Source organism: Mycobacterium kyorinense (genome assembly GCF_002101735.1).
Lineage (GTDB): Bacteria > Actinomycetota > Actinomycetes > Mycobacteriales > Mycobacteriaceae > Mycobacterium > Mycobacterium kyorinense.
This window is the reverse complement of the sequence record NZ_LQPE01000143.1, coordinates 168609-225889: the sequence shown is the minus strand read 5'-3', so window position 1 is coordinate 225889 and position 57281 is coordinate 168609. Positions and strand designations below refer to the sequence as shown.

Sequence of the window (57281 nt, the reverse complement as noted above, 5' to 3'; positions counted from 1 at the left end):
GAGCAGCGAGACCAGCTTGACCCGTACGGGGTCGGCGAGTGCCTTCAGCCGAAGCGCTATTTCCAACGCGGCAGTGTCGTCGACCAACCCCGCTGCGACCGGTGCGCAACAGACGGGTGCGGAGATGTCCACCATCGGCAATGTCTTCGGCATAGGTTCATCGTGCCAGAGGGCATTGACATATGTCGAAGAGGTGGCATGATGACGCCAGCGGTTCGATATATGTCTCACAGGTAGGGGAGCGCAGTCATGTCACGAGTCCAACTCGCGCTGAACGTCGAAAAGCTGGATGAGGCGGTTGCCTTCTACTCGAAGTTGTTCAACACACAGCCGGCGAAACTCGAAGACGGCTACGCCAACTTCGCCATCGCCGAACCGCCGCTGAAGCTCGTGCTGTTCGAGAACCCCGGCAAGGGCGGCACGATCAACCACCTCGGTGTCGAAGTTGACTCAAGCGAGAAGGTCCACGCCGAGATTGCCCGGCTAACGGGCGAGGGAATGTTCACGGAGGAACAGATCGGGACGACCTGTTGCTTCGCGACGCAAGACAAAGTGTGGGTCACCGGACCGGCCGGCGAAAGGTGGGAGATTTACAAAGTTCTCGCCGACTCAGACACCTTTTGGGGCGAGGACGCGACGGCTGTCGGGGACGCAGCGGCGGTTGAAGAGGCCTGCTGCGCCGGAAACTCCTGCACAGCCGGATGAACGCACCGGCCATCGCCGACCACACCCCCGTCGTCGGAAAGCTGTCCACGCTCGACCGATTCCTACCGCTGTGGATCGGCGCCGCGATGGTGGCCGGGCTGTTGGTGGGCCGCGCGCTTCCCGGTTTGGACCGCGGCCTCAGCGCCGTTCAGGTTGATGGCATCTCATTGCCCATCGCCATCGGGCTGCTGGTGATGATGTACCCGGTGCTCGCGAAGGTCCGCTACGACCGGCTCGACACCGTGACCGGCGACCGCAAGCTCATGGTCGCGTCGCTGTTGCTCAACTGGGTGATCGGTCCGGCGCTGATGTTCGCCTTGGCGTGGCTGTTGCTGCCCGATCTGCCCGAGTACCGCACCGGCCTGATCATCGTCGGCCTGGCACGGTGCATCGCGATGGTCATCATCTGGAACGACCTCGCGTGCGGCGACCGTGAAGCCGCCGCCGTCCTGGTGGCACTCAACTCGGTGTTCCAGGTGATCATGTTCGCCGCGCTGGGCTGGTTCTACCTGTCGGTGCTGCCTGGCTGGCTCGGCCTGGACCAAACGTCAATCAGCGTCTCGCCATGGCAGATCGCCAAGTCGGTGCTGATCTTCCTCGGCGTGCCCCTGGTCCTCGGTTACCTGTCGCGCCGGATCGGCGAACGCAGAAAGGGGCGGGCCTGGTACGAGAGCCGGTTCCTGCCGAAGGTTGGACCGTGGGCGCTTTACGGGCTGCTGTTCACCATCGTGATCCTGTTCGCCCTCCAAGGCCACCAAATCACCACCCGGCCATGGGATGTCGCGCGGATCGCGCTGCCACTGCTGGCCTACTTCGCCATCATGTGGGGCGGCGGCTACTTGCTGGGGTCGAGGATGGCCCTCGGCTACGAGCGCACTACCACGCTGGCTTTCACCGCCGCCGGCAACAATTTCGAGCTAGCGATAGCCGTGGCCATCGCCACCTTCGGGGCGACCTCCGGCCAAGCCCTCGCCGGAGTTGTCGGCCCGCTGATAGAGGTGCCCGTACTTGTCGCGTTGGTCTACGTGTCGTTGAGCTTTCGACGCCGATCCGCCGGGACCGCACCATGAACAAACCAGGCGTGCTGTTTCTCTGCACTCACAACGCCGGACGCTCGCAAATGGCGTTGGGCTTTTTCAACAGGCTGGCGGGTGGTCAGGCGGTCGGTTACTCGGGCGGCTCGCAGCCCGCCGACCGGGTGAACCCGGTAGCCGCCGCAGCCATGGCGGAAAGAGGTATCGACATTACCGCCGAACAACCCACGCGTTGGACCGAAGCCATGGTTGAAGAGGCCGATGTCGTCGTCACGATGGGTTGCGGGGATACATGCCCCTTCATTCCCGGCAAGCGCTACGAGGACTGGGAGTTACCGGATCCCGCAGGCCAACCAATCGAGGCCGTGCGACCCGTACGCGACGAGATCGAGGCGCGGGTTCGGCAGCTGCTGAAGGAACTCGGCATCGAGCCACCGCCGCCGTAAAGTACCGGAGCCGATGACGGGAATCGAACCCGCGTTCTCAGCTTGGGAAGCTGATGTTCTGCCATTGAACTACATCGGCGCGATTGCTGGGAAAGGCTAGCATCCGGCGCCGCGCCGTTCATCACCAACGCGGCTGGCAGCCCAGCGGATACGCTCGTCGCGTGCTGCTCTCCGATCGCGACCTCCGAGCCGAAATCGCTGCCGGCCGGCTGGGCATCGACCCGTTCGACGACACGCTGGTTCAGCCGTCCAGCGTGGACGTCCGCCTCGACAGCATGTTCCGGGTGTTCAACAACACCCGCTACACCCACATCGACCCATCCCAGCAGCAGGATGAGCTGACCAGCCTGGTGCAGCCGGTCGACGGCGAACCGTTCGTGCTGCACCCCGGTGAGTTCGTGCTGGGGTCGACGCTCGAGCTGTGTACCTTGCCCGACGACCTAGCCGGCAGGTTGGAGGGCAAGTCGTCGCTGGGGCGGCTGGGCCTGCTGACCCACTCGACGGCGGGCTTTATCGATCCGGGTTTTAGCGGCCACATCACGCTGGAGCTCTCCAACGTCGCCAACCTGCCCATCACGCTGTGGCCGGGCATGAAGATCGGCCAGCTGTGCATCCTGCGGCTGACCAGCCCCGCCGAGCACCCCTACGGCAGTGCCCGGGCCGGGTCGAAGTACCAAGGCCAGCGCGGGCCCACACCGTCTCGGTCGTACCAAAACTTCATCAAATCGAGTTAGGCACGGCGGCCGATGCCAGCTTGCTTTAAGCGTTGACAGGTAGGGTCGAATCATCAGGGTCAATAGGCGCATGTACTGCGCTGCCCGGACCACGAGCGGGTAGCAAACTACTTAGGAGGAAGTAGTGGACACCGTACTCGGTGTGTCGATGGCACCGTCGACGGTCCGCATGGTGCTGGTAGAGGGTGAGAACGCCGATGGTGTCACGATCGACCAAGACAACTTCGAGCTCAGCGCCAACGGGAGGCCGGCAAACACTGTTGCTGCCGACCAGGTGATTTCGGCGATTCTGGGGACCCGCGAGGGCGCCGCCGAGGGCGGCTACCACCTGGCCTCGACCGGCGTGACGTGGAGCGACCAGTTCGAGGCCGCCGCACTGCGCGACGCGCTGGCTGCCCGCAAGATCGAAAACGTCATGCTGGTGTCGGCGTTCTTGGCTGCGGCCGCGTTGGCCCAGGCCGTCGGCACCGCCACCAACTACGCCCACACCGCGCTGCTGTTCATCGAGCCGGATACCGCCACGCTGGCCGTGGTCGACTCCGCCGACGGGTCCGTCTCCGAGGTACATCGCGAGCCCCTCCCGGAGGACGACGACGAGGCCGTCGCCGCCATCACGCAGCTCGCCGCCAGCGCCGACCGTCTGGAGTCACGGCCCGAGGGCTTGTTCGTCGTGGGTTCCGGGGTGGACATCCCGCTGATCAAACCGGCGCTGGAGGCCGCGACGACGCTTCCGCTGAGCGCTCCCGAGGAGCCGGACATGGCGCTGGCCCGGGGCGCTGCGCTGGCGTCGGCGCACGCGCCGCTGTTCTCGTCGTCGACCGCCGCGCTCGCTTACGCCCAGGATCCGGGCACCGGCGCGGTGGACCCCTATGCCGTTTCTCCGGGCTACCTCGCCGCGGCCGATGTCGACTCGGGCGAGGAGGCCCTTGCCTACAGCGCCGTTCCCGACGAGGAGGCCGAGGCCTACACCGCCGAGGGTCCAGACGCCTACGTCGACCTCACCGGCGAGGAGGAGATTCTGGACTCCGGCATGCTCGACTTTCGGGCGGCCGCGGCCGAGTCCAGTCGTAAGCCGTTTCTGACCGCGATGAGCGTGCTGACGATCTTCGTCGTCGGCGTTGTGGCGCTGGTGATTTCGTTGGCGTTCAGCATCCGGCCGACGGTCAATCAGCGACCCAACCTGAGCCAAAACGCCGTCGCGCCGACCAAGCAGGCGCCGCCGAAGGCGCCGGCGGCTGCGGTGCCCGCCCCGCCCAAGGCGGCTGCCCCCGCACCAGCGCCCCCGCCCGTGCCCGCTGCGGCCCCGGCGCCTGCCCCTGCGCCTGCGCCGGCTCCCGTGCGGGCGCCCGCTCCCGCGCCGGCTCCCGCTCCCGCTCCGGCACCTGCGCTGCCTCCGCCGCCTCCGCCGGTATTGCCGCAGCTGGGGCAAATTCTCGCGCCGCCGCCACCCGGCCCACCGGTCGAGCCGTGGGGCGGTGATCACGGCGGTGGTGGCTGGGGTCATGGTCGCGGCGGTGGCCGTGGCCACGGCGGAGGCCCCCCGGGCATCAAGGTTCCGCTGGCTCCCGGTCTCAACCTCGGCATCGGGTTCTAAGCGCCGGGCCGCCGAAAACGGGTACTCCTCTGACCAACGCTTGGCGGCACGAATTTGGAGGAGCAATGGAGACCGTACTAGGGGTGTCGATGGCACCCTCGACGGTTCGCATGGTGCTGGTCGAAGGTGAAAACGGCGACGGTGTCACAGTCGAGCAGGACAACTTCGACGTCGACAACGGCTCGGCACCTCAGAGCGCACCGGAACAAGTGGTTTCGGCGATCCTGGGCACCCGCGAAGGCGCCGCCGAAGGCGGCTACGAACTGTTGTCGACGGGTGTGACCTGGACCGACCAGGCCGAGGCCACCGCCCTGCGGGACGCATTGGCCGCCCACAAGGTCGAAAACGTCATGCTGGTCTCCGCGTTTTTGGCGGCGGCGGCGCTGGCGCAGTCGGTCGGCAGCTCGGTTGGCTACTCCCGCACCGGGCTGTTGTTCCTCGAACCGGACACCGCGACGATGGCCATTGTCGATTCCGCCGACGGGTCGATCACCGAAGTGCGCCGAGAGCCGCTGCAAAGCGGCGATACCGCAGGCGAATTGGCCGCTCTGGTCGCCGATATGCAGACGCTGCCGTCGCGGCCGGACGGGCTGTTCATGGTCGGCTCCGGAGTGGACATCGCGCCGCTCAAATCACAGCTGGAGGCGACGACGTCGCTGCCGGTGAACGCGCCCGAGGAACCCGAGACGGCGCTGGCCCGCGGGGCTGCGCTGGCGTCGGCGCATGCGCCGTTGTTCTCGTCGTCGACCGCGGCGCTGGCCTACGCGCAAGATCCCGGGACCGGCGCCATCGACCCGTATGCGGTGACCCCGGGATACCGCCCCGCACCCGACGGCGCCGACGGCGGTGAAGCGCTGGCCTACAGTGCGGTCGCGGACGACGAAGCCAACGCGCCCACCGCTTACGCCAACCGGCCGGACCTGCAGACCGGCGCATTCGCCGGCGAGGGTCGGCGTGGACGTCGGCCCGCGGCGCTGGTGGCGAGCGCGGTGGCCGCGATCTTCGTGGTCGGCGTCGTGGCGCTAGCGGTTGCGCTGCTGATGACGATGCGCCCGTCGGTCGGTGAGCGGCCGAATCCGGGACACCCGATGGTGGTGCCGAGCAATCAGGCGCCGCCGCAGCGATCGCAGCCGGCTGCGCCTCCTCCGCCGTCTGCGCCGCCGCAGGCTCCCGCAGCGCCATCTCCGGCGCCCGCGGCTCCCGCTCCCGCGGCTCCCGCTCCCGCGGCTCCCGCTCCCGCGGCTCCCGCTCCCGCGGCTCCCGCTCCTGCTCCCGCGGCTCCTGCGCCCGCGCCTGCGGCGCCGGCGCCAGCAGCCCCGGCACCGGCAGCTCCTGCGCCCGCGCCGGCCGCCCCCGTGCCGGTCCCGGTCCCGGTTCCCGTCGGGCCCGGGGTTGGCGGCGGCGGGATCCCCGGCATCCCCGGTGGCGGTGGCATTCCGGGTATCCCCGGCGGCGGTGGTGGCGGAGGTCACGGCGGCGGTGGCGGTCACGGTGGCGGTCACGGCGGCGGTCACGGCGGCGGCATCCCCGGTGTTCCGGGAATTCCCGGCATCCCGGGCCTGTAGCTCCACACGGTTGTGCGGTTTCATACGCGACACGCCGACGCGAGCGTATGAAACCGCACAATCGATGATGGCCGGACGCAGCAAACTGTCATCTGGCGTTCGCCTGTCGCTTGGTAACCGGACACGGTTAGCTCGTCGCGGCCGCCTACACAAGGTGTTATGCGATGCACCGTCTTCGGCACGGGCTATCTGGGTGCTACCCACGCCGCCGGGATGGCCGAGTTAGGGCACGACGTCGTCGGCGTAGACATCGATCCCGGCAAAATCGCCAAGCTGGCCGGCGGTGACATCCCGTTTTACGAACCCGGACTGCGAAAGATGTTGAGCGACAACATCGCCGCGGGCCGCCTGCGGTTCACCACCGACTACGAGATGGCCGCCGAATTCGCCGACGTGCACTTCCTCGGCGTCGGAACCCCGCAAAAGAAGGGCGAATACGGCGCCGACCTGCGTCATGTGCACGCCGTCATCGACGAATTGGTGCCACGGCTGACCCGGGCGGCGGTCATCGTCGGCAAATCCACTGTGCCGGTGGGGACCGCGGCCGAACTGAGCCGACGTGCCCGCGCTCTCGCACCGGCCGGCGTCGACGTCGAAGTGGCATGGAACCCGGAGTTTCTGCGTGAGGGGTTCGCGGTCCACGACACTTTGCAGCCGGATCGCATTGTCCTTGGCGTGCAAGAAGATTCGACGCGCGCCGAAGCAGCGGTCCGAGAACTGTACGCGCCGATGCTGGACGCCGGCGTGCCGTTCTTGGTCACCGACCTGCAGACCGCCGAATTGGTCAAGGTGTCCGCCAACGCCTTTCTGGCGACCAAGATCTCGTTCATCAACGCCGTCGCCGAGGTCTGCGAGGCCGCCGGCGCCGACGTCACGATGCTGGCCGACGCGCTCGGGCACGACCCGCGCATCGGGCGGCAATGCCTCAACGCCGGCTTGGGTTTCGGCGGCGGCTGCCTGCCCAAGGACATCCGCGCGTTCATGGCCCGCGCCGGCGAGCTGGGCGCCAACCAGGCGCTGACATTCCTGCGCGAAGTCGACAACATCAACATGCGCCGGCGCACCCGAATGGTCGAACTGGCCACCGCCGCGTGCGGCGGTTCGCTGCTGGGCGCCAACATCGCGGTGCTCGGCGCCGCGTTCAAACCCGAATCCGACGACGTGCGTGACTCGCCGGCCCTCAACGTCGCCGGGCAGCTCCAGCTCAACGGCGCCGCGGTCAACGTGTACGACCCCAAGGCCCTGGACAACGCCCACCGCGTGTTCCCCACCCTGAACTACGCGGTCTCGGTCGCCGAGGCGTGCGAGCGCGCCGACGCGGTGCTGGTCCTCACCGAGTGGCGCGAATTCGTCGACCTCGACCCCGACGAGCTTGCTGATCGGGTGCGCGCCAAGGTGATTGTCGACGGCCGCAACTGCCTGGACGTCGCCCGCTGGCAGCAGGCGGGTTGGCGGGTGTACTGCCTGGGGCGGCGCGTAGCCTAACCGCGTGGACCACGCGGCAGCATTGCTCGAGCAAAACCACGCCTTCGGTGAGGTGATCCGCAACGCCGACCCGTCGACCCCGGTGCCGACCTGCCCGGAGTGGACCTTCAAGCAGTTGTTCCGCCACGTCGGCCGCGGCGATCGGTGGGCGGCGCAGATCGTCCGCGACCGGGTCGACCACTATCTCGATCCGCGCAGTGTCGAGGGCGGCAAGCCGCCGCCGGATCCCGACGACGCCGTCTCCTGGCTGCACGGCGGCGCGCAGCTGGTGATCGACGCCGTCGAACAGGTGGGCATGGAGACCCCGGTGTGGACGTTCCTCGGGCCGCGGCCGGCGTATTGGTGGGTCCGTCGTCGGCTGCACGAGGCGACCGTGCACCGCGCCGACGCCGCGCTGGCCCTCGGCCTGGACTACACGCTCGCACCCGAGTTGGCGGCTGACGGAATCAGCGAATGGCTGGAGCGGGTTGCCGCCCAAGCGGGCTCCGAGGATTCGCCGGCACCGCTCGACGACGGCCAGACCGTGCACCTGCACGCCACCGATCCCGGGCTCGGTGCGTCCGGTGAGTGGACCATCGGCGCCAGTGACGGCCGGATCACCTGGTCACACGACCACGGCAAGGGCACGGTGGCCCTGCGCGGACCCGCCACGGACCTGCTGCTGGCCGTCACACGACGAGTTGCGGTCGCCGACACCGATATCGCAGCGTTCGGCGACGCCGCGGTATGGCAGACCTGGCTGGACCGCACGCCGTTCTGAGCGGCGCGGTACGTTGCAGGTCATGACGACATCGGAGATCGCCACCGTACTGGCATGGCACGACGCCCTCAACACGTCGGACATCGACACCTTGATCGCGCTGTCCAGCGAGGACATCGAAGTCGGCGACGCGCATGGCGCCGGGCAGGGCCACCAGGCGCTGCGGAAATGGGCCACCGAGCGGGCTCAAGCGGCGGAGCTGGGCAGGATGTTCGTTCACGACGGCGTCGTCGTCGTCGAACTCAAAGGCGCCAACGGCGCTGCGGCGGCGGCGTTTCGGGTCGTTCACGATCACGTCACCTCGGTGTTCCGGCATGATGACTTGGAATCGGCGTTGGCGGCAACCGAGCTCACCGAGGCCGACCTGGTCGACTGAGGAGTAGCTGATGCGCGGAATCATCCTGGCCGGCGGTTCGGGCACACGGCTTTATCCGATCACCATGGGCGTCAGCAAGCAGCTGCTGCCGGTTTACGACAAGCCGATGATCTATTACCCGCTCTCGACGCTGATGACGGCCGGCATTCGCGACATCTTGGTGATCACGACCGGGCACGATGCGCCCGGCTTCCACCGGCTGCTCGAGGACGGCGCGGCATTCGGCATCAACGTCAGCTACGCGGTGCAGGACCGGCCCGACGGCCTGGCTCAGGCATTCGTCATCGGCGCAGACCACGTCGGCACCGATTCGGTGGCGTTAGCGTTGGGAGACAACATCTTCTACGGCCCCGGCCTGGGCACCAACCTGCGGCGCTTCCAAACCATCAGCGGTGGTGCGATTTTCGCCTACTGGGTGGCGAACCCCTCGGCGTACGGAGTGGTCGAATTCGGCGACGACGGCATCGCGCTCTCGCTCGAGGAAAAACCGGCCACGCCGAAATCGCACTACGCGGTTCCGGGGCTTTATTTCTACGACAACGACGTGGTCGAGATCGCCCGGGGCTTGAAGCCGTCGGCGCGCGGCGAGTACGAGATCACCGAAGTCAACCAGATCTACCTGAATCAGGGCCGGCTCTCGGTGGAGGTGCTGGCGCGCGGCACGGCCTGGCTGGACACCGGGACATTCGACTCCCTGCTGGACGCCAGTGACTACGTCCGCACTCTGGAACGCCGGCAGGGCTTGAAGATCGGCGTGCCGGAGGAAGTGGCCTGGCGGATGGGATTCATCGACGACGAGCAACTGGCGCGCCGTGCGCAGAGCCTGGTCAAATCCGGCTACGGCGACTACCTGTTGCAGTTGCTCGAACAGCGCTGACGCGCGTACACGATGACAACTACACCTAACCCGCAGCCGATCCGTGGCGGAGTTGTGCTCGTCGCGGTGGTCGTCGCTCTCATCGTCGTTGCCGCAGTATCGGTTTCCTACTGGAAACGTGACCATCCCGCGCCGAAAGGATCGACGTCGTCGTCGCAGGACGCGCCGGCTGCTGCCTCGCCGGGGACGATGGACAAGGACAGCCGCTTCCTCTGGCTGTTGTCCAGCGAAGGCATTGAGCTATCCCAATCCACCGATGTCGCGGTCAACGATGCGCACCGCGTTTGCTCACGCCTGGAACGCGGCGAAAGTGAAGAGCAGGTCATCGACGACATTGTCGCCGGATCGCCGGACCTGACGCCCGATACCGCAGCCGATTTCGCAGACATCGCCCGGGAAGTGTTCTGCCCCGAGGTTTGATCAGCGCCTCGGCGTCACTGGCGGTAGCTGACCAGGAAGTTGCCCAGCCGCTCGATCGCGTGCGACAGGTCACGCGCCCACGGCAGCGTCACGATCCGCAGGTGATCCGGTGCAGGCCAATTGAATCCGGTGCCCTGGGTGACCAGGATCTTCTCCTGCAAGAGCAGGTCCAGCACCAGTTGCTCGTCGTCGGTGATGTCGTACACCTCCGGGTCGAGCCGCGGGAAGGCGTAGAGCGCCCCGGCCGGCTTGACGCACGAAACCCCCGGGATCTCGTTGAGTTTGGTCCAGGCCACGTCGCGCTGTTCACGCAGCCGACCGCCCGGCAACACCAAATCCTCGATGCTCTGGTGACCGCCCAGCGCCACCTGGATCGCGTGCTGCGCAGGGACATTCGGGCACAGCCGCATATTCGCCAGCAGATGGATGCCTTCGATGAAGCTGCTGGCATGGTCTTTGGGTCCCGTGATCGCCAACCAGCCGGCCCGGTAGCCGGCAACCCGATAGGCCTTCGACAATCCGTTGAACGTCAGGCACAACACGTCCGGCGCCACCGAGGCCATGCTGATGTGCTTGGCGTCGTCGTAGAGGATTTTGTCGTAGATCTCGTCGGCCAGCAGCAGCAGCTGATGCTTGCGCGCCAAATCGGCTATCTGCGTGAGCACTTCGCGGCTGTAGACGGCTCCGGTCGGGTTGTTGGGGTTGATCACCACCAGCGCCTTGGTGCGCTCGGTGATCTTGGATTCCAGGTCGGCGATATCGGGCTGCCAGTCCTGCGTCTCGTCGCACAGGTAGTGCACCGGCGTTCCACCGGCCAGCGAGGTCGACGCCGTCCACAACGGATAGTCGGGGGCCGGGATCAATACCTGATCGCCGTTGTCCAGCAGCGCCTGGAGGGTCAGCGTGATCAGCTCCGAGACCCCGTTACCCAAATAGACGTCGTCGACGTCGAATCGCGGGAAGCCGTCGACGAGTTCGTAGCGGGTGACCACCGCGCGCCGCGCCGGCAGGATGCCCTTGGAGTCCGAATAGCCCTGCGCGTATGGGAGCGCCTGGATCATGTCGCGCATGATCACGTCGGGCGCCTCGAACCCGAACGGTGCCGGGTTGCCGATGTTGAGCTTGAGGATGCGATGCCCCTCGGCCTCCAACCGCGCCGCGTGATCGTGTACCGGGCCGCGGATCTCGTAGAGGACGTCTTGCAGCTTCGACGACTGCGCAAACGTGCGCTGGCGCGGCTGGTGCCCGGTGGCATGCCAGGGCAACTGATGCGTAGTCACGTCCACCATGGTGCCATGGCCGTCCAATGGAAATTTGCTGAAGTCGACGACTGCGGGCATGTGCCCGAAAAACCGCAGGAAAACAGGTAGCCGATTACTCACGCGCCGGGTTGCTGCGTCGCCGTACAGTGCCGCCATCACCGAACATGTGAGGCGCAGCGATGAAGCTCAAACTCGAGACAAACCTCGGTCGAGACGGCCACGAGCCGGCGGTCGCAGCACAACCATCGGAACCCGACGTCACCGTCGGCAGCTTGCCCAAATCGCTACGGATCCTGCTTGCTTGCTGGGTCGGCATCAACGCCGGGCTCGTCGTCGCACTGGCGGTCTGGAATGCGACGCTGACGACGTCCGCGTGGGATCTGATCGGGACCGCCCTGCTGTTGGGCATCGGTATCACCTGCGCGCTGGCCTTCGGTCAGATCGTCAGGGGCTCACCCAACGCTCTGATGACCGCCATGGTGAGCCAGATCTTCATCATGGGTCTGGCGGCCTACGTGTGGCTGGTCGACCAGCGCAGCCCCGTCAGCCAACTGCTGGGGATAACCGGCGTCGCATTGACGTTCGGCGGGATCGCGCTGATCTGGGTGCTCTACCTCGGTCGCTATGCGCGCACTGCCGTCACGAAGGGCGCTGCGGTGGTTGTCGCGCTATTCCCGTTGATCGGTCTGGTGCAGTTCTGGATGCAGACCCAGTACCTGCCCGAGGCCTCAAGCCCGCTCGTCGACGTCGATACCGAGTTGTCACCGATGGGCTCGACGGGTCCGATCATCCACTTGTTGGCGAAAGTGACGCTGCACAACCGCGGTTCTGTCCAGGTCGACATGCCTGCAGGGCTGATCCGCGTCACGTCCTACCACGTTGGAACGCCGACCGAGCCCGCCACTAGCGAGGCACTGCTGGCCGGATTGGATCCGAGTGGAAGGTCAATGAGAGATGACTACCGCGAAAAGCCAACTCTACCAAGAGATTCGACGTTGCTGTACGCCACGATCATCGCCGCGTCTTACGAGGACAGCTTTCTCAATCCAGGCGAAACCGGGGACTACAAGCGAGTGATCGACGTGGACTCCCGAACCGTTCGGCTGGTACGTCTGTCGGTGGAAGCGACACTCGTCACCCATCGAATGATGCAGGAAACTCGCTCGTGCTACTCGCCTCAAGTGTCCTTCTCGCAGGATCCGGAGGCGTTCTTGTCGGAGGCGGGAAAGCTTCACGTGTGGGGACAAGCCGGAGCGCGTGTGTTGTGCACTGAGAGTCAGTTCGCATCGACAGGAGCCATCCAGGACCTGGTCTCGGATCATCCGGTCGTGAGGATGCTTACCGTGGTCGACAACCCGAGCCACATCGTAGAAGTGCCGACGTTGCTGCCGTTCTTTGGAACCCGTGAAGCCGTCGATGATCCGTTCACACACATCGCCACGCTGACCCAGGTTGGAAACGCTACTCCAGCCACCCTTTTCCGGGATTCGGCGGAGTACGCGCCGGCGGACGCCGACGTACTCCGTGGCGCCGGCTAGCGCTTGCCCGGCGGGCGTGCGCCGCGGGCGATGCCGAGCCCCTTGACCGGCGGCGTGGTGGCTTCGCCGTCACCTTCCTTGGTCGCGGGCGCGGCCTGGGATTCCGCTTCCGGCTCTTTCTTCGGCTCGGCAGCCGGTTGCGCGGGTGCGGCGGTCTTCTTGGAGCCGGGTCGTTTGGCTCCGGCCGCGATGCCCAGGCCCTTGACCGGTGCGGCAGGCGCTTTGGCTTCTTCGGCCTTCGGCTCTTCGGCGGCCGGCGCTTTTGCGGCCTCCGGTTGTGCGGGGGCCGCGGCCTTCTTGGCTCCGGGTCGTTTTGCGCCGGCAGCCAGGCCCAGCCCCTTAGCCGGTGCGGCCGGGGCTTTGGCCTCTTCGGCGGCCGGTGCTGCCGCGGATTGCGTTGGCGCGGCTGCTTTCTTGGCCCCCGGTCGCTTGGCTCCGCCAGCGATACCCAAACCGGTGACCGCCTTCGTGGCCTTTTCGGGAGCGGGTTCGGCTGTCTCAGCCGGCTTTTCGGCGGGTGCCGCCGTGGTCGCGGGCGCCGCCTCGGCCTTCGGTGCGGCCTTGGGTGCGGCCTTGGCGGCCTCTTCGGCGGCGGTTCCCTTGGCAGGCAGCGTGATGTTGCTGCGATCGATGGACTCCAGCAGCAGGTTGGCCACGTCGCGCACGTCGACGTCCTCGCGCCCGGCCGCCTCGGCGCGGTCGTTGACGCCGTCGCTGACCATCACCCGGCAGAACGGGCACGCTGTGGCGACGGTGGTGGCGCCGGTGGCCAGCGCCTCGTCCACCCGCTCGTGGTTGATCCGCTTGCCGATGTGCTCTTCCATCCACATGCGGGCACCGCCGGCGCCGCAGCAGAAGCTGCGATCGGCGTGGCGCGGCATTTCGGTCAGCGTCGCGCCGGAAGCCCCGATCAGCTCACGCGGCGCCTCGTAGACCTTGTTGTGCCGGCCCAGATAACACGGGTCGTGGTAGGTGATCGAAGGGCCGCTGCCGTTGCCGTCGACCGGTTTGACCGGCACCAGCTTCTTGTCGCGCACCAACCGGTTGAGCAGCTGGGTGTGGTGCAGCACCGTGTAGTTGGCGCCCAGCTGTTTGTATTCGCGCCCAAGGGTATTGAAACAGTGCGGGCAGGTCACCACGATCTTGCGGTCGACGGTCTCCACGCCCTCGAAGACCCCGTCCAGCGTCTCGACGGCCTGCTGGGCCAGCTGCTGGAACAAGAACTCGTTGCCCGAGCGGCGGGCAGAGTCGCCGTTACAGGTTTCGCCCGTGCCGAGCACCATGTACTTCACCCCGGCGATGGCCAGCAGTTCGGCGACGGCCTTTGTGGTCCGCTTCGCCTTGTCGTCGTAGGCGCCGGCACAACCCACCCAGAACAGGTACTCGTAGCCGTCGAAGGACTCGACGTCCTCGCCGTAGACCGGGACGTCGAAGTCGACCTCGCTGATCCAGTTGGTGCGGTCGCCGGCGTTCTGGCCCCACGGATTGCCTTTGGTCTCAAGGTTTTTGAACAGCACCGAGAGCTCGGAGGGGAACTCCGACTCCATCATCACCTGGTAGCGGCGCATGTCGACGATGTGGTCGATGTGCTCGATGTCCACCGGGCACTGCTCGACGCAAGCGCCGCACGTCACGCACGACCACAACACGTCGGGGTCGATCACGCCGCCCTGCTCGGCGGTGCCCACCAGCGGACGGCTGGCTTGCTCGGGACCCGAGCCAGGAACCCGGCCGAATCCGGATTCCGGGACGTGGTGGCCCTCCCCGCGACCGGACTCGATGTAGCCGCCCTCCGCGTCGGCTTCCTTCTCACCAAGGATGTAGGGCGCCTTGGCCATCCAGTGGTCGCGCAGATCCATGATGACGAGCTTGGGCGACAACGGTTTTCCGGTGTTCCACGCCGGACACTGCGACTGGCAGCGCCCACACTCGGTGCAGGTGGCGAAGTCGAGCATCGCCTTCCAGGAAAAGTCTTCGATCTTACCGCGGCCGAATTCGGCCTCGTCGGGCGGGTTTTCGAAGTCGATCGGCTTGCCGTCCGCCTCGATCGGCAGCAGCGGGCCCAGCCCGTCGGGCAGTCGCTTGAAGGCGACGTTGATGGGCGCCACAAAGATGTGCAGGTGCTTGGAGTGCAGCACGATGATCAGGAATGCCAGCATGACCCCGATGTGCAGCAGCAGCGCCACCGTCTCCAGGATCTCGTTGCCGGTGTGGCCGAGCGGGCTCAGTATCTTGCCGAACAGATGCGACAGGAACGCCCCTTTGCCGTAGGGAAGGTTGCCCAGGTAGGACGCCGCGCCACGCAACAGGCAGTAGGTCCACACGACGTTGAAGATCATGAACAGAATCAGCCACGCGCCTCCGGTGTGCGAGCCGTAGAAACGCGACGTGCGGCCGAGCTCCTTGGGATTGCGCTTGAGACGGATGACCGCGAACGTGGCGATACCCAGAGTCACCGCGACCACGAAGAAGTCCTGTAAGAAGCCCAGCGCGTCCCACGTCCCGACCAGCGGGATGTGGAAATGCGGGCTGAACAGCAGGCCGTATGCCTCGATGTAGACGGTGAGCAGCACGAAGAACGCCCACATGGTGAAGAAGTGCGCCAGGCCTGGAATGGTCCACTTCAACAGGCGGCGCTGGCCGGGTACCTCGGCCACCTCGACCTCGATGCGCGCGCCGACCTCGTCGGTGCGTCCGCTGGCTGGTTGGCCGGACATGATGAGTTTGGCCAGCCAACCGACCCGGCGGGCGGCAAACAGCAGCACGATCGCTGTCATGCCGAGGCCGACTACCAGTCTGATCAGCGTCTGCGTCTCCACGGAGCATCTCCAATTCGGGCGTTACTGAGCGGTAACTTATCCAATGTTACTGGCTGGTAACCATCCGGCCGTGCCTGCTCAGGCCTGCTTGGCCTGCTCATAGTGACATCTTCGTCGTGCCGACCGCGACAAAGGCTGCCCTAACTTGGAAACGGCGGGTAATGGCCATAGGTCGGCCTGACCGGGACCAATGGCGGCACCTGAGCCGTCGTGCTGGGCGGTACCACCGGCGGATACATGGGATAGCTGAAGGTCGGCGGGGTTGTGGTCGTGGTGGGGTAGGTGGTTGACGGGCGGGTGGTCGTGGTGGTCGGCACCGTGGTGGTCGTGGTCGGCACCGTGGTTGTTGTGGTGGGCACCGTGGTCCGGGTGGTTGTCGGTGGTTCGGTGGTCGTCGGCGGTGGCGGCGGGACCGCGGACTCAGTGGGACTGGGGTTCGACGGTGTTTCGGTGTCGGTCGCCGGTGGCGGCGCGGGAGGCAGCGAGCCGACGCTGGGCAGTGTGCTCGGCGTGGGTAGGGGTTTTTGGGTGGGTCCGTGGTCGGTGGAGCTCAACTTGAACACCACCACGCCGGCTATGAGCAGCGCGACCAGGGCCGCCGTGGCGACCATGCTGAACAAGACGCCCGAGCGCTTGTGTCGCCGCGCCGGTTCGGGTGCAGCGGCGTAGTCGGCAGGGGCGGGTTCGGACGTCGCGGGTGGCGGAGCGGCCGTCGTGCTGCGGCCGTATTCGCCGCTGTGATCCTCGCCGTGATAGGGCAGTGACTCCTCGCCGCTGGACGCCTCCTGTGACCAGGCCAGCGCGCGGTAGGTCGCCGATGGGGCGCCGTCGTCGACCGATTCGCCGGCAGCCGCAGCGGCCGCACCCGCTGCCCACGCGGCGGGGGCGACGTTGGTCGGAACGGGCGCGTCAAATTCGGTCGGGGCCGCAGCGGCACCGCCCGGGGCAAGCGCGGTGGGCTGCGCGCCGGTCGGAGCACCCATGCCGTTAGGCGCAGCGGCAGACGATTTCTGCTCCGCAAGCACCGCCGCGCCAATCGCGGCGCTCAGCGCCGGGTGTGGCGTGGTGACCACCGGTGCCTGTAACCGCTGCTCGAGTTGTTGGGTGACCAACGGGATACACGCACCACCGCCGACCGTCGCGATCGCGGCCAGCCTTGCCGGCGGAATTTGATTGCGCCGCAAGACGTCTTCGACATTGCAGACGAATCGGCCCAGCGGGTCGGCGATCAGGCGCTCAAGTTCCGTGCGGAGGAAGCGGATGTCGTCGGCCGCGCCGGGCGTCTCGGCCGGGATGACCGCGACCGTCGCGGCAGACAGTTGTTCCTTGGCGCGTCGGCATTCTTCGATAAGCCGGGACAGCGTGCCGACCGGCGCAGTCCCCGCCGCGTCGGAATGCGCGACGACGCGCGCCTGTATGTGGCTGAGGATGGCCTGGTCGATCCGGTTGCCGGAGAAGTCGGGGTAGCGCAGTGTTTGGCCGATGTGCTGGAAATTCGCTGCCGCATCGGTCAGCGTGACGCTGGTGCCGCTGGCGCCGAAGTCGCACAGCGCAACGATCCCGTCGGTGGGGAACCCGGGTTTGGCGTAGAGCGCGGCAAGCGCTGCCGTGGCGTCGGAGATCAGAGTCGGCGCCGCGCCAGCGGTGAGGGATTGTTTGGTGCCCAATGCTTCTCGCAGTGTCCCGACGGTGGTGGGGTTCCAGTGCGCCGGGACCGCGATCGTCACCGGTGCCCCGTAGCCGACGGTGCGGGCCATCGCGTCGAGCGCTTCGACCGCCAGCGCCTCGCTGCTGTGGCTGGATCCGTCGGGAGCGATCAGCGGAGTCGGGTCGCCGATCTGCTCGACGAACCCGCTCAGCACCAGGCCGGGTTCGGTGAGGTTCGGGTTGTCCTCCGGCGTTCCTACTTCCGGTGGCCGGTGGCCGAACAGCGTCAGCACGGATCGGCGCGTCACCGGCGCGCTGCCCACTCGTGCCGCGACCAGGTTGGCCATCCCGACGGACAACCCGAGCGCGTCGGTCATATGTCGTAAACCCCTGTAAATCGGTTGTGTGGTGATCGTCGGCGCCGGTACCCCATGGGTGAGGACGGACGGATCCGGGCCTCATCGACGATTCCCCCGTAACCGTTTCCTCCGATGCGGCGTTCCCTAATCCTGCGGCCGCGTCAGTTGGTCGCCCGCTCGCCACGAATTGTTCATGGGAGTTCGCTTTGCGTTTCCTGTGGGTCCAGGGGCAGCGGTCGGGTAGCCGGTTGACGACGCCGGCGTTGTCTTTGGGTGTGGTCGACGGGCCGGCGACCTGTGTCGACGGTCCGCACCGGGTTGGGCGCGGCCTTGTCGGCGGATCATCCCGCGCCTAGCTTCTGCTAATGCAGCGCATTGGTCGGTCTAAAGAAGTGGTCTCGGTCGGACTCGCCGGGCCGACTCGGGCTGCCGGAGGACGCATATCGGGGCTCTAAGATCGCCGAGGACTTCACCGAGACCCATCGAAAGGCGCTCTGACATGACCTCTTTGATCGACTACATCCTCGATCTCTTCCGGAACGAGGATGCGGCCCGGGCATTTGTTGCCTCTCCCGAGCAGGCGATGAGTGACGCGGGATTGGCAGGGGTGTCCGCCGAGCAGGTCTCGTCGGTGGCGGCCACGGCAGTGCCCGGCCTGACGATCGACAGCGCCGACCCGATGGCGGGCCTGCAGCAGGCGGTCTCCAGCCAGTTTGGGTTTGCCTCGCCGTCGTTCTCGGCTAACGACGGCGGGTTCGTAGACGGCGGCGCCGGCCTCAGCGGCGGCGGGGAGGCCGGCGCCTGGATGGGCGGCGGCGCGGGGCTGAGCGAATCGGTTGGGTTCGGCGTCGACGCCGGTTTCGGTGTCGGTGGGGGTTTCGGCGCGCAAGCAGGTTTCGGTATGGGCGGGGGCTTCGGTGGTGAGGCCGGCGGGAGCTTTGGCGGTGGGCTCGGTGGTGACGCTGGTGGTGGTTTTGGTTGGCAGGGCGGTGCTGGCGGCGAGGTTGGTGGGGGGTTCGACGGTGACGGACGGGGTGAGGCCGGAATCGACGGCGGCGGCCAGGTCGGAGGTCGATTCGGCGGCGGTGCTCATGCCGGTGGCGGTGCCGGCGGCCAAGCCGGTGGCGGTGGCCAGGCAGGAGCCGGAGCCGGCGGTCAGGCCGGCGCGGGCGGACAGCTCAGCGGTGGTGCGGGTCTGGGCGGTGCCGGTGGTGCGCAATTCGGCGGCTCGTTCGGCGGCGTCGGTGCGGGTGGTCAAACCGGTGCTCTTGGAGGCGCGACGTTCGGTGCCGGCGGTGGTGCCGGTTTGAGCGCTGACGGAAGCTCGGGCCTTGGTGTCGGCGGTGCGCAGGTGAGCAGTTCACTGGGCGGTGTGGGAGGCCTCAGCGCCCAAGCCGGTGCGGCCGGTAGCGCTGCATTTGCCGCGGCGGCCGGCGGTGGCGGCGGTAACTTCCTCGCCGACGAAAGCGCCGCGCTCAGCGGCGGGACTCATCTAACTGGTGGGCTGGGAGCCGGTGGGCAGGCCGCGGGTGGTGGCCCCGGTCTCGGCGCGGGCGGCGAAGCTGGAGGCGGAGTTCAGGGTGGTGCCGGTTTCGCAAGTCAGGGCGGCTTCGGTGGCCAGGCCGGCGCGGGTGGCCAGACCAGCGCGGGCGGCGCCGCGACGGTCGGCGCCGGCGGCCATGGCGACAACCTCAGCCACGAAAGCACCTCGCTAGCCGGCGCCACCAACGTCACTAGTCAGGGCAGCGTCATCCACGACAGCGGCTCAGTAACAGCCGGTCATGCCGCATCTGGCTCGGTCATCCAGAATTCGGAAAGCACTGCGCACCAAGGTGTCTCGAGCTCGGTCAGCGCCAGTCAGGGGTCGACGTTCGAAACACACTCCGCCGTCGGCGCTCCGGATCACTCGGTCTTCGACGCATCCGGCCAGTCGGGCGTCGACGCATCAAGCCATTCGGTGTTCGACGGCAGCCACGACGTGTCGCTGTCGCACAGCACAGCGGCGGAAACCGATGCGGCGGTGCACCACCCCGTCGACCCGCACGCCGGGTTCTGATCGCGAGCAAGAAGCAGGGCGACCCGGTGACCCAGCCCGCTGACCCGCGTCGGGTGGCGGTGATCGTCGAACTGATCGATCACACCAGCAAAATCGCCGGCCTCAACAATCGCGAAGACTTGGTGCAGCGGTTGGCGCAGGCACGCGAGCGCATCACCGATCCGCAGATCCGGGTCGTGATCGCCGGGCAGCTCAAGCAGGGCAAGAGCCAGCTCCTCAACTCGCTGCTGAATATGCCGGTCGCCCGGGTGGGTGACGACGAGGCGACGGTGCTGACCACCGTCGTCGGCTACGGCGCGCAACCGTCGGCCCGAATCGTCGTCCGAAAACCCAACGGGGAAGAGGAATCCGTCAGCATCCCCGTCGCCGACATCCAGACGGATGTGCGACGGGCGCCCCAGGCCGCGGGCCGGGAAGTCCTACGGATCGAGGTCAGCGCGCTCAGCCCGATGCTGCAGGGCGGGCTGACGTTCATCGACACCCCGGGCGTGGGCGGGCACGGTCAGCCGCACCTGTCGGCGACGCTGGGGCTGTTGCCCGCCGCCGACGCGATGCTGATGGTCAGCGACACCAGCCAGGAGTTGACCGAGCCGGAAATGCGGTTCGTGCAGCAGGCCCACCGGATCTGCCCCGTGGGGTTGATTCTCGCCACCAAGATCGACCTGTATCCGCACTGGCGCGAGATCGTCAAAACCAACATGGGTCACCTGCAACGCGCCCGAGTACCGATGCCCGTCGTCCCCGTCTCGTCGCTACTGCGCAGCCACGCAATCCAACTCAACGACAAGGAACTCAACAACGAGTCCAACTTCCCCGCAATCGTTCGATTCCTCAGCGACACAGTGCTGTCCCGCGAGAATAACCGGGTGCGCGACCAAGTATTGGACGAGATCCGCTCGGCTGCAGAGCATTTGATGCTTTCGGTAACCGCTGAGCTGTCGGCCTTCGACGACCCGCAACGGCGGCTCACCGAGGACCTCGAGCAGCGCAAGCGCGAGGCCGAGGACGCTTTGCAGCAAAGCGCCCTCTGGCAACAGGTGCTCAACGACGGCATCAGCGACCTCACCGCCGACGTCGACCACGACCTGCGGGCGCGGTTTCGCGCGATCACCGAACACGCCGAGCGCACGATCGACTCCTGCGACCCGACCCGGCATTGGGCCGAGATCGGCGCCGAGGTGGAGAACGCGATCGCCACTGCCGTGGGGGATAACTTTGTGTGGGCTTATCAACGGGCCCGGACGCTTGCCGACGATGTGGCCCGCAGCTTCATGGAGGTGGGACTGGGCGCGGTCGCCCTGCCGGAGCTCAGCGCCCGAGCGATGGGTGCGGATTTCGGGCAGCTCAAATCGCTGGCCCGCCTCGAGACGAAGCCGGCGGGCAAGGGCCACAAGGTGATCACCGGCATGCGCGGCTCGTACGGCGGCATGGTGATGTTCGGCATGCTGTCCTCGGCGGTGGCGGGGCTGGGCATGTTCAACCCGTTGTCGGTAGGCGCCGGTTTGCTTTTGGGCCGGCACGCCTACAAGGAGGACAAGGAAAACCGGCTGCTGCGCGCCCGCAACGAGGCCAAGACGAACGTGCGCCGCTTTGTCGACGATGTGTCGTTTGTGGTGGGCAAGGAGTCACGCGACCGGCTCAAGGTGATCCACCGTCAGCTGCGCGATCACTACCGCAGCATCGCCAATCAGGCCACCCGGTCGCTGAACGAGTCGCTGCAAGCCAGCATTGCCGCGGCACGCTTGCAGGAAGCCGAGCGCGACAACCGAATTCGCGAATTAGAGCGTCAACTCGACATCCTCAACCAGGTCACCGCCAACGTGGATGCCCTCGCACCCCCGGCGGCCGTGGTGTGAGCACCAGCGAACAGGTCCGCGCCATCCTGGGCGGGACCATCCGCGCCTACCAAGGCGACCCGGCGTACCGCGGCCGTCCCGACGTGTTCTCCGCACTCGAACGCATCGGTGCGCGGCTGGGTGAACCGATGCGCATCGCGCTTGCCGGCACGCTCAAGGCGGGCAAGTCAACATTGGTCAATGCGCTTGTCGGACAAGACATTGCCCCCACCGACGCCACTGAGGCCACCCGGATCGTGACGTGGTTTCGGCACGGCCCCACTCCCAAAGTCACCGCCAACCACCGCGGCGGGCGCCGCTGCAACGTGCCGATCACCCACGACGGCGGGCTCACCTTCGACCTGAGCCGCCTAGACCCCGCCAATGTGGTCGATCTGGATGTGCAGTGGCCCGCCCCAGAGCTGATCGACATCACGATCATCGACACCCCGGGCACGTCGTCGTTGGCCCGCGACGTCTCCGAGCGCACCCTGCGGCTGCTGGTACCCGAAGACGGCGTGCCGCGAGTCGATGCGGTGGCGTTCCTGTTGCGCACTCTCAACGCCGCCGACATCGCGTTGCTCAAGCAGATCGGCGATCTGGTCGGCACCTCGGCGGGAGCGCTGGGCATCATCGGGGTGGCGTCGCGCGCCGACGAGATTGGTGCCGGGCGAATCGACGCGATGCTGTCGGCCAAGGATGTCGCTGCCCGGTTCACCGCCGAGATGAACCAGACCGGGATCTGTCAGGCGGTGGTGCCGGTGTCGGGGCTGTTAGCACTGACCGCGCGCACGCTGCGACAGTCGGAATTCGTTGCGCTGCAAAAGCTTGCCGCGGTCGATGCCACCGAGCTCAACAAGGCCATGCTGAGCGTGGACCGCTTCGCCCGCCCCGGCAGCGCATTGCCGGTGGATGGCGGTACCCGCAGGCAACTGGTGGAGAGGTTCGGCATGTTCGGCATCCGCATCTCGCTCGCCGTGTTGCGGTCCGGTGTCGGCGACGCGGCGGGTCTGGCCGACGAGCTGTTGAAACGCAGCGGGCTGGTGGCCCTGCGTGAGGTGATCGACCAGCAATTCGCGCAGCGCGCCGACATGCTCAAGGCGCACACGGCGCTGGTGTCGTTGCGGCGATTCGTCGAGGCTCACCCGATCGCGGCCACGCCCTACGTCATCGCCGACATCGACCCGCTGCTGGCCGACACCCACGCCTTCGAGGAGCTTCGACTGCTAAGCCAATTGTCTTCGCGGCAAACAACTTTGAACGACGACGAGATGGCCTCGCTGCGTCGCATCATCGGCGGGTCGGGCACCGACACGGCCAGCCGGCTCGGCCTGTCCGCCGGGGCAAGCTATGACGGTCCGCGCGCGGCGTTCGCCGCTGCCCAACGCTGGCGCCGTCGCGCGGAACACCCCCTCAATGACCCTTTCACCACCAGGGCATGCCGTGCGGCGGTGCGCAGCGCCGAGGCGATCGTCGCCGAATATCAAGGCGCACAGACTCTTAGGGGTTGACGCCGGGTACGTGGATGGGGGGTAGATCGTCCCACCAGTGATGCTTCGGCGCGCTCGTCACAGGCGGTGGCGGCGCTTGCGTGGTCCATCGCGGGGCCGTGGTTGTCGGTTCCACGGTCGTGGTCGTGGTGGTCGTGGTGGTTGTGATGGTGGTTGTGGTCGTGGTGGTAGTAGTGGTCGTCGTCGTCGTGGTGGGGGAGGGCGCTTCGCCTCCGCCGCCAGTCGCCAGCACGACGAGACCCCAGATGATCACCCCGATCAGGAAGACGACCAGCAGACCCCATCCCGCCAGTGCCCACGGCTTGAGGTACCACGGTGACGGGTCGTCAGCCCGAATGAACGGGTCGTCGCCGCCGTTGTCGGGTGGTTCGGTCCCCTTCACGGGAAGCGATCGTATCGGCTCAGAGCCCTGGCGGCAGCGTGATCGGCGGCAACGTGATCACCGACGGCGGGGTGAAGGCGCCGGGTGGCGCTGATGTGGTGGTGGCCGTCGTCGTCGGCGCGGTGGTGGTCGTGGTGGTTGTCGTCGTGGTGGTCGTAGTCGTAGTCGTCGTAGTCGTGGTGGTGGTGGTGGTCGTCGTTGTCGGCACTGTCGTGGTGGTGGGCGCGGGGGTGGCGGGCGGAACGACCGGCGCAGCGGACGTCGTAGTGGGTGGCGCCGTCGTGGTGGTGGTCGTCGACGACGTCGTGGTGGTGGGGGTCTTGCCGTGCCCGCTCGTCAGCTGGAGGATTCCCCAAACGATCAGGGCGATCAGGATCGCGACCGCGACACCCCAGGCGATCAGCGCCGCAGGCCTGCGATGCCAAGGCGTGGCTTCGGCCGGCGGTTCCGCTTCGCCCTCGTCGTATGCCGGTTCGGGCTCGTATCCGCCGTAATCAGGCGCGTACTGGGTCGGCTCGCCGCTTTCGCGGTAGTTCGGCGCGTATTGGGTCGGCTCGCCACCCTGGTCGTAGCCGCCCTGGCCGTACCTGGGGCCATATTGGGTCGGCTCGTCGCCGCCGTTGCCTGGGGGTTCGTAGCCTGCCACGGTCGCCGATGGTAGCCATCGGGATCGCAAAAACGCTGATGCCACGCGGGCGGCGGGCCGAGCGTGTCAGATGTGCGGCGGCAGCGTGATCACCGTGTGCGGCAACGTGATCGTCGACGGCAGCGGCGGCAACGGCGGCAGCTTGGGTATGTGAGGCGGCTCGTGGTGCGCCGGTGGCGGCCGCCCGGGCTGCGGCGCGACGGGAGCGTTGGTCGCCGGCGGCGGCGCCTCTTCGGTGCTGCTCGGCGACGGCGTTGTGGTGGTCGTGGTGGCTGTGGTCGACGGCGTTGTGGTGGTCGTCGAGGACGGAGTCGTCGAGGTGGTGGTGGCCGGACCGCCGCCACCGCCAGTGGAGAGCTGGATCAGGCCGTAAATGATCAATACGACCAGGATCGCAACCAGTGTGGCCCAGGCAGCCAGGAGCGATCGCTTGCGATACCAGGGGGGAGGCGGCTGCGGCTCGGATGCGTCGGCGGATTCGATAGGGCCGGTTGGCTGTTGCACCTCGGCCATCTGCGTCGGCTGTCTGCTCGGATCGTCCTGAGGACCGTAGCGGGCCACGTGTCGATCCTACTCAGAGCTGCCGCATGACCTCGTCGGCGAACAGCTGCAGGTGCTCCAGATCCGACATGTCGAGCAGTTGCATATACACCCGCTGCACGCCGATCTCGGCGAATGCGCCGAGGCGGTCGACGATCTCGCCGGGCGTGCCGACGAGCGGCGAGTTGGTCCGCATCTCGTCGAGCTCTCGGCAGATGGCGGCTGCCCGCCGGGTGAGTTCGGCGTCGTCGCGGCCGGCGCACAGCACGAACGCGGCCGAGTACGTCATCGAATCCGCCGACCGGCCGTTGGCGTCGACCGCGTCGGCGACGCGTCCGAATTGGGTTTTCACGGTGTCCAGCGACGCGAACGGAACGTTGAATTCGTCGGCGAACGTCGCCGCCAGAAGCGGTGTCCGCTTGGCCCCCAGACCGCCGATGATGATCGGCGGATGAGGCCGCTGGACCGGTTTGGGCAAGGCCGGGCAGTCGTTGAGCGCGTAGTGGGCGCCCGCGTAGTCGAATGTCTCGCCGTTTGGCGCCGTCCAGAGGCCGGTGATGAGTTCGAGTTGTTCGGTCAGCCGGGCGAAGCGCTCGCGTGGCGGCGGAAACGGGATCCCGTAGGCCTGGTGCTCACGCTCGAACCAGCCGGTGCCGAGCCCCAGTTCGACTCGTCCGCCGCTCATGTCGTCGACCTGGGCGACCGAGATCGCCAGCGGGCCGGGGTGGCGAAAGGTCGCCGAGGTGACGAGTGTGCCGAGCCGGATGGTGGAGGTCTCCCGGGCGATGCCGCCGAGCGTCACCCAGGAATCCGTCGGGCCGGGCAACCCGTCGCCGCTCATCGCCACGTAGTGATCGGACCGGAAAAACGCGGAGAAGCCCAGTGATTCGGTGGCCTGCGCGACGGCGAGCTGGGTCTCGTAGCTCGCACCTTGCTGGGGTTCGACGAATACGCGAAAGTCCACGACCGACAGACTATGCGGCTTTAGAACGTGTCGACTTTCTCGATGCTCACGAACATGCCGTGACCGGTGTGGTCATTGGTGAAGCGGGTGCCGCTCTGGCTGGCCGCGATCGTCCAGCCCTGCGCGTCGTAGGTGCGGTAGTCGATCGTGACCGCGGGGATGTCACCGAGATTGCCCAGCACCCAATGCACATCCCCGCTGGCGGTGATGCTGACGCCGTTGGCGTGCTCGCCGTCCTGCATCGGCGAGTTGGTGAACGGCGCTTCGCAGCCCACGTTGTCCTTGGCGATCTGGCAGCGCGTCTGCCCTGACTTCGTCTCGATGAAGACGTATCCGTCCGGGTCGGCCGGCAGCGGAATGGCGCCGGCAGGTGCCGTCGGACTCGGCGACGCCGGCTGGGACGGCTTTGCTGTCGGCGGCAGTGGCGGTCGGGCCTTCGGGTAGGAGGGTTCCGTTCGCCCGGCGCCCGGCGCGGCCGACGGCGTGCCGTCGACAGTGGAACCGCACCCGGCTATCAGAAGGCCGGCGATCAGCAGCCACGCACCCGCCAGTGCACACGTAAGCCTGGACATCTCATGGCACAGCCTACGACCGCAGTGACGTAAGTGACTGCAGTGACGCGCCTAGCGAGCCATTGCTGCGTAGCCCTCGGCCAGCCCGCGCAGCTGTCCGGCGCCGTCGCCGGTGAACGACGCGCCGTGCATCAGCGCCAACGTGGTCGGCTGCAATCGGGCCAACTGCTCCAGCGTGGGCGCCAGGTTCGTGGTCAGGCCGGTGGCATGGAACAGCTCCTCGGCTTCCAAAGCCGGTGCGACGCAATCGGATTCGGTTAGGGCAGGGCACTTGCCGGTGTGGGTGAGCAGATCACCGGCCAGCAGCGTCGACGTCGTGTCGTCGAACCACAGCCCGCTTTCCCAGTTGTGCGGCACGTGCGGGGTCGCGATGAACCGCAGCCGGTGCCCGCCGATATCGTGCGCGTCGCTGTCCGGGGCCACCACTGGAGGCCGGTCGCACATGTCGGTCAGCGACAGCATGATCGCCAGCGGACCCTGGATGACTTCGGCGTGTGGGGCGGCGGCCAGCAGCATGTTCATCGCCCCGCATTCGTCGGCCTCGATGTGGGCGAACGAGATCCACCGCAGCCGCTCCAGCGGGATCACCTTCCCGATGGCCTCCGACACCAGCGGGAAGAGCTGCCGCATGCCGCAGTGGAACAGGAACGGCTGCTCGCCGGCCAGCAGGAACTGGTTGAACGTAAAGCCGTGTTCGGTGATACCCGGTACCCACGTCGAAAGCCGGAAGATGCCGTCGGCGATTTCGTCGACGTCGGTGTGCAGCCCTGTGTTCATGCGTTCATCGTGCGCGCGGTCGTTCAGTAGTGTCCGGGCAATGGACATTTCATGCGCGTTCGCAACCTCGTCGGAGACTCCCGCGCACGTGGAGTTGGCCGAAACTCTGGGCTACCAGCGTGCCTGGCTCTATGATTCGCCGGCCATCCTCCCGGATGTGTGGATGGTGCTCAGCCGGTGCGCGGAGCGCACGTCGCGCATCGGCCTGGGGCCAGGAGTGCTGGTGCCCAGCCTGCGCCATCCGATGGTGAACGCCGCCGCCATCGCCGAACTGGTCGGACAAGCGCCCGGACGGGTGGCCGTGGCAATCGGCTCCGGCTTCACCGGCCGATTCGCGCTCGGCAAGAAGCCGATGCCGTGGCGACTGGTTGCCGAGTATGTCCGTTGCCTGCGGGCGCTTCTCGCGGGCCAAACCACCGAATGGGAGGGGGCGACGATACGCATGCTGCAGCTGCCCGGCTTCGGTGCCGAGCGGCCGATCGACGTGCCGATCCTGATCGGCGCGGACGGCCCGAAGGGTTTGGCCGTAGCGGCCGAACTCGGCGACGGCGTGTTCTCCGCCGCGCTGCCCCAACCCGATGCGGCCAAGGTCTTGCCGTGGCGGGCGCTGCTGGCATTCGGCACCGTGCTCGACAACGGCGAGGAGCTGACCTCTGCGCGGGTCGCCGATGCGGCGGGCCCGGGGGCGGTGGTGATGTACCACGCCACCTACGAACGCGGCGGCGCCGATGCCGTCGACGCTCTACCTGGTGGGCGTGCATGGCGTGAGGCGATCGAAGCCTATCCGGAGAACGAGCGGCATCTGGCGATCCACGAGGGACATCTGGTCAAGGCGAACCCGCGCGACGAGCCGCACGTCGCCGACCTGATCCCGTTCGCCAGCTCGACGGCGCTGACCGGCACTGCCGCGCAGGTCGCGCAGAAGATCGATCACCTCGCGTCACTCGGCGTCACCGAGATCGCCTACCAGCCGGCCGGATCCGACATCCCGCGCGAGCTACGGGCTTTCGCGTCGGCTGTCGGTCTGGCGAGCTAATTCGCCGCCGCGCCCGGCGGTACGGTACTGGACAGTACTTCGCGGACGGCTCTATCGTGGGCGCTGTGACCCAACTAGCCGATCATGCGGCCGAGTCACCGTGGTCGCCCCGGGAAACCGAGCTGCTGGCGGTGACGCTGCAACTGCTGCAAGAACACGGCTATGACCGGCTGACCGTGGACGCCGTCGCTGCCACCGCCCGCGCCAGCAAAGCGACCGTTTACCGGCGATGGCCATCGAAGGCGGAATTGGTGCTGGCGGCGTTCATCGAGGGCGTTCGCCAGGTCGCGGTTCCGCCGGAGACCGGCACCTTGCGTGGCGACCTGCTGCGGCTGGGCGAGGTGATCTGCCAGGAGGTTGGCCAAAATGCCGGCACCATCCGCGCCGTCCTGGTCGAGGTGTCGCGCAACCCCGCGCTCAACGAAGTCATGCAGCATCAGTTCATCGAGCAGCGCAAAGCGTTGATGCGTCATGTTCTGCGCGAGGCGGTCGATCGCGGGGAAATCCAGGAAGCCGCCATCAGCGACGAGTTGTGGGATCTCCTGCCCGGCTATCTCATCTTCCGGTCCGTCCTGCCCACTCGGCCGCCCACTGCCGAGACTGTGCAGACCCTGGTCGACGACGTCATCATCCCCAGCCTTATCCGGCCCCTGAAATGAAGCCTCTGATTTCCGCAGTGTGAACGACATCGTCTCTTGTGTGGTCCGGTCCCGTACCGTACTGTCTACGCCATAGGTCGCGTCCCAGCGTCGAAGGGCTACGGGTGAAACGGTTTTCATTTACCCGCGTGCTTAAGCGCTGGTGGATAGTGCTGCTCACGGTCGCAGTCGTGGCGCTGGCCGCATTTGGGGTCTACCGACTCCACGGCATCTTCGGATCGAACAACGACACGTCGACTCCGACCGGCGTGTTGAACGACAGCGTCCCGTTCAACCCCAAACACGTGGTCTACGAGGTGTTCGGTGACCCCGGGTCGGTGGCGACCATCAATTACCAAGACATCCATGCCGCGCCGCAGCGCGTAGACCGGGCCCCGCTGCCGTGGAGGTACGAGGCCATCACCACCGACCCGGCTGTCATCGCCAACCTGACGGCGCAAGGCAACAGCAGCACACTGGGCTGCCGCATCATCATCAACGACGAGGTCAAGGACGAGAGGACCGTGAACACAGTGAACGCCTACACCTTCTGCCTCGACAAATCCGGATGAGCACGCAGCACGCCCCGCGAAACCGGCTGCCGCACACCATCCGTCGGCTCGCGGTGCCGATCATCCTGTTTTGGCTCGGCCTGACCGCCTTCACGAATATCGCGGTACCGCGGCTAGAAGCCGTTGCGCAAGCACACCAGGTGGGCATGAGTTCCCCGAGCGCACCGAGCCTGCAGGCGATGAAACACATCGGCAAGGTGTTTCAACAGTTCGACTCCGACAGCGCGGCCATGATCGTGCTGGAAGGCGACAAGCCGCTGGGAGACGACGCCCACAAGTTCTACGACACATTGATCCACCGGCTCGAGCAGGACACCAAACACGTCGAGCACATCCAGGACTTCTGGGGGGATCCGCTCACGGCGTCGGCCTCGCAAAGCAACGACGGCAAGGCCGCATTGGTCCAGGTGTATCTCGCCGGTAACCAAGGCGACGCGTTAGCCAGCGAATCCGTCGACGCCGTCCGTAACATTGTCGACCACACGCCCGCGCCGCAGGGCGTCAAAGCCTACGTCACCGGCGCGGCGCCGTTGATCACCGATCAATTCGAGGTGGGCAACAAGGGAATCCTCAAGGTCACCCTCATCACGTTCCTGGTGATCGTGATAATGTTGGCGTGGGTCTACCGTTCCGTCGTCACGACGCTGACGGTGCTCATCACTGTCCTCATCGAAATGGCTGCGGCGCGCGGGGTCGTGGCCGTTCTGGGCAACCTCAATCTGATTGAGCTCTCCACTTTCTCGGTCAACATCCTCACGCTGCTGGCCATCGCCGCCGGCACCGACTACGCGATTTTCGTGCTCGGCCGTTATCACGAAGCACGCGGAGCAGGCGAAGATCGAAAAACGGCCTTCGACACCATGTTTCACGGCACTGCCCACGTCGTCTTGGGCTCGGGCCTGACCATTACCGGGGCGGTGTTCTGCCTGAGGTTTGCTCGTCAGCCCTACTTCGAATCGATGGGCATTCCTTCCGCGGTGGGGATGCTGGTGTCGGTGCTGGCCGCGCTCACCCTGGCGCCGGCCATGCTCGCGGTGCTCAGTCGGTTCGGCCTGCTCGAACCGAAGGTCATGATGCGGACGCGGGGGTGGCGGCGCATCGGCACCGCGATCGTGCGATGGCCGGCGCCCATTCTGGCGGTGACGATCGCTGTCGCGCTGATCGGTCTGCTTGCCCTGCCGGGATATAAGACGAGTTACGACTCCAAGCCATACCTGCCGGCGGCGACGCCGGCTAAGGTTGGTTACGCCGCGGCCGAGCGCCACTTTTCGCAGGCACGGCTGAATCCCGAACTGCTGATGGTCGAGGCGGATCACGACCTGCGTAATCCGGCCGACATGCTGGTCTTGGAACGCGTGGCGAAGAACGTCTTCCACACCCCGGGTATCGCAAAGGTGCAGGGGATCACCCGGCCATTGGGGACGCCGTTGGACCACAGCTCGATCCCGTTTCAACTCAGCCAGCAAAGCGTCGGTCAAGTCATGAACCTGGAGTACCAGAAAGACCGCGCATCCGATCTGCTCAAGCAGGCGGCCGAGTTGAGGAAAACCGTCGGCATCTTGCAACAGCAATATGCGCTGCAAAAGCAAAGCGCCGCAGCCACGCACGAGCAGACCCAAAGCTTTCACGACACGATCGCCGTCATCGATGACCTGCGAGACAAGATCGGGAATTTCGACGACTTCTTCCGGCCGATCCGCAGCTACTTTTACTGGGAGAAGCACTGTTACGACATTCCGGTCTGCTTTGCGCTCAGGTCTATCTGGGACGCGATCGACGGCATCGACGAACTCACCGACCAGTTCCAGAGCATCACCGCGTCGTTGGACAAGCTGGATGCGCTCCAGCCGCAACTGGTTGCGCTGATACCACCGCAGATCGAAAGCCAGATGACGAATCTGGCGCTGACCCTGTCCAACTACGCCACCAACTCCGGGATCAACAGCCAGTCGGCGTTCGCGAACGACAACCCGGCAGCGATGGGACAGGCCTTCGACAAGGCCAAAATCGATGATTCCTTCTACTTGCCACCCGAGGTTTTCTCGAATCCCGATTTCAAGCGCGGTGTGAAACTGTTCATGTCGCCCGATGGCAGGGCTGCGGAAATGATCATCACCCATGACGGTGATCCCGCCACGCCGGAAGGCATCAAGCATGTCGACCTGATCAAGAACGCGGCAAGGGAGTCCGTCAAGGGAACGATTCTCGAGGGCTCCCACATCTATCTCGCGGGAACTGCGGCGACCTACAAAGACATTCAGGACTCGGTGAAATATGACCTGATGATCGTTGGAATCGCGGCGTTGAGCCTGATTTTGCTCATCATGGTTATCATCACCCGAAGCCTCGTCGCCGCAATCGTGATCGTGGGCACCGTGGCGCTGTCGCTGGGCGCCTCGTTCGGCCTGTCGGTCCTGGTCTGGCAGGACATTCTCGGCATCCAGCTGTATTGGGTTGTGTTGGCGCTGGCCGTCATTCTGCTGCTGGCGGTCGGATCCGACTACAATCTTCTGTTGATCTCCCGGTTCAAAGAGGAAATCCATGCCGGGCTGAAGACCGGCATCATCCGCGCGATGGCCGGCTCGGGTTCGGTGGTGACGTCGGCCGGTCTGGTGTTCGCCGCGACAATGTCGTCATTCGCCTTCAGCGCGTTGGTGATTCTCGCCCAAGTGGGAACCACGATCGCGCTGGGTCTGCTGTTTGACACGCTGATCGTGCGATCGTTCATGACCCCGACGATCGCGACGCTGCTCGGCCGCTGGTTCTGGTGGCCGCTGCGGGTGCGCCCGCGTCCGGCCAGCCAAATGCTGCAGCCCTACGGGTCACGGCCCGCGGTTCGCCAGCTCCTGCTGTGGGACGACCCAGACGACGTCGGCGCGACGGCCTCCATGTCGCGTTGAGATCGCGCTCAGGGCTGTGCTTTTGACGACAGCACGACCCTGGACGCGATTTCGATGAAGTTCAACCCGACTGCGGCGCCGTCAACGCCTGCACCGCCGGAGCGAACATGGTCTGCTTGATGGCGCCCAGCGTGCCGGCATCCTTGCCGTCGAGCGGACGCAGTAGCTCCACCGCAGCGTCGGTCACGGCACCCTCGGGAGCCATCGCGTCGACCAGGCCGTGAGCTTCGGCATCGGTGCCGCCGAAGCGCCGGCCCGTCGTCATCGAGGCCACCGCCGCCTGCGGCGTGAGCTTGGCCTGGATCAGTGCCGCCATGCCCGGTGTGAAAGGGATGCGGATGTCCACCTCGGGAAAGCAGAAATAGCCGCGGTCGGCCCGCATCACCCGAAAGTCGTGCGCCAGGGCCAACATTGCCCCTGCGCCGAATGCGTGGCCGACCACCGCTGCCGCGGTGGGTATGGGCAGTGTCAGCATGCGAGCGAGCAGGCCCTGTACTCGTCCCACATACCACTGGGTCTGCTCGCCATGCGCGCTGAGCCAGTCCAGGTCCAGCCCGTTGGTGTAGAACTTGCCGCCCGCCGTCGTGACCAGACCGTGTGCCCCGCCGGCGACGATCTCGTCGAGATAAGAGTCAAGCTGGTCGAGAAAGTCGGGGGAGAACCGGTTTTCGTCGTCGCCGAGATCGACGACGGCGATCTTGTCTTGGTAACTCAGGCTAATTCCCATCGGTTCTCCCTTTCGCTGCCGGTGGTGGTCCGACCTTCAAAACCGCCCGCACGGCCGCGCCCAGATGTTCGCGGGCTGTCGTGTTGCCCAAGCGGTCTCGGCGCAACAGGATGGCGGTCGGCAAGTCGACGATGCAGGTGGTGATGGTGTCGACGGCGCGGGCATCCTTGCGGTCCCAGGCGCCGGTCGCGAGCCGGATCATCAAGGCCACCAACGACTGGTCGAGATCCCTTAGCTCGGCGGCAATCTCGTCGGGCAAGTCAGAGTCGAGCAACTCTTCCCGCGGCACCGTCAACACCAGCTTGGCGGAATCCGGATACCGCTCGGCGAACACCACCGGCGCTTCGGCCGCGGCCACCACGGCCTCCACGGCGGACCGGCGGCCCGGTTCGGCCAGCGCCTGGTCGACCAAAGCGGTTTGCAGCGTGAGGAATCGGCGTCCGGCGCGCAGCCACGCCTGTCCCATCAACCCGGCCCGCGACCCGAACGTGTGGTACACCGCGCCGTTGGAAACCCCCACGGCGTCGCCGATCGCGCGGATGGTCACCGCGGCCGGGCCCGACGCTGCCGTCAGGCGCTCGACCGCGTCGAGCACCCGACCGGGGTCATGAACACGAGGGCGTGGCACACCGGCAGCATAACAGAGCGGATGCTCTATTACCTCGGGGGCGGTTAGGAGAAGTCGCGGAACGCGAGCGCAAAGCCGGCCGCGGCGATGACCGCGGCCGTGCCGTAGCCGATGGTCGACCACCAACCGCCGTGCAGAGAGGCGGTGACGGCGACGATCGCGATGGCGAGAAGAACCATCGCCATGCCATACAGCGGCGGCGTGGCCGCATATCGGTTGCGGCTCATGGGTTCACCTCCTCGGCTGCGGCCATCACCCGGCGCCGAACCAGGTACCAACCCCCGACCAGGCTGGGAGTACCCAGGACCAGGGTTCCGATAATCCAGGCACCGCGCTCTTTGTCGATGATCATCAACACCAGCACGCCCGCGAGGAACGCCAAGGTGGCATAGCCGCTGTAGGGCGCCAAGGGCATCCGGAACCGGGGCCGCTGCATGTGACCGGCCTTGGCCCGCCGGTACATCCGGATCTGGCAGGCCACGATCGTCGCCCAGGCCGCCATGACGCCCAATGCGGCAATGTTGAGCACGATTTCGAAGGCCTGCCCCGGCTTGACCGCGTTGAGCACGACACCGAAGAGCCCGATCAGGCTGGTCAGCAAGATGCCGCCATAGGGCACACCGTTTTTCGACATCCGCGCGGTGAATTTCGGTCCGCTGCCGTTCATCGCCAGCGAACGCAGAATCCGGCCGGTGGAATACAGGCCGGCGTTCAGGCTGGAAAACGCCGCGGTCAGCACCACCACGTTCATCAGGGTGCCGGCGCCGCCGAAACCGATCTTGGAAAAGAACGTCACGAACGGGCTTTCGTGATCCTTGTAGGCGGTATAGGGCAGAAGCAGCGCCAGCAGCAGGACCGACCCGACGTAGAAGATTGCGATGCGGGCCACCACCGAATTGATCGCTCGCGGCATGATCTTCTCCGGCTCGGCGGTCTCGCCCGCGGCGGTGCCGACCAGTTCGACTGCGGCGTAAGAGAATACGACGCCGGAGGTGACCAGCACCAACGGAAACAGCCCGGTGGGCAAGAACCCGCCGTTGTCAGTCCACAGGCTCAGCCCCGTCTCCTGGCCTTCGATCTGGTAGCGCCCGCCCAGGTAGATCGTCCCGACCACCAGGAAGGTCATCAGCGCCACCACCTTGATCAGCGCCGCCCAGAACTCCAGCTCGCCGAAGAGCCGCACCGAGATCATGTTCACCGAGACCACCGCGACCAGCGCGAGCGTCCATTGCGGGATCACGTGGAACGCCGACCAATAGTGGAAGTACTTCGCGATCGCCGTCGAGTCGACGATCCCCGTCATCGACCAGTTCAGGAAATACATCCAGCCGGCGACGAACGCCGCCTTCTCGCCGAAGAATTCCCGGGCGTACGACACGAACGAGCCCGACGACGGACGGTGCAGCACCAATTCGCCGAGTGCGCGCAGGATCAGGAACACGAAGCCGCCGCAGATCGCGTAGGCCAGGAACAACCCCGGTCCCGCCGAGGCGAGGCGCCCGCCCGCACCCAGGAAGAGCCCGGTGCCGATGGCGCCGCCGATCGCGATCATCTGCAGCTGGCGCGGACGCAGATCGTGGTGATAACCGGCGTCCTCGCGGGTCAGGAGGTCGGCCGGAACCTTCTCGGGTACTGCCGGAGCCGGGGTGTCGGGCAGCGGTGGCATCGGGTTCCTAACGTCGTGACTGGGCGCATCGCTGCGACGCGGGCAAACCCGAGGAACGGGCTGGTGGAAAGGGTATCCGACAGGGCGCCGGGCGCCGCCCGGTATTGGCCGCCGCGTCGGGAACAAACCGCCGATCCGCGCCGTTGACCACATCGACAACTTGAGTGAACTCGGCTCAATATTGGCTTGACAGCACCGCGGCAGCGGAGGCAGGCTTGAGCAGGGTTCACTCAGCGTAGTGCAATACGAAGCTCGACTATCAGGGAGGATTCACCATGGCTCGTGCGGTCGGCATCGACCTCGGGACCACCAACTCCGTCGTCTCAGTTCTGGAGGGTGGCGACCCCGTCGTCGTCGCCAACTCCGAGGGCTCCCGGACCACTCCGTCGATCGTCGCGTTCGCGCGCAACGGTGAGGTACTGGTCGGTCAGCCCGCCAAGAACCAGGCGGTGACCAACGTCGACCGCACCGTGCGGTCGGTCAAGCGGCACATGGGCACCGACTGGAAGATCGAAATCGACGGCAAGAAGTACACCGCGCAGGAGATCAGCGCTCGCATTCTGATGAAGCTGAAGCGCGACGCCGAGGCCTACCTCGGCGAGGACATCACCGACGCGGTGATCACCACGCCCGCCTACTTCAACGACGCCCAGCGACAGGCCACCAAGGAGGCCGGCCAGATCGCGGGCCTCAACGTGCTGCGGATCGTCAACGAGCCGACCGCGGCCGCGCTGGCCTACGGCCTGGACAAGGGCGAAAAAGAGCAGCGGATCCTGGTGTTCGACCTCGGTGGCGGCACCTTCGACGTGTCGCTGCTGGAGATCGGCGACGGCGTCGTCGAGGTCCGCGCCACCTCGGGTGACAACCACCTGGGCGGTGACGACTGGGACGACCGGATCGTCAACTGGCTGGTGGACAAGTTCAAGGGCACCAGCGGCATCGACTTGACCAAAGACAAGATGGCGATGCAGCGGCTGCGCGAGGCGGCCGAGAAGGCCAAGATCGAGCTGTCCAGCTCGGGCAGCACGTCGATCAACCTGCCCTACATCACCGTCGACGCCGACAAGAACCCGCTGTTCCTCGACGAGCAGCTGACCCGGGCGGAGTTCCAGCGCATCACCCAGGATCTGCTGGACCGCACGCGCCAGCCCTTCCAGCAGGTGATCAAGGACGCCGGTATCTCGGTGTCGCAGATCGACCACGTGGTGCTGGTGGGCGGTTCGACCCGGATGCCCGCGGTGACCGATCTGGTCAAAGAGCTCACCGGCGGCAAGGAGCCCAACAAGGGCGTCAACCCCGACGAGGTTGTCGCGGTGGGCGCCGCGCTGCAGGCCGGTGTGCTCAAGGGCGAGGTGAAAGACGTTCTGCTGCTGGACGTTACGCCGCTTTCGCTGGGCATCGAGACCAAGGGTGGCGTGATGACCAAGCTGATCGAGCGCAACACCACGATCCCGACCAAGCGGTCGGAGACGTTCACCACCGCCGACGACAACCAGCCGTCGGTGCAGATCCAGGTGTATCAGGGTGAGCGCGAAATCGCCGCACACAACAAGCTGCTCGGCTCCTTCGAGCTGACCGGTATCCCGCCGGCCCCGCGGGGTGTTCCGCAGATCGAGGTGACCTTCGACATCGACGCCAACGGCATCGTGCACGTCACCGCGAAGGACAAGGGCACCGGCAAGGAGAACACGATCAAGATCCAGGAAGGCTCCGGCCTGTCCAAGGAAGAGATCGACCGGATGATCAAGGACGCCGAGGCGCACGCCGAGGAGGACCGCAAGCGCCGCGAGGAGGCCGACGTCCGCAACCAGGCCGAGACGCTGGTCTACCAGACGGAGAAGTTCGTCAAGGAGCAGCGCGAGGCCGAGGGCGGCTCGAAGGTTCCTGAGGACGTCTTGAGCAAGGTCGACGCCGCGGTCGCCGACGCCAAGAAAGCGCTGGAGGGCACCGACATCGGGGCGATCAAGTCCGCGATGGAGAAGCTGGGCCAGGAGTCGCAGGCGCTCGGCCAGGCGATCTACGAGGCCACCCAGGCGGCGCAGGCCGCCGGCGGCCCCAGTGGCGGCGACGGGGCCGGTGCCGCCGACGACGTCGTTGACGCGGAGGTGGTCGACGATGACCGGGAGGCCAAGTGACGGAAGGCAACCCACACGAACAGGTAACGGTCACCGACAAGCGCCGGATTGATCCGGAGACCGGCGAGGTACGCCACGCAGCTTCCGAGCCGGCCCCCAGCGGGCCGGCGCCGGAAGCCGCGACGGCGTCGGCGGCGCCCGACACCGCTGACAAAGTCGCCGAGCTGACCGCCGACCTGCAGCGGGTGCACGCCGACTTCGCCAACTACCGCAAGCGTGCGCTGCGTGACCAGCAGGCCGCGGCCGACCGGGCCAAAGCCACCGTGGTGAGCCAATTGCTGGGCGTGCTCGACGATCTCGATCGGGCGCGCAGCCACGGTGATTTGGAGTCGGGTCCGCTGAAGTCGGTCGCCGACAAGCTGACCAGTGCGCTGAACGGATTGGGGCTGACGGCGTTCGGCGCCGAGGGCGACGACTTCGACCCGGCGCTGCACGAGGCCGTCCAGCACGAGGGCGACGGAGCCGAGGGTTCCAAGCCGGTGATCGGCCACGTCATGCGGCAGGGCTACAAGCTCGGCGACCAGATCCTGCGGCACGCGCTGGTCGGGGTGGTCGACACCTTGGCCGACGACAGCGCCGCCCCGGCCGAGGCACCCGGCGATGCGAATGTCGGTGAGCAGAACGCAGAATCAGAGCCGTCGGAGAATTGACGACGGGTTTAATAAACACAACTACAGGAAGGCGAGAGGGGGTGACGCGGAATGGCCCAACGCGAATGGGTCGAAAAAGACTTCTACAAGGAGCTGGGCGTCTCCCCTGACGCCAGCCAGGACGAGATCAAACGGGCCTACCGCAAGTTGGCCTCCGAATTGCATCCCGACCGTAACCCGAACAACCCGCGCGCCGCGGACCGGTTCAAGGCCGTCTCCGAGGCCAACAGCGTGCTGTCGGATCCGGCCAAGCGCAAGGAATACGACGAAACCCGACGGCTGTTCGCCGGCGGCGGATTTGGCCGCCGCTTCAACGGCGGCGGCGGTGGTGGTGGATTCGGCGGCTTCGGCATGGGTGGTGACGGCGTCGAGTTCAACCTGGGCGACTTGTTCGACGCCGCGGGCCGCACCGGCGGAAGCAATATCGGCGACCTGTTCGGCGGCTTGTTCGGGCGCGGGGCGTCGGCGCCCCGGCCCAGCCGGCCCCGGCGCGGCAACGACCTGGAGACCGAAGCGGAGCTGAGCTTCGTGGAGGCCACCAAGGGTGTGGCGATGCCGTTGCGGCTGACCAGCCCGGCGCCGTGTACCAACTGCCATGGCAGCGGCGCCCGGCCGGGTACCAGCCCCAAGGTGTGCCCCACCTGTAACGGCTCGGGCGTAATCAGCCGCAACCAAGGCGCTTTCGGGTTTTCCGAACCTTGCACCGACTGCCGCGGCAGCGGGTCGATCATCGAGCACCCCTGCTCGGAGTGCAAGGGCACCGGTGTCACCACCCGGACCCGCACCATCAATGTGCGGATCCCGCCGGGTGTCGAGGACGGGCAGCGGATCCGGCTGGCCGGTCAAGGTGAGGCCGGTCTGCGCGGCGCGCCGTCGGGTGACTTGTACGTCACGGTGCACGTGCGACCGGACCCGGTTTTCGGACGCGACGGCGACGACCTGACCGTGACCATCCCGGTGAGCTTCAGCGAATTGGCGCTGGGCACAACGCTTTCGGTGCCGACGCTGGACGGCCGGGTGGGGGTCCGGGTACCCAAGGGCACCGCCGACGGCCGCACCCTGCGGGTGCGCGGCCGCGGCGTGGCCAAGCGCAGCGGTGGCAACGGCGACCTGCTGGTGACCGTCAAGGTCGCCGTTCCGCCGAATCTCGACGGCGCCGCGAAGGAAGCACTGGAGGCCTATGCCGCCGCCGAGCGGGCCAGCGGCTTCGACCCGCGGGCCGGATGGGCAGGTAATCGCTGATGGCCAAGAAGTCCAAAGAGCAAGATTCCCGGACATTTTTGATCTCGGTGGCCGCCGAGCTGGCCGGCATGCATGCGCAGACGCTGCGCACCTACGACCGGCTCGGCCTGGTCAGCCCGCAACGCACTTCCGGTGGGGGACGGCGGTATTCGCAGCGCGACGTCGAATTGCTCCGCGAGGTGCAGCGGCTCTCGCAAGACGAGGGCGTCAACCTGGCCGGCATCAAACGCATCATCGAGCTGACCAATCAGGTCGAGGCTCTGCAGGCCCGTCTCAAGGAGATGGCCGCAGAGATCGAGGCGCTGCGGGCTAACCAGCGGCGGGACTTGGCCGTGATGCCCAAGAGCACCGCAGTGGTGGTCTGGCAGCCGCGGCGTTAACTTTCTACCGCGAGCAGACGCAGAATCGCACAAAATTGCTCGCGCCAATGCGACTCTACGTCTGCTCGCAGCTCAGACCCGGATCGAGAACTGCGCTATGTCCGAGTCGCCGGGCTGTGCTAACCGGTAACCGCCGCGGCGCAGTGAATCGGTGGGCGCGGCCATCGGCTCGAAGCACACCACGTCCTCGCCCGGCGGCGCGAAGATCTGCGCCGCCGGATACCCCTGGTCGAAGCGAACCTCGATGCGCCGGTCGCCACCGGACAGCGTAAACACCTCGCCGTCGGGTACCTGGTCGTAGCCGTCGTCGAATGTCTTGTCGCCCAACGGCTCCGTGATCGCAGGCTGGCTGGCCGACTCGCCGGTGGGCAGTCCCTGTTCGTCGAGTTTCAGGTGTCGCAGCGGCGGAGTCCCGATGATCCACTCGCTGCGCGGCGCGCCGGGCAGCTGCAGGTACGGGTGAAAGCCGTAGCACAACGGAACGGCCTTGTCCGCGGTCGGTGTCACCGCGGCGCGCACGGTCAGCGTACGTTCCGACAATCGCACCGTGAGCGCCAGCAGATGCGGAAACGGGAAGCTGGCCAGTAGATTTGGGTCAGCGCCGAAGTCCACTTCGGCGGTGAGCTCGTTATCCGACTGCGCCACTACGCGCCAGCGCGGATAGCCGGCCAGCATGCCGTGGATCGGCAACCCGTTCGGGTCGGTGCGAAATGTGTTGGGCGCCAACGTCACCGTCTCACCGCCGACCGTATAAGTGGTGTCGCTCAACCGATTCGCCCACGGATACAGCAGAGGGATTCCCATCGTCTTGCCGTCGGAGACGTACGCATCCAAGCCGCGGCGCTGCCCCAGCAGCTGCACGCCGGCGTCGGTCAGCGACACTCCGATCATCCCGGCGTCCGGTACGAACTGTGCCTCGACGGGCGCCGACGGGTCGCGCAGCGTGACGATCTTCATGACGACGAACTTAGCTGGACAACGGGTCGTGCTGGATGCGCTCGGGCGGCGCGCCTTTGGCGATCAGCGCCGCCTTGGTGGCGCGCACCATCGCCGGGCCGCCGCAGATCAGGATCTGCCGGTCGCCCCAACCGCCGTATCGGGTGACCACCTCGGGCAGCCGGCCGGTCTGGCGCACATGCAGACCCCGCGGCGGCGTGACGTCGGGATAGTCGCGGGCCCACTCCGGGTCGGCGGTGTACTCCGAAACGGGCGACACCGACAGCCACGGGTTGTGCGCGGCGATCTGCCACAGGGTCGGCAAGTCGTAGAGCTCGCACGGATAGCGGCCGCCGAAGAACATGTGCACCCGCGGGTTCTCACCCCAACGGGCGAGGTCCATCACGATCGCGCGCAGCGGCGCCAGGCCTGTGCTGCCCGCCACCATCAACACGTCGCCGCCGTCGCGGTCGACCTGCAGCGCGCCGTGCGGGCTGGACAGCCGCCAGCGGTCGCCGGGCTGCGTTTCGCCGACGATCGCGGTGCTGACCAGGCCGCCCGGCACCGCCCGCACGTGGAATTCGATCGCGCCGCTCTCGTCCGGCGGGATGGCCGGCGTCAGGTAGCGCCACCGCCGCGGGCACTGCGGCACCGCGACGTTGACGTACTGGCCCGGGTGGTAGTGCAGCGGGCGGTCCAACTGAAGCCGCACGACCGCGAGGTCACGCGACACCCGCAGATGTTCGATCACCGTGCCGTCCCACCACGCCGGCCCGTCCTCGGCGTCGGCCGCGCCGCTCATCACCCCGGTGATCAGGTTCAGCGACTGCCGGGCTGCTTCGTCGACCCCGTCGGTCCAGGCGTCGGCCAGCTCGTCGCGCAGCGTCGCATACAACGCTTGCCGCAATGTCTCGTAATGCTCGGGGGCAACTCCGTATTTGCGGTGGTCGCGGCCGAGCTGAGCCAAAAACGCCACCGGTGCCTGGGCCCGCTGCGCGACGAGTTCGCCGTAGACCCAGTTCATCGCGTGCGCGAACGCGGCGCGCTGGCCCGCCATGTCCGGCGGGAACATGTCACGCAGTGCGACGTCGAGGGAGAACCAGCGGGTGTAGAACCGGCCGATCAAGCTGCCGGCGTCGCGAGCGGCCTCCTCGTTGAAGGCGGCATGCAACACCCGCAGCGCATCCCGGTCTTCTAGGCCCACGGGCGACGATTTTATGCGCGTTCGCGCACCCGCCGGTTACAGCGCGTGAATGCCCTTGTACAGCACCAACAGTCCCAGCACGACCAGGATGGCCGCGAGCATCGCCGCATTATGCCGCTCCATCCAGGCCTGGAGCCGGGCCAGCGGATCGTCGAGGCGCTCGCCGGCCGCCGCGTAGGCCAGCACCGGAATCGCGACCGTCGACGCGGCGACGGCGACGAAGAACACCGCCGCTACCCAAGCGCGGGTGAGGCCCAACCCGGCGCTGCCGATCACCAAACCGGCTGCGGCGCAAAGCAACAGCACCTCGAGCCGCACCACGGCCAGCACCGCCCCGGTGATGGCCGCCCGCCCTGGGGTGAGGTTGGTGAGCGACCGCATCCACCGCGGAGCATCGGTGTGGCGATGACGGGTCAGCCACCGCACGACACCGAACACGATGAGTGCCGCGCCGACGACGATCCGCAGCCACGACGCCCACGCCGGCGGCGACTTATGCAGGCCGCCGAGCAGGCCGGATAACGAGACGAACAGTGCCGTCAGCGCTGCAAGGGCCAGCAGCCAGCCGCCGAGGAACGCCAGGCTGCTCGCCCGCGGCCGCGGTGTCTGCAGGATCAGCACGGCAGGGACGATCGACAGGGGCGAGAGGGCGATCACCAGGGCCAGGGAATAGAGGCCGGTCAGCTCCGAACCAAAGCCGCCCGCCACGCAAGAACCGTAACCCGGCGGTCAGAGGCAGAGCTTCCATTCGCCGTTCTCTTTGGCGAAGGTCATCTGGGTGTCCCGCGTTCTGCCATCCACCGTGCCGGTAATCATGGCGGTGGCCTTGTCGCCGTTGACCTGAATGGATTTGACGGTGACCGGGCCGTGCGATTTGCCCCCGCCGGGCGGCTTCATGTCCGGGTGAGCCTGGCTCACCTGGTCGATGATTTGCTGCATCTTGGTGCACCACAGCCCGCGAAACGCCGTGACGTCGGAGCTGTTGGTGGCTTGGGCCTTGCTGATCAGCGCCCGGATCTGCTCGTCGTCGGACTTCGGCTTGGAGCCAACCACGGCAATGACAGCGACGGCCACGGCCACCGCCGCGAGGAGCGCGACGATGCCGCCCACAATCCATACCATCCGGTTTCGCCGGCGCACACCGGGCGGCGGCGCCCGCCATCCCGCCGGGCTGGGAATCCAGTCCGGCGCAGCCGACGGCGCCGGAGGCCACGCAGACGGCGGTTGCCAACCCGGTTGCGGCGGGTACCCGCCTTGCGGCGGATACGGCCCTTGCGGTGGATACGGAGCCTGCGGCATCGGCGGTGGCCCCTGCGGCGGTGGCCCTTGCGGTGGCATGGGCGGCGGGTAGCTGGACATAGCGATCCATTTTGCGGCATTGCCCGCGCTTCGCCGCGCAAGACCCATGCCGTCGTCGCGTCAAAAATCGCTAGACTTGAGCGGAACAGACTCAACCTTGACGGCGTTGAACATCGCGACAAGCATTTTTACCTGTACGGAATGGAGGTGTTGTGGACTCTTTTAACCCGACAACCAAGACTCAAGCGGCGCTGACCTCGGCGCTGCAGGCGGCATCGGCCGCCGGCAACCCCGAGATCCGGCCCGCTCATCTGCTGTTGGCGCTGCTGACGCAGAACGACGGGATCGCCGCGCCGCTGCTGGAGGCTGTCGGCGTCGAGCCCGCCACCATCCGCGCCGAGGCGCAGCGCCTCCTCGACCGGCTACCGCAAACCAGCGGGGCCACCACGCAACCGCAGCTGTCCCGTGAGTCGCTGGCCGCGATCACCACCGCACAGCAGCTGGCCACCGAGATGGACGACGAATACGTCTCCACCGAGCACCTGATGGTCGGGCTGGCGACCGGCGACTCCGACGTCGCCAAGCTGCTGACCGGCCACGGCGCCTCCCCGCAAGCGCTACGGGAGGCGTTCGTCAAGGTCCGCGGCAGCGCCCGGGTCACCAGCCCCGAGCCGGAGGCCACCTACCAGGCGTTGGAGAAGTACTCCACCGACCTGACCGCGCGTGCCCGTGACGGCAAGCTGGACCCAGTTATCGGGCGGGACAACGAGATTCGTCGCGTGGTGCAGGTGCTCTCCCGTCGCACCAAGAACAACCCGGTGCTGATCGGGGAGCCCGGTGTCGGTAAGACCGCGATCGTCGAAGGCCTTGCGCAGCGCATCGTCGCCGGCGACGTGCCGGAGAGCCTGCGCGACAAGACCGTCATCGCGCTGGACCTCGGCTCGATGGTGGCCGGGTCGAAGTACCGCGGTGAGTTCGAGGAGCGGCTGAAGGCCGTGCTCGACGACATCAAGAACTCTGCCGGGCAGATCATCACGTTCATCGACGAGCTGCACACCATCGTCGGCGCCGGCGCGACCGGCGAAGGCGCGATGGACGCCGGCAACATGATCAAGCCGATGCTGGCCCGCGGCGAGCTGCGACTGGTCGGCGCCACCACGCTCGACGAGTACCGCAAGCACATCGAGAAGGACGCCGCGCTGGAGCGGCGCTTCCAGCAGGTGTACGTGGGCGAGCCGTCGGTGGAAGACACGGTCGGCATCCTGCGCGGTCTGAAGGACCGCTACGAGGTGCACCACGGGGTGCGCATCACCGACTCGGCGCTGGTTGCGGCGGCCACTTTGAGCGACCGCTACATCACCGCGCGGTTCTTGCCGGACAAGGCGATCGACCTGGTCGACGAGGCCGCGTCGCGCTTGAGGATGGAAATCGACTCGCGGCCCGTCGAAATCGACGAGGTCGAGCGGCTGGTGCGCCGGCTGGAGATCGAGGAGATGGCGCTGGCCAAGGAAGAGGACGACGCGTCCAAGGAGCGGCTGGCCAAGCTGCGCGCCGAGCTGGCCGACCACAAGGAAAAGCTGGCCGAGCTGACCACCCGTTGGCAGAACGAGAAGAGCGCCATCGACACCGTCCGCGAACTGAAGGAGCAGCTGGAGACGCTGCGCGGCGAGTCCGAGCGCGCCGAGCGCGACGGCGATCTGGCCAAGGCCGCCGAGCTGCGCTACGGCCGCATCCCCGAGGTGGAGAAGAAACTCGAGGCGGCGCTGCCCCAGGCCGAGGCCCGCGAGCAGGTCATGCTCAAGGAAGAGGTCGGCCCGGACGACATCGCCGACGTGGTGTCGGCGTGGACGGGCATCCCGGCCGGGCGGCTGCTGGAAGGCGAGACCGCCAAGCTGCTGCGGATGGAAGACGAGCTGGCCAAACGCGTCGTCGGGCAGCGCAAGGCCGTGCAGGCGGTCTCGGACGCCGTCCGGCGCAGCCGGGCCGGCGTGTCGGACCCCAACCGGCCCACGGGCGCGTTCCTTTTCCTGGGCCCCACCGGCGTCGGCAAGACCGAGCTGGCCAAGGCGCTGGCCGACTTCCTGTTCGACGACGAGCGCGCGATGGTGCGCATCGACATGAGCGAGTACGGCGAGAAGCACTCGGTGGCCCGGCTGGTCGGCGCGCCGCCCGGCTACATCGGGTACGACCAGGGCGGCCAGCTGACCGAGGCGGTCCGCCGCCGGCCGTACACGGTGGTGCTGTTCGACGAGGTCGAAAAGGCCCACCCGGACGTGTTCGACGTGCTGCTGCAGGTTCTCGACGAGGGCCGGCTCACCGACGGGCAGGGCCGCACGGTCGACTTCCGCAACACGATCCTGATCCTGACGTCCAACCTCGGGTCGGGCGGCGACGAGGAGATGGTGATGGCCGCGGTGCGCGCCACGTTCAAGCCGGAGTTCATCAACCGGCTCGACGACGTGCTGATCTTCGAGGGACTCAACCCCGAGGAGCTGGTGGCTATCGTCGACATCCAGCTCGAGCAGCTGGCCAAGCGGCTGGCGCAGCGGCGGCTGACCCTCGAGGTGTCGCTGCAGGCCAAGCGCTGGCTGGCGCAGCGCGGGTTCGACCCGGTGTACGGGGCGCGCCCGCTGCGGCGGCTGGTGCAGCAGGCCATCGGCGACCAGTTGGCCAAGATGCTGCTGGCCGGCGACGTCCACGACGGCGACACCGTGCCGGTCAACGTCAGCCCGGACGGCGAGTCGCTGATTCTCGGTTGAGCTCGGGCGTCGACTTGTTGTGGCGGTTCCTTCCGAAACCGCCCGACAAGTCGACGTTCGGCGTGACGGGGTTGTGACCTGCAAGCATTCGTGATTCCGGGGCAGTAGCAAGTACGCTAGGCCCGATGGTCCCGCTTTGGTTCACGCTGTCCGCGCTGTGCTTCGTCGGCGCGGTGGTGCTGCTGTACGTCGACATCGATCGGCGTCGCGGGCGTGGCCGTCGCCGCAAGTCCTGGGCCCGCTCACACGGTTTCGACTACGAACCGGAGAACACCGAGATCGTCCAGCGGTGGAAGCGCGGCGTCATGTCGACGGTCGGCGACATCCCGGCCCGCAACGTGGTGCTGGGCCAGATCCGCGGCGAGGCCGTGTTCATCTTCGACCTCGAAGAAGTGGCCACCGTGATCGCGCTGCACCGCAAGGTGGGCACCAACGTCGTGGTCGACGTGCGGCTCAAGGGCCTCAAAGAGCCTCGGGAGAACGACATTTGGCTACTCGGGGCGATCGGGCCGCGGATGGTGTACTCGACCAACCTCGACGCGGCCCGGCGGGCCTGCGACCGGCGGATGGTCACCTTCGCACACACCGCGCCGGACTGCGCCGAGATCATGTGGAACGAAGAGAACTGGACGCTGGTCAGCATGCCCATCACCAGCACCCGCGCCCAGTGGGACGAGGGTCTGCGCACTGTGCGCCAATTCAACGACCTGCTGCGGGTTCTTCCCCCCGTGCCGCAGCAGGCCGCGACACCGGCACCGGCCGCACGCCGCAGCGCCGCCCCGAGCCGCCCGTTGGCTCCGGCCGGCCGGGCCGAGTCCCCGCAGCGGCGCGCCGAGGCGCCCGCCCGTCCGGAGCCGACGCGCCGCGCATCGGCCGAGCCGGTGCGCCGGGAAAGCACCCGTGGGGGAGCGGTCCGCCGCCCGCCGCCGGCCGGCCGGAACGGCTACCAGGCCACGCATTACCAGCGCTGATTACACTGGCGCCGTGCCGCGTCCCGTCGCCCTGATCACCGGGCCCACATCCGGAATCGGCGAGGGCTACGCACGTCGCTACGCGGCCGACGGGCACGACCTGGTCCTGGTGTCCCGCGACGCCGACCGGCTAAACCAACTGGCGGCGGAATTGCGCGACGAGGCCGGCCGCGACGTCGAGGTGCTGGCGGCCGACCTGGCCGCCGCCGACGGCCGCGGCAAGGTCGCCGAGCGGCTGGCCCGCGGTGTCGACGTGTTGGTCAACAACGCAGGCTTCGGCACCTCCGGTGAATTCTGGACCGCCGATCCGGCGCTGCTGCAGGCTCAGCTCGACGTCAACGTGACCGCGGTGATGCAGCTGACCCGGGCCGCGCTGCCGGCCATGCTCGACGCCGGCTCGGGCACGGTGATCAACGTCGCTAGCGTCGCCGGGCTGCTTTCGGGCCGCGGCTCGACCTACTCGGCGTCCAAGGCGTGGGTGGTGTCGTTCACCGAGGGCCTGGCCGGCGGCCTGAAGGGCACCGGCGTGAGCGTGCACGCGGTCTGTCCGGGCTACGTGCACACCGAATTTCATCGCCGGGCCGGCATCGACATGACCAAGCTGCCGTCGTTTCTGTGGCTCGAGGTCGACGACGTGGTCCGGGAAAGCCTTGCAGACATCGCCCGCGGCAAGGTGATCAGCGTTCCGGGCCTGCAGTACAAGCTTCTCACCGGCGGCGCGCGGTTGTTGCCGCGAAACCTTGCCCGCGCCACCACAAACAGATTTGGCCGGGGCCGTGGCAGAACGTGAGCCCCGCGACGAGCTGGCCGAGCTGGTGCGCCGGTTGTCGGTGGTGCACGGTCGGGTCACGCTGTCGTCGGGCAAGGAGGCCGACTACTACGTCGACTTGCGCCGCGCCACCCTGCACCATCGGGCCGCCCCGCTGATCGGCCGGCTGATTCGCGAGCTTACCGACGACTGGGACTACGCCTCGGTCGGCGGCCTGACCCTGGGCGCCGATCCGGTGGCGACCGCGGTCATGCACGCACCGGGCCGCCCGATCGACGCGTTCGTGGTCCGCAAGTCGGTGAAAACCCATGGCATGCAACGACTTATCGAGGGTCCCGACATTGCCGGGCGGCGCGTGCTGATAGTCGAGGACACCAGCACCACCGGCGCGTCGGCGTTGACCGCGGTGCGCGCGGTGCGCGACGCCGGCGCCGAAGTTGTCGGGGTGGCGACGGTGGTGGATCGCGCTACCGGTGCTGCCGAAGCCATCCAAGCCGAGGGGCTGGCCTACCGCAGCGTGCTCGGCCTGGCGGATCTGGGCCTGCGTTAGACACCGTGCGGGCTCTCATTGCGATGTTGGCGACGCTGGTCCTGGTGTCCGGCTGCGGGGGCTCTGGTCACCCGGAGCGCATCTACGGCGCGCAGTCGGCACGGCTGGGCGAATCGGTTGCGGTGCTGGGCTGGAACGTCGCGGTGTCCAACCTGCGCTGGAACGCCGACTACGTCCTTGTCGACGTCGACGCCGCGCCCACCGATCCGGCTGCCCCGCACGCCAAACCCGGCGAGCTGCGGTTCGGGCTCTATGGTGCGCTGGCCCACCCGATGGAGGCCGCCGGCATCGGCAGCTGTGACACCGCGAAAAATGTTGTGGTGCAGGCACTCTCGTCGCCGACACCCGACCGGCTCACCGGCACCGTGTGTTTGGGACCGCAAAAGGAGCGCAGCACCGTGCGCGGGGTATACGTGTATTCGCCGCGAGACCGGATCGCCGGTAGCGCCGCAGCCTATCCGGCGGCTTTCCCGGTGGGCATGTTGCCGACCAAGGAGAACGACATCGGCATGGTCGTCAAGACCACCAGCGTGGCGGCGTGGCGCGCCGACGGCACCCAACTGAGCCAGCAGTCGCTGGGTGACCCGGGCGCGTTCACCGGCAGCGGCTACATGCTGCTGGGGCTGGTCGCCGACGCGATCGCGGCGAAATACCGCGACGACTCCGCGGCTCGCGGCGGACCGATGATGCTGCTGGCCGCCCCGACCCTGCCCCCGCCGGGGCTCTCCCCAGCCTGCTCGACATACGGGTCGTCCGCGCTGCTGCTGCCCGAGGCGTCGCTGGACGCCGTGCACATCGACGCCTCGCTGTGCATCCAGGGCGAGATCAACCAAGCGCTGCTTTATGCGACGGTCTCGGTGGTCGGCACCCACGCCGCGGTCTGGACCAGCCGATGACCGAACCCGGCCCCACCGAATGGGGCCTACCCGCAAGCGGAGTCGGGCCCTGGGTCGGCGACCCGCCCGACGACCCGCGCTACGACCCGGCGCTGCTGCGCGACGGCGACACCCGCAACGTCGTCGACGCCTACCGGTACTGGCGCCGGGAGGCGATCATCGCCGACATCGACAAGCGGCGGCATCCACTGCACGTGGCGATCGAGAACTTCGGGCACGACGCCAACATCGGTTCGGTGGTGCGCACCGCCAACGCATTCGCCGTCGACACCGTCCACATCGTCGGCCGGCGACGCTGGAATCGCCGCGGCGCCATGGTCACCGACCGCTACCAGAGGCTGCGTCATCACGACACGATCGCCGAGTTGCTGAGCTTCGCGGCGGACGCCGGGCTGACCGTGGTCGCCGTCGACAACGTTCCCGGCGCCGCCCGCCTGGAGCAGACCGCGCTGCCGCGGCATTGCCTGCTGGTGTTCGGCCAGGAAGGGCCCGGCATCAGCGACGACGCCCGGTCGGGCGCGGCGCTGACCGTGTCGATCGCCCAGTTCGGCTCCACGCGCAGCATCAACGTCGCCGTCGCCGCCGGGATCGCCATGCATGCGTGGATCACCAGACACGGAAACATCGCGAAGGCCTGGTAGGGCAGGATCACTCCCATGGATCAGGTATGGGCCAACCGGGCGGGCAGCGCGGAAACCGCGGTGACCACCCGGCATCTCAAACGACTGTGGGCGCTGCCGGGCACCCAGCTGGGCGTAGTGGCCTGGCCGCCGGTGCGGCGCGACCGGTTGTTCGGCGGCTGGCACTACTGGTGGCAGGCACACCTGCTGGACTGTCTGGTCGACGCCCAGCAGCGCGACCCAAAGCCGGAGCGCCTCAAGAGGATTCGGCGCCAAATCCGCTCACACCGGTTGCGTAACGTCGGCCGCTGGGTCAACGACTACTACGACGACATGGCCTGGCTGGCGCTGGCCCTCGAGCGGGCCGCGCGGATCGCCGGCATCGACCGGCATCGCGCGCTGGACAAACTGACCGACCAGTTCGTCAAGGCGTGGGTGCCCGAGGACGGCGGCGGCATTCCGTGGCGCAAGCAGGACCAGTTCTTCAACGCTCCCGCCAACGGCCCCGCGGGAATCTTCTTGGCCCGCTACGGCGACCGGCTCAAGCGTGCCCAGCAGATGGCGGACTGGATCGACGCGACGCTGATCGACCCGGAGACCCACCTGGTGTTCGACGGTATCAAGGCCGGCTCGCTGGTCCGCGCGCAGTACACCTACTGCCAGGGTGTCGTGCTCGGGCTGGAAACCGAGTTGGCCGCCCGCACCGGCGACGAGCGACACGCCCCGCGGGTGCACCGACTGGTCGCCGCCGTCAGTGAACACATGGCGCCCGGCGGGGTGATCAAGGGCGCCGGCGGTGGCGACGGCGGCCTGTTCGCCGGCATCACCGCCCGCTATCTGGCGCTGGTCGCGACAACGTTGCCGGGCGAATCGGCCGAGGACGTCGCCGCCCGCGACACCGCCCGCAAGCTGGTGCTGTCGTCGGCGCAGTCGGCGTGGGACTACCGGCAGACGGTCGACGGCCTGCCGCTGTTCGGGCCGTTCTGGGACCGCACCGCCGAACTGCCGACGACGGCGGGCAAGAAGGCGGAGTTCGTCGAGGGCGCGGTCACCGGCTCGGAAATCGCCGAGCGCGACCTGTCGGTGCAGTTGTCCGGCTGGATGTTGATGGAGGCCGCGCATGCTGTGAGCGCCGAAGAGAGGAGCACTGAATGAGTAAGGTCTACCGGGACCCCGAGTCCGCCCTGCAGGGCCTGCTGAAGGACGGAATCACCGTCGCCTCAGGCGGTTTCGGCCTGTGCGGCATTCCGGAGAACTTGATCCAGGCTCTGGTCGACAGCGGCGTCAAGGACCTCACCATCGTCGGAAACAACGCCGGCGTCGACGATTTCGGCATGGGCCTGCTGCTCAAGGCGCGGCAGGTCAAAAAGGTGATCGCCTCCTACGTCGGCGAGAACAAAGAGTTCGAGCGTCAGGTGCTCACCGGCGAGCTGGATCTCACGCTCACGCCCCAGGGCACGCTGGCGGAGAAGTTACGTGCCGGCGGGGCAGGCATTCCCGGCTTCTACACCCGCACGGCCTACGGCACAGTGCTCGCCGAGGGCAAAGACACCAGGGTCTTCGACGGCACGGAATACGTTCTGGAAGAAGGCATTCGGGCCGACGTGGCGCTTGTCAAGGCGTGGAAGGGTGACGCGGCGGGCAACCTCGTCTACCGCAAGACGGCACGAAACTTCAACCCGATGATCGCCACCTGCGGCGCCGTGACCGTCGCCGAGGTGGAAGAGCTCGTCGACGTCGGAGAGCTGGATCCAGACCTGGTCCACACACCCGGCATCTACGTGGACCGCATCATCGAAGGCCGCAACTACGAGAAGCGCATCGAATTCCGCACGGTCAGCAACGGTTCCACGCTCAAGCACGACAGCCCGATTCGCGAGCGGATGGCCCAGCGCGCCGCGCAGGAACTCCGCGACGGCTATTACGTGAATCTGGGCATCGGCATCCCGACGCTGGTGGCCAACTTCATTCCCGAGGACATCAACGTCACGCTGCAGTCGGAGAACGGGCTGCTCGGCATCGGCGCTTACCCGACCGACGACGCCGTCGACCCCGACCTGATCAACGCCGGCAAGCAGACCATCACAAGTCTGCCGGGCTCGAGCTTTTTCTCCAGCGCCGACTCGTTCGCGATGATCCGCGGCGGCCACATCGACCTGTCCATCCTGGGCGGCCTACAGGTGGCCGAGAACGGCGACCTGGCGAACTGGATGGTCCCGGGCAAGATGGTGAAAGGCCCCGGCGGCGCAATGGATTTGGTGTCGGGGGTCAAGCGAGTGATCGTCGTCATGGATCACGCCGCCAAGGACGGCAGTCCGAAGATTCTCCCGCAGTGCACGTTGCCGCTGACCGGCAAGGGCGTGGTCGACATGATCATCACCGACCTGTGCGTGTTCGACGTCGAGCCGGGACAGGGCCTGCTACTCAAGGAATTGCACCCAGGCGTCACGGTCGAGGAGGTGCGCGCCAAGACGGGCTGCGATTTCAGGGTCGAACTCTGAGATTGCATCTAGGGTCGTGAATTTCCGACGATCACGACCCTGGACGCAATCTGAACGTCACTCGGCTACCGGCAGACGCTCAGGCTCAGCCTCGCTGGCCCGTCGTCGCTTCAGCCAGACCCGCCCCGCCGAGATAAACGCGGGGATCATCGACACGAACAAGATGCCGAGGATGATCTTTTCCAGGTTCTGGTGCACGAAGCCGACGTTGCCCAAGAAGTAGCCCGCCAACGTCGCACCCGCGCCCCACGCGATACCGCCGACGATGTCGAATCCCAGGAACAGCGGATAGCGCATGTAGGACACCCCCGCGACCACCGGGGTGAACGTCCGCACGAACGGCATGAACCGGGCCAGGATGATCGCCATCGGCCCGTACTTCTCGAAGAACGCGTGCGACTCGGTCACGTAATGCTTCTTGAAGAAGCGCGAGTCTTCCTTCTTGAACAGCGCCGGGCCGATGCGCCGCCCGATGAAATATCCGGTCTGGTCGCCGAGCACCGCGACCACCGCGACACAGATCGCAAGCACCTCGATGCTGACCGGCGGGTTGGCGCTGGCCGCCAGCAGGCCGCCGGTGAACAGCAGCGACTCGCCGGGCAGCAGCGGAAACAGCAGCCCGGTCTCGATGAAGACGATCAGCAAGATGCCGGGCAGCACGGCGTGCCCGAAGACGCCGTTGGCGCCCAACCAGTACATGGGGTCGAGCAGGTCGGGCAACGCGACCAGGGTGGTAGTCATCGCCCACCAAGATACCGGCGGGTCCCGGGCGGTCTGTCGACGCCGGGCCGCGGTTGCGATACTAAAGACCCACGATCGCCCAGGAAGGAAGATTCATGCCCATCGCAACGCCCGAGGTCTACGCCGAGATGCTGCGACGTGCCAAGGAGAATTCGTACGCCTTCCCGGCCATCAACTGCACGTCCTCGGAGACGGTCAACGCCGCGATCAAAGGGTTTGCCGATGCCGGCAGCGACGGCATCATCCAGTTCTCCACCGGCGGCGCCGAGTTCGCCTCCGGCCTGGGGGTGAAGAACATGGTGACCGGCGCGGTGGCGCTGGCCGAGTTCACCCACATCATCGCCGAGAAGTACCCGATCAACGTCGCGCTGCACACCGACCACTGTCCCAAGGACAAGCTGGACGGCTACGTGCGGCCGCTGCTGGCGATCTCGTCCGACCGGGTGTCGGCCGGCGAGAACCCGTTGTTCCAGTCGCACATGTGGGACGGCTCGGCGGTGCCGATCGACGAGAACCTCGACATCGCCCGCCAGCTGCTCAAAGAGGCGGCGGCCGCCAAGATCATCCTGGAGATCGAGATCGGCGTGGTCGGCGGGGAAGAGGACGGCGTGGCGAACGAGATCAACGAGAAGCTCTACACCACGCCCGAGGACTTCGAGAAGACCATCGACGCGCTGGGCCACGGCGAGCACGGCAAGTACCTGCTGGCAGCGACGTTCGGCAACGTGCACGGCGTCTACAAGCCCGGCAACGTCAAGCTGCGCCCCGACATCCTGGCCCAGGGGCAGAAGGTGGCCGCGGCCAAGCTCGGGTTGTCCCACGGCGCCAAACCGTTCGACTTCGTGTTCCACGGCGGCTCGGGATCGGAGAAGTCGGAAATCGAGGAGGCGCTGCGCTACGGCGTGGTCAAGATGAACGTCGACACCGACACCCAGTACGCGTTCACCCGCCCGGTCGCGGCGCACATGTTCACCAACTACGACGGCGTGCTCAAGGTCGACGGCGAGGTGGGCAACAAGAAGGCCTACGACCCGCGCAGCTACCTCAAGAAGGCCGAAGCGAGCATGACCGAGCGCGTCATCGAGGCGTGCAACGACTTGCACTGCGCAGGAAAGTCACTCAGCAACTAGCCGGTGGTGGCCTGGCAGATCTTCCACTGGTCGTCGCGGTATTGCAGATCGAAGCTGCGAGTCGAGCGGGTCTGCGGCGCATAGGCCATGAACGCGGTGACGTTGGCCTCGGCGTGTCCGTCGTCGACGACCACCTGGTCGATGCTGGCGACCACCGGATACTGCCTGGCCGCCGCGACCCGCTGGTACGTGTCCTGCCAGGCCTGCTCGTCGTAGTTCACGTAGCCGTCGCGGATGTTGCCGCAGGTGATACTGCGCAACGTGGCCAGGTCGCCCTTTTGCACTGCGGCGTCAAAACTTTGGATGGTGCTGCGGACCTGGTCCTCCTGCGAGGCGTGCTTCTTTTTGTTGCCGTGCGTCAGCACCACCGTGCCCAGCACGGCGACCGCCGCCAACGCCAGGATAATCAGGATCAGCGCCAGCACCCAGCCCCAGCTGCGCTGACTGGACGGCCGCAGCTTTGCGCCCAGTCGGGGCGGAATCAATTGCGGCATCGCGGTTCTCGGCGTGGCCCGGCCCAGTCCCGTCGGTGGCTCGCCCGTCTGGAACACCTCGGTGGCCGGCTCCGGGGAGGTGGCGATCACCGCGGTCTCCTTGGCGTCGAAACCCGGTGCGGTGAAGCGACGTTCGCCGCGTTGGAACTGCGGTTTGGCAGCGTCGCGCTCGCCTTCGCGCTGCGCCTGGGCGATCACCTCGGTGGCGGGCTCGGCGTCGGAGGGTGCCGTGCGGTAGGCCTCGGTCAGCTCGTCGCCGGGGTCAGCCTGCCCGGCGGAGGCGGCAGCTTCGGCGTCTGGATCGAATCCAGCCGCGGTTGGCTTGTCGTCGCGGTCGGGCCCCGATGGATTGGGCATGAGCGCTGCTGTCCTCCAGCTGTCGTGATCGGTAGTTGGAGCTTAAAGCCTGGGCCGTCGGGTTGTCGGGCGGCACGGCACAATGAACGCCATGCCACCAATGGGTGATCTCCTGGGACCGGATCCGATCTTGCTGCCCGGCGATCCCGACGCCGAAGCCGAGCTGCTCGCCGACGAGAAACCGGCGATCGTCGCCGCCGCCCACCCCTCGGCGTCGGTGGCCTGGGCCGTGCTGGCCGAAGAAGCGCTGGCCGACGACAAGGCCATCACCGCCTACGCTTATGCCCGCACCGGCTATCACCGCGGGCTCGACCAGCTGCGGCGCAATGGGTGGAAGGGGTTCGGCCCGGTGCCGTATTCGCATAAACCCAACCGGGGATTTTTGCGCTGCGTGGCCGCGCTGGCCCGGGCCGCCGACGCGATCGGGGAGACCGACGAGTATCAGCGCTGCCTGGACCTGCTCGACGACTGCGACCCGACCGCCCGCGCCGAACTCGGCTTGAGCTAGCAGCCGGCCGAGCAGGCGGCTTGTTCGACCTGGACGGCGGCGTGCTGGAGTCCGCGGCTGGCCAACACCGCGCGGGCCTCGTCGAGTACCCGCGCCGAGTTGCCGCGGCTGGCCAGGTGTGCGGTCGCCATGTCCTTGCCCGGCGCCAGCGTCCACACGTGCAGGTCGTGGACGTCGGTCACGCCGTCGACGGCGGCGAGCGCCGACCGCAGCTCTTCGACGTCGATGTGGCGCGGCGATGTTTCGGACAGAATCCGCAACGCGCCGCCGGCCAGCGCGACCGCCCGCGGCACCACCCACAGCGCGACGGCGACGGCGACCACCACGTCGGCGTACGGCCAATGCGTCGTGAGCGTGACCAGGCCTGCGATCAGCACCCCGATGCTGCCGACCATGTCGGCGACGACCTCCAGATAGGCGCCCTTGACGGCCAGGCTTCGCGACGCGTGCGAGCGCAGCAACAACGCCACTACGGCATTGGTGGCCAGGCCCGCAACCGCCACCGCGACCATCGGCATCCCCGGGATGGTCGGGGCATCGCCGAGCCGCCGGATCGCTTCGTAGCCGATGAACGTGGCCATCCCGATCAGCAGCGTCGCGTTGGCGACCGCGGTGAACACCTCGGCGCGATGCCAGCCGTAGGTCCGCCGCGGCGACGTGCTGCCGCGACGGGCCAGCGTCAGCGCCGTCAGTCCCATGACCGCGGCGACCACGTCGGTCAGGATGTGGCCCGCATCGGCCAGCAACGTGATCGAGCCGATCGCCATCGCTGTGCTCACTTCGACCGCGAGAAACGCGCTGAGCAGGGCCGAAGCAGCCAGCATGCGGGCTATCCGGGACATACCCACAATATATGCGTGTTTACGCATATATCGCAAACCTTAGGTCCAGGCGCTCCAGAACCTGGTCAACTGGCCGCCGAGTTGGGCCAGCAGACCGGGTACGCCGGACAGCTCGAAGAACCAATAGACGATGCCGAAGAACCATTGGTTGAGCAGCGGCGTGATCAGCAGCACCAGCAGGATCAGGAAGCCCCACGGCTTGAACGGCTCGAGCGCGCGCTGGTTCTCGGGGCTCAGGTGCGGTTCGAGCGCGCCGTAGCCGTCCAGCCCGGGGATCGGCAGCAGGTTGAGCAGTACCGCGGTGACCTGCAGGAAGCCCAAGAACGCGACCCCTGCCCACAAGACCGGGTGCGCGGGGTCGTACAACAGCCGGGTCGACGCCAGCAACACCACCGCCAGCACCAGGTTGGCCGCCGGTCCGGCCAAGCTGACCAGGGTGCGCTGCCTGGCCGTCATGAACGAGGTCCGGACGTAGACCGCAGCGCCCGGCAGCCCGATGCCGCCCAGCGCGATGAACAGCATCGGCAGACCCAGCGACAGGCCCGGGTTGCTGTATCGGCGCGGGTCCAGGGTCAGATAGCCGCGGACGGCGACGTCATGGTCGCCGAACCGCCAGGCGGTGACGGCGTGGCCGAACTCGTGCAGACACAGCGACACCAGCCAGCCTGCGATCACCAGGATGAAGACACCGGCCCGGGCGGATAGGTTGATTTGCGCCCCGGCCAGCCAGGCCAGCACGCCGCCCAGCACGGTCAGGCCGACGATTGCCAGGAAGATCGGGCTGGGTCGCACCGATTGGTGCACGCCGCGGATGTTCACGCCACGACGCTACCGAACCAGCAGCCAGCCTTCGATGTGCCGGTAGAACGTCGAGCGCCGCACCGGCCGGGCGGCTGGGACGCCGTCGCGGATCACAGTCGCGCCGGTGGTGCCCAACTGGGCGGCGCGTCCGGTCACCCATCGCCTGCCGGCCACCCGGGCGCGCAGCCCGGGCAGCGCCGCCGTCGGCTCGATCCGCACCGCGGCGACGTCGCCGTCGAAGAGCGTGGTGTCGTCGACCACCGCCTCGCCGTGCAGCTGCGCTGCGTCGCCGGCGGGCCGCCATTCGGCTGACCCGACGATCACCGCGCCGGTCTCGTCGCGAATCAGCGGCACCCGTTGCGCGGAGCCGCCCCGCGCCCGCCTCGCCGCCCGCCACCGGGCCGGCAGCCCGTAGGCCCGCGTTG

Annotated in this window: 55 protein-coding genes, 1 tRNA gene and 2 pseudogenes (2 of these 58 cut by a window edge); 32 read left to right on the top strand and 26 right to left on the bottom strand. The window is 67.2% G+C overall.

From position 1 onward, the window contains the following. Positions 1-153, bottom strand: the beginning of a protein-coding gene (locus AWC14_RS19590; RefSeq protein WP_045384919.1) for an Rv2640c family ArsR-like transcriptional regulator. The gene continues 207 nt to the left of window position 1, outside the view; only the first 153 of its 360 coding nucleotides appear in the window; the start codon lies at positions 151-153; the stop codon falls past the left edge of the window. 96 nt (positions 154-249) lie between these two features. Between AWC14_RS19590 and AWC14_RS19585 the strand changes: the two genes are divergently transcribed. Both AWC14_RS19585 and arsB read left to right on the top strand, forming a co-directional pair. Further along, positions 250-705 (top strand): ArsI/CadI family heavy metal resistance metalloenzyme, encoded by a 456-nt coding sequence (locus AWC14_RS19585; protein WP_045384916.1) that lies wholly within the window; start codon positions 250-252, stop codon positions 703-705. Next, positions 702-2185, top strand: a pseudogene (arsB, locus tag AWC14_RS19580) (ACR3 family arsenite efflux transporter). Before AWC14_RS19585 ends, arsB begins: the two are co-directional and overlap by 4 nt. An 8-nt stretch (positions 2186-2193) precedes the next feature. Here the strand turns inward: arsB and AWC14_RS19570 are convergent. Further along, positions 2194-2264 (bottom strand) — tRNA-Gly (locus tag AWC14_RS19570). An 82-nt stretch (positions 2265-2346) separates the two neighbouring features. On the opposite strand from AWC14_RS19570, the gene dcd reads away from it, so the two are divergent. The 8 genes from dcd (at position 2347) to AWC14_RS19530 (ending at position 9996) form a co-directional block, all read left to right on the top strand. Beyond that, a complete protein-coding gene (gene dcd / locus AWC14_RS19565) occupies positions 2347-2919 on the top strand; it encodes a dCTP deaminase (protein WP_045384910.1) in 573 nt (190 codons plus the stop codon). Between the two features lie 124 nt (positions 2920-3043). Further along, complete coding sequence (locus AWC14_RS19560; RefSeq protein WP_428838985.1) at positions 3044-4513, top strand: DUF7159 family protein; 1470 nt, start codon at positions 3044-3046, stop codon at positions 4511-4513. Positions 4514-4578: 65 nt separating this feature from the next. Next, positions 4579-6078 carry a DUF7159 family protein gene (locus AWC14_RS19555; protein WP_057003154.1) on the top strand — a complete coding sequence of 500 codons (1500 nt, stop codon included), beginning with the start codon at positions 4579-4581 and terminating at the stop codon, positions 6076-6078. A gap of 159 nt (positions 6079-6237) precedes the next feature. Beyond that, positions 6238-7563: a UDP-glucose dehydrogenase family protein gene (locus AWC14_RS19550; protein ID WP_045376696.1), complete on the top strand. Its 1326-nt coding sequence runs from the start codon at positions 6238-6240 to the stop codon at positions 7561-7563. Positions 7564-7567: 4 nt separating this feature from the next. Beyond that, positions 7568-8323, top strand: a complete 756-nt coding sequence (locus tag AWC14_RS19545) for a maleylpyruvate isomerase family mycothiol-dependent enzyme (RefSeq protein ID WP_045376699.1) — start codon at positions 7568-7570, stop codon at positions 8321-8323. A 22-nt stretch (positions 8324-8345) separates the two neighbouring features. Continuing rightward, the gene (locus AWC14_RS19540) at positions 8346-8699 is read left to right on the top strand and encodes a nuclear transport factor 2-like protein (RefSeq protein WP_045376703.1); all 354 of its coding nucleotides are present in this window, start codon (positions 8346-8348) and stop codon (positions 8697-8699) included. 10 nt (positions 8700-8709) lie between these two features. Next, positions 8710-9576: a glucose-1-phosphate thymidylyltransferase RfbA gene (gene rfbA, locus AWC14_RS19535; RefSeq protein ID WP_045376706.1), complete on the top strand. Its 867-nt coding sequence runs from the start codon at positions 8710-8712 to the stop codon at positions 9574-9576. A 54-nt stretch (positions 9577-9630) separates the two neighbouring features. After that, on the top strand, positions 9631-9996 hold the full coding sequence (locus AWC14_RS19530) for a DUF732 domain-containing protein (RefSeq protein ID WP_052425540.1): 366 nt from the start codon (positions 9631-9633) through the stop codon (positions 9994-9996). Positions 9997-10010: 14 nt separating this feature from the next. On the opposite strand, the gene AWC14_RS19525 is transcribed toward AWC14_RS19530, so the two are convergent. Beyond that, positions 10011-11303 carry a pyridoxal phosphate-dependent aminotransferase gene (locus AWC14_RS19525; protein ID WP_045376741.1) on the bottom strand — a complete coding sequence of 431 codons (1293 nt, stop codon included), beginning with the start codon at positions 11301-11303 and terminating at the stop codon, positions 10011-10013. 134 nt (positions 11304-11437) lie between these two features. Between AWC14_RS19525 and AWC14_RS19520 the strand changes: the two genes are divergently transcribed. Beyond that, the gene (locus tag AWC14_RS19520; protein ID WP_057003153.1) at positions 11438-12796 is read left to right on the top strand and encodes a hypothetical protein; all 1359 of its coding nucleotides are present in this window, start codon (positions 11438-11440) and stop codon (positions 12794-12796) included. Here AWC14_RS19520 and AWC14_RS19515 read toward each other — a convergent pair. Together AWC14_RS19515 and AWC14_RS19510 are read right to left on the bottom strand one after the other, a co-directional pair. Continuing rightward, complete coding sequence (locus tag AWC14_RS19515) at positions 12793-15573, bottom strand: (Fe-S)-binding protein (protein ID WP_428838989.1); 2781 nt, start codon at positions 15571-15573, stop codon at positions 12793-12795. The two genes, AWC14_RS19520 and AWC14_RS19515, sit on opposite strands and share 4 nt — an antisense overlap. 182 nt (positions 15574-15755) lie before the next feature. Continuing rightward, positions 15756-17639 carry an Hsp70 family protein gene (locus AWC14_RS19510; protein WP_045376715.1) on the bottom strand — a complete coding sequence of 628 codons (1884 nt, stop codon included), beginning with the start codon at positions 17637-17639 and terminating at the stop codon, positions 15756-15758. 481 nt (positions 17640-18120) lie between these two features. Between AWC14_RS19510 and AWC14_RS30260 the strand changes: the two are divergent. Beyond that, positions 18121-18213, top strand: a pseudogene (locus AWC14_RS30260) (IniB N-terminal domain-containing protein); the annotation flags it as partial. Between the two features lie 768 nt (positions 18214-18981). On the opposite strand, the gene AWC14_RS30005 reads toward AWC14_RS30260, so the two are convergent. Both AWC14_RS30005 and AWC14_RS29745 read right to left on the bottom strand, forming a co-directional pair. After that, positions 18982-19113: a hypothetical protein gene (locus AWC14_RS30005; protein ID WP_272947957.1), complete on the bottom strand. Its 132-nt coding sequence runs from the start codon at positions 19111-19113 to the stop codon at positions 18982-18984. Continuing rightward, positions 19114-19320 (bottom strand): hypothetical protein, encoded by a 207-nt coding sequence (locus AWC14_RS29745; protein WP_156419147.1) that lies wholly within the window; start codon positions 19318-19320, stop codon positions 19114-19116. A gap of 383 nt (positions 19321-19703) precedes the next feature. Here AWC14_RS29745 and AWC14_RS19495 point away from each other — a divergent pair, with 383 nt between their 5' ends. Next, positions 19704-21533 carry a dynamin family protein gene (locus AWC14_RS19495; protein ID WP_045376717.1) on the top strand — a complete coding sequence of 610 codons (1830 nt, stop codon included), beginning with the start codon at positions 19704-19706 and terminating at the stop codon, positions 21531-21533. Next, a complete protein-coding gene (iniC, locus tag AWC14_RS19490) occupies positions 21530-23023 on the top strand; it encodes an isoniazid-induced dynamin-like GTPase IniC (RefSeq protein ID WP_057003151.1) in 1494 nt (497 codons plus the stop codon). The genes AWC14_RS19495 and iniC overlap by 4 nt, the downstream gene beginning before the upstream one ends. Here the strand turns inward: iniC and AWC14_RS29030 are convergent. The 6 genes from AWC14_RS29030 to AWC14_RS19460 all read right to left on the bottom strand — a co-directional run bounded on the left by AWC14_RS29030 (position 23013) and on the right by AWC14_RS19460 (position 26892). After that, positions 23013-23405, bottom strand: a complete 393-nt coding sequence (locus tag AWC14_RS29030; protein ID WP_052425544.1) for a hypothetical protein — start codon at positions 23403-23405, stop codon at positions 23013-23015. The two genes, iniC and AWC14_RS29030, sit on opposite strands and share 11 nt — an antisense overlap. A 19-nt stretch (positions 23406-23424) precedes the next feature. Then, positions 23425-24051: an oligopeptide transporter substrate-binding protein gene (locus AWC14_RS29025; protein ID WP_162835651.1), complete on the bottom strand. Its 627-nt coding sequence runs from the start codon at positions 24049-24051 to the stop codon at positions 23425-23427. Positions 24052-24117: 66 nt separating this feature from the next. Beyond that, a complete protein-coding gene (locus tag AWC14_RS19475; RefSeq protein WP_045376723.1) occupies positions 24118-24612 on the bottom strand; it encodes a hypothetical protein in 495 nt (164 codons plus the stop codon). Between the two features lie 13 nt (positions 24613-24625). Next, the gene (locus AWC14_RS19470; RefSeq protein WP_081968074.1) at positions 24626-25555 is read right to left on the bottom strand and encodes an LLM class F420-dependent oxidoreductase; all 930 of its coding nucleotides are present in this window, start codon (positions 25553-25555) and stop codon (positions 24626-24628) included. A gap of 20 nt (positions 25556-25575) precedes the next feature. Next, the gene (locus AWC14_RS19465) at positions 25576-26127 is read right to left on the bottom strand and encodes a hypothetical protein (protein WP_045376729.1); all 552 of its coding nucleotides are present in this window, start codon (positions 26125-26127) and stop codon (positions 25576-25578) included. A 51-nt stretch (positions 26128-26178) separates the two neighbouring features. Then, positions 26179-26892, bottom strand: coding sequence for an MBL fold metallo-hydrolase (locus AWC14_RS19460; RefSeq protein WP_045376750.1), 714 nt, complete (start codon positions 26890-26892; stop codon positions 26179-26181). A 52-nt stretch (positions 26893-26944) separates the two neighbouring features. Here AWC14_RS19460 and AWC14_RS19455 point away from each other — a divergent pair, with 52 nt between their 5' ends. From AWC14_RS19455 to AWC14_RS19440, 4 genes are all read left to right on the top strand, one after another. Next, entirely contained in the window at positions 26945-27940 is a 996-nt protein-coding gene (locus tag AWC14_RS19455) for an LLM class flavin-dependent oxidoreductase (RefSeq protein WP_057003150.1), read from the top strand. A 53-nt stretch (positions 27941-27993) separates the two neighbouring features. Next, entirely contained in the window at positions 27994-28599 is a 606-nt protein-coding gene (locus AWC14_RS19450) for a TetR/AcrR family transcriptional regulator (protein ID WP_045376732.1), read from the top strand. A 128-nt stretch (positions 28600-28727) separates the two neighbouring features. Then, positions 28728-29150: an MmpS family transport accessory protein gene (locus AWC14_RS19445; RefSeq protein WP_268811702.1), complete on the top strand. Its 423-nt coding sequence runs from the start codon at positions 28728-28730 to the stop codon at positions 29148-29150. Continuing rightward, on the top strand, positions 29147-32050 hold the full coding sequence (locus tag AWC14_RS19440) for an MMPL/RND family transporter (RefSeq protein WP_057003148.1): 2904 nt from the start codon (positions 29147-29149) through the stop codon (positions 32048-32050). The genes AWC14_RS19445 and AWC14_RS19440 overlap by 4 nt, the downstream gene beginning before the upstream one ends. Before the next feature lie 61 nt (positions 32051-32111). On the opposite strand, the gene AWC14_RS19435 is transcribed toward AWC14_RS19440, so the two are convergent. From AWC14_RS19435 to AWC14_RS19420, 4 genes are read right to left on the bottom strand one after another with little or no spacing between them, the layout of a single operon-like run. After that, a complete protein-coding gene (locus AWC14_RS19435; RefSeq protein WP_045374083.1) occupies positions 32112-32777 on the bottom strand; it encodes an enoyl-CoA hydratase-related protein in 666 nt (221 codons plus the stop codon). Beyond that, complete coding sequence (locus AWC14_RS19430; protein WP_045374080.1) at positions 32767-33405, bottom strand: TetR/AcrR family transcriptional regulator; 639 nt, start codon at positions 33403-33405, stop codon at positions 32767-32769. The genes AWC14_RS19435 and AWC14_RS19430 overlap by 11 nt, the downstream gene beginning before the upstream one ends. 44 nt (positions 33406-33449) lie before the next feature. Then, entirely contained in the window at positions 33450-33632 is a 183-nt protein-coding gene (locus AWC14_RS19425; protein WP_045374077.1) for a hypothetical protein, read from the bottom strand. Then, on the bottom strand, positions 33629-35071 hold the full coding sequence (locus AWC14_RS19420; protein WP_085241398.1) for an amino acid permease: 1443 nt from the start codon (positions 35069-35071) through the stop codon (positions 33629-33631). The genes AWC14_RS19425 and AWC14_RS19420 overlap by 4 nt, the downstream gene beginning before the upstream one ends. Positions 35072-35346: 275 nt before the next feature. Between AWC14_RS19420 and dnaK the strand changes: the two genes are divergently transcribed. Genes dnaK through AWC14_RS19400 form a run of 4 tightly spaced genes read left to right on the top strand, consistent with a single transcriptional unit; the run spans position 35347 to position 39478 of the window. After that, positions 35347-37206 (top strand): molecular chaperone DnaK, encoded by a 1860-nt coding sequence (dnaK, locus tag AWC14_RS19415; RefSeq protein WP_045374071.1) that lies wholly within the window; start codon positions 35347-35349, stop codon positions 37204-37206. Then, positions 37203-37856 (top strand): nucleotide exchange factor GrpE, encoded by a 654-nt coding sequence (gene grpE / locus AWC14_RS19410; protein ID WP_045374068.1) that lies wholly within the window; start codon positions 37203-37205, stop codon positions 37854-37856. The genes dnaK and grpE overlap by 4 nt, the downstream gene beginning before the upstream one ends. 51 nt (positions 37857-37907) lie before the next feature. Beyond that, positions 37908-39098, top strand: coding sequence for a molecular chaperone DnaJ (dnaJ, locus tag AWC14_RS19405; RefSeq protein WP_045374065.1), 1191 nt, complete (start codon positions 37908-37910; stop codon positions 39096-39098). Further along, on the top strand, positions 39098-39478 hold the full coding sequence (locus AWC14_RS19400; protein ID WP_045374062.1) for a heat shock protein transcriptional repressor HspR: 381 nt from the start codon (positions 39098-39100) through the stop codon (positions 39476-39478). The genes dnaJ and AWC14_RS19400 overlap by 1 nt, the downstream gene beginning before the upstream one ends. A gap of 72 nt (positions 39479-39550) precedes the next feature. Here AWC14_RS19400 and AWC14_RS19395 read toward each other — a convergent pair whose 3' ends face one another. The 4 genes from AWC14_RS19395 to AWC14_RS19380 are packed head-to-tail and all read right to left on the bottom strand — an operon-like array spanning position 39551 to position 42740. Next, the gene (locus AWC14_RS19395; RefSeq protein ID WP_045374059.1) at positions 39551-40435 is read right to left on the bottom strand and encodes an aldose 1-epimerase; all 885 of its coding nucleotides are present in this window, start codon (positions 40433-40435) and stop codon (positions 39551-39553) included. A 10-nt stretch (positions 40436-40445) separates the two neighbouring features. Then, the gene (locus AWC14_RS19390; RefSeq protein ID WP_045374055.1) at positions 40446-41618 is read right to left on the bottom strand and encodes an FAD-binding oxidoreductase; all 1173 of its coding nucleotides are present in this window, start codon (positions 41616-41618) and stop codon (positions 40446-40448) included. A 36-nt stretch (positions 41619-41654) separates the two neighbouring features. After that, positions 41655-42326, bottom strand: a complete 672-nt coding sequence (locus tag AWC14_RS19385) for a GAP family protein (protein ID WP_057003147.1) — start codon at positions 42324-42326, stop codon at positions 41655-41657. 21 nt (positions 42327-42347) lie between these two features. Next, a complete protein-coding gene (locus AWC14_RS19380; RefSeq protein WP_045374052.1) occupies positions 42348-42740 on the bottom strand; it encodes an Rv0361 family membrane protein in 393 nt (130 codons plus the stop codon). A gap of 389 nt (positions 42741-43129) precedes the next feature. On the opposite strand from AWC14_RS19380, the gene clpB reads away from it, so the two are divergent. The 8 genes from clpB to AWC14_RS30000 all read left to right on the top strand — a co-directional run bounded on the left by clpB (position 43130) and on the right by AWC14_RS30000 (position 51983). Further along, positions 43130-45676: an ATP-dependent chaperone ClpB gene (gene clpB, locus AWC14_RS19375; protein ID WP_057003146.1), complete on the top strand. Its 2547-nt coding sequence runs from the start codon at positions 43130-43132 to the stop codon at positions 45674-45676. 125 nt (positions 45677-45801) lie between these two features. Next, the gene (gene ttfA / locus AWC14_RS19370) at positions 45802-46647 is read left to right on the top strand and encodes a trehalose monomycolate transport factor TtfA (RefSeq protein ID WP_045374049.1); all 846 of its coding nucleotides are present in this window, start codon (positions 45802-45804) and stop codon (positions 46645-46647) included. 13 nt (positions 46648-46660) lie between these two features. Next, positions 46661-47437 (top strand): SDR family NAD(P)-dependent oxidoreductase, encoded by a 777-nt coding sequence (locus AWC14_RS19365; protein ID WP_045374046.1) that lies wholly within the window; start codon positions 46661-46663, stop codon positions 47435-47437. Continuing rightward, complete coding sequence (gene pyrE, locus AWC14_RS19360) at positions 47424-47966, top strand: orotate phosphoribosyltransferase (RefSeq protein WP_045374114.1); 543 nt, start codon at positions 47424-47426, stop codon at positions 47964-47966. The genes AWC14_RS19365 and pyrE overlap by 14 nt, the downstream gene beginning before the upstream one ends. A 23-nt stretch (positions 47967-47989) precedes the next feature. After that, positions 47990-48862 carry a hypothetical protein gene (locus AWC14_RS19355; protein ID WP_142281764.1) on the top strand — a complete coding sequence of 291 codons (873 nt, stop codon included), beginning with the start codon at positions 47990-47992 and terminating at the stop codon, positions 48860-48862. Then, a complete protein-coding gene (locus AWC14_RS19350; RefSeq protein ID WP_045374040.1) occupies positions 48859-49503 on the top strand; it encodes a TrmH family RNA methyltransferase in 645 nt (214 codons plus the stop codon). The genes AWC14_RS19355 and AWC14_RS19350 overlap by 4 nt, the downstream gene beginning before the upstream one ends. Positions 49504-49518: 15 nt before the next feature. After that, positions 49519-50637 carry a glycoside hydrolase family 76 protein gene (locus AWC14_RS19345; protein ID WP_045374037.1) on the top strand — a complete coding sequence of 373 codons (1119 nt, stop codon included), beginning with the start codon at positions 49519-49521 and terminating at the stop codon, positions 50635-50637. Then, positions 50634-51983 carry a 3-oxoacid CoA-transferase gene (locus AWC14_RS30000; protein WP_045374034.1) on the top strand — a complete coding sequence of 450 codons (1350 nt, stop codon included), beginning with the start codon at positions 50634-50636 and terminating at the stop codon, positions 51981-51983. Before AWC14_RS19345 ends, AWC14_RS30000 begins: the two co-directional genes overlap by 4 nt. 57 nt (positions 51984-52040) lie before the next feature. Here AWC14_RS30000 and AWC14_RS19335 read toward each other — a convergent pair whose 3' ends face one another. After that, positions 52041-52724, bottom strand: a complete 684-nt coding sequence (locus AWC14_RS19335) for a VTT domain-containing protein (protein WP_045374031.1) — start codon at positions 52722-52724, stop codon at positions 52041-52043. 95 nt (positions 52725-52819) lie between these two features. Between AWC14_RS19335 and fbaA the strand changes: the two genes are divergently transcribed. Then, entirely contained in the window at positions 52820-53854 is a 1035-nt protein-coding gene (gene fbaA / locus AWC14_RS19330; protein WP_045374029.1) for a class II fructose-bisphosphate aldolase, read from the top strand. On the opposite strand, the gene AWC14_RS19325 is transcribed toward fbaA, so the two are convergent. Then, entirely contained in the window at positions 53851-54705 is an 855-nt protein-coding gene (locus AWC14_RS19325; protein ID WP_045374028.1) for an Rv0361 family membrane protein, read from the bottom strand. The genes fbaA and AWC14_RS19325 overlap by 4 nt on opposite strands. A gap of 91 nt (positions 54706-54796) precedes the next feature. Between AWC14_RS19325 and AWC14_RS19320 the strand changes: the two genes are divergently transcribed. Next, positions 54797-55213, top strand: coding sequence for a DUF3151 domain-containing protein (locus tag AWC14_RS19320; RefSeq protein ID WP_045374112.1), 417 nt, complete (start codon positions 54797-54799; stop codon positions 55211-55213). Here AWC14_RS19320 and AWC14_RS19315 read toward each other — a convergent pair. The 3 genes in view from AWC14_RS19315 to AWC14_RS19305 are tightly spaced (at most 39 nt apart) and all read right to left on the bottom strand, a layout consistent with a single transcriptional unit that may run on beyond the window. Next, positions 55210-56055, bottom strand: coding sequence for a cation diffusion facilitator family transporter (locus AWC14_RS19315; protein ID WP_235215807.1), 846 nt, complete (start codon positions 56053-56055; stop codon positions 55210-55212). The two genes, AWC14_RS19320 and AWC14_RS19315, sit on opposite strands and share 4 nt — an antisense overlap. Before the next feature lie 39 nt (positions 56056-56094). Further along, positions 56095-56874, bottom strand: coding sequence for a site-2 protease family protein (locus AWC14_RS19310; RefSeq protein WP_057003145.1), 780 nt, complete (start codon positions 56872-56874; stop codon positions 56095-56097). 9 nt (positions 56875-56883) lie between these two features. Beyond that, a protein-coding gene (locus tag AWC14_RS19305; RefSeq protein ID WP_142281756.1) for a peptidase M50 crosses the window boundary here: on the bottom strand, positions 56884-57281 show its 3' portion. Its footprint extends 208 nt past the window's final position; the window shows 398 of its 606 coding nt (coding positions 209-606); the start codon falls outside the window, past its right edge; the stop codon is at positions 56884-56886.

Coding starts and splice junctions, on each gene's coding strand:
- AWC14_RS19585 (WP_045384916.1), top strand. CDS start 250: ATGTCACGAGTCCAACTCGCGCTGAACGTCGAAAAGCTGGATGAGGCG.
- AWC14_RS19555 (WP_057003154.1), top strand. CDS start 4,579: ATGGAGACCGTACTAGGGGTGTCGATGGCACCCTCGACGGTTCGCATG.
- AWC14_RS19550 (WP_045376696.1), top strand. CDS start 6,238: ATGCGATGCACCGTCTTCGGCACGGGCTATCTGGGTGCTACCCACGCC.
- AWC14_RS19540 (WP_045376703.1), top strand. CDS start 8,346: ATGACGACATCGGAGATCGCCACCGTACTGGCATGGCACGACGCCCTC.
- rfbA (WP_045376706.1), top strand. CDS start 8,710: ATGCGCGGAATCATCCTGGCCGGCGGTTCGGGCACACGGCTTTATCCG.
- AWC14_RS19520 (WP_057003153.1), top strand. CDS start 11,438: ATGAAGCTCAAACTCGAGACAAACCTCGGTCGAGACGGCCACGAGCCG.
- AWC14_RS19515 (WP_428838989.1), bottom strand. CDS start 15,573: ATGACAGCGATCGTGCTGCTGTTTGCCGCCCGCCGGGTCGGTTGGCTG.
- AWC14_RS19510 (WP_045376715.1), bottom strand. CDS start 17,639: ATGACCGACGCGCTCGGGTTGTCCGTCGGGATGGCCAACCTGGTCGCG.
- AWC14_RS30005 (WP_272947957.1), bottom strand. CDS start 19,113: ATGAGTCCCGCCGCTGAGCGCGGCGCTTTCGTCGGCGAGGAAGTTACC.
- AWC14_RS19465 (WP_045376729.1), bottom strand. CDS start 26,127: ATGTCCAGGCTTACGTGTGCACTGGCGGGTGCGTGGCTGCTGATCGCC.
- AWC14_RS19455 (WP_057003150.1), top strand. CDS start 26,945: ATGGACATTTCATGCGCGTTCGCAACCTCGTCGGAGACTCCCGCGCAC.
- AWC14_RS19440 (WP_057003148.1), top strand. CDS start 29,147: ATGAGCACGCAGCACGCCCCGCGAAACCGGCTGCCGCACACCATCCGT.
- AWC14_RS19435 (WP_045374083.1), bottom strand. CDS start 32,777: ATGGGAATTAGCCTGAGTTACCAAGACAAGATCGCCGTCGTCGATCTC.
- AWC14_RS19425 (WP_045374077.1), bottom strand. CDS start 33,632: ATGAGCCGCAACCGATATGCGGCCACGCCGCCGCTGTATGGCATGGCG.
- AWC14_RS19420 (WP_085241398.1), bottom strand. CDS start 35,071: ATGCCACCGCTGCCCGACACCCCGGCTCCGGCAGTACCCGAGAAGGTT.
- dnaK (WP_045374071.1), top strand. CDS start 35,347: ATGGCTCGTGCGGTCGGCATCGACCTCGGGACCACCAACTCCGTCGTC.
- dnaJ (WP_045374065.1), top strand. CDS start 37,908: ATGGCCCAACGCGAATGGGTCGAAAAAGACTTCTACAAGGAGCTGGGC.
- AWC14_RS19400 (WP_045374062.1), top strand. CDS start 39,098: ATGGCCAAGAAGTCCAAAGAGCAAGATTCCCGGACATTTTTGATCTCG.
- AWC14_RS19395 (WP_045374059.1), bottom strand. CDS start 40,435: ATGAAGATCGTCACGCTGCGCGACCCGTCGGCGCCCGTCGAGGCACAG.
- AWC14_RS19380 (WP_045374052.1), bottom strand. CDS start 42,740: ATGGTATGGATTGTGGGCGGCATCGTCGCGCTCCTCGCGGCGGTGGCC.
- ttfA (WP_045374049.1), top strand. CDS start 45,802: ATGGTCCCGCTTTGGTTCACGCTGTCCGCGCTGTGCTTCGTCGGCGCG.
- AWC14_RS19355 (WP_142281764.1), top strand. CDS start 47,990: ATGTTGGCGACGCTGGTCCTGGTGTCCGGCTGCGGGGGCTCTGGTCAC.
- AWC14_RS19350 (WP_045374040.1), top strand. CDS start 48,859: ATGACCGAACCCGGCCCCACCGAATGGGGCCTACCCGCAAGCGGAGTC.
- AWC14_RS19345 (WP_045374037.1), top strand. CDS start 49,519: ATGGATCAGGTATGGGCCAACCGGGCGGGCAGCGCGGAAACCGCGGTG.
- AWC14_RS30000 (WP_045374034.1), top strand. CDS start 50,634: ATGAGTAAGGTCTACCGGGACCCCGAGTCCGCCCTGCAGGGCCTGCTG.
- AWC14_RS19335 (WP_045374031.1), bottom strand. CDS start 52,724: ATGACTACCACCCTGGTCGCGTTGCCCGACCTGCTCGACCCCATGTAC.
- fbaA (WP_045374029.1), top strand. CDS start 52,820: ATGCCCATCGCAACGCCCGAGGTCTACGCCGAGATGCTGCGACGTGCC.
- AWC14_RS19325 (WP_045374028.1), bottom strand. CDS start 54,705: ATGCCCAATCCATCGGGGCCCGACCGCGACGACAAGCCAACCGCGGCT.
- AWC14_RS19320 (WP_045374112.1), top strand. CDS start 54,797: ATGCCACCAATGGGTGATCTCCTGGGACCGGATCCGATCTTGCTGCCC.
- AWC14_RS19315 (WP_235215807.1), bottom strand. CDS start 56,055: ATGTCCCGGATAGCCCGCATGCTGGCTGCTTCGGCCCTGCTCAGCGCG.